We start from the raw sequence: 55,256 nt of genomic DNA on the forward strand, positions 1-55,256 counted from the left end.
CCGGCTGTTTACCGAAGGCGCGCTGGTTCGCGCAGGGCAGACGCTCTACGAAATCGATCCTCGGCTGTATCGCGCAGCAACGGCAGAGGCGTCTGCCAATCTCAACAGCGCCATCGCCAATGCCGAGGCAACCCGAATCCGCGCCGAGCGCTTGAAGCCGCTGGCCGAGGCGCAGGCGGTCTCGCTGCAGGAATATACCGATGCCGTCGCGGCCTCGCGCCAGGCCGCTGCTGCGGTGGCGCAAAGCCGAGCGCAGGTCCAGACCGCTGACGTCAACCTGCAGTTCACCCGTGTTCCTGCGCCGATCACCGGGCGCATCGGTCGTTCGCTGTTCACCGTCGGCGCGCTGGTCACCGGCAATCAGGCCGACCCGCTTGCGGTGATCCAGGGGGTCGATCCGGTGTTTGTCGATATCCAGCAGTCGAGCGCCGACCTTTTGTCGCTGCGGCGTTCGCTGGCGCTGGGGGGAACTGCCCCGGCCAGTGCCGAGGTATCGCTGATTCTGGAAGACGGCAGCGAATACGGCCCGCGCGGCGTCGTCCAGTTCTCTGAGGTCATGGTCAACGCTGCCACCGGCACGGTCACATTGCGCGCACGCTTTGCCAACCCGCAGAGCCTGCTGTTGCCCGGGATGTTCGTCCGGGCACGCTTTGACCAGGCGATCAACACCAACGCCATCCTGGTTCCGCAGGCCGCGCTCAGCCGCGATGCGCGCGGCCAGGCGACGGTGTACGTCGTCGATGCCCAGAACCGCGCGACAGAACGGCGTGTGACAGCAGACCGGGCGATCGATACCAATTGGGTCATCACAGAAGGGCTCAAACCCGGTGAGAAGGTAATCGTGCAGGGCCTGGCCAAGGTGCGGCCGAATGCGCCGGTTCGCGCGGTGCCTGCCAACAAGCCTCAGGTCATCGCACCGCCAACCCAGCCGAAGCGCGGCTGAGCGCGCCGATGTCGCGCATATTCATTGAACGGCCGATCTTTGCCTGGGTGCTGGCGATCATCACGATGCTCGCCGGGATCGGTGCGATCTATCTGTTGCCGATCGAACAATATCCTGATGTCGCGCCACCACAGGTCAACATTCGCGCGACTTTCCCGGGTGCGTCGGCCGATACGCTGGAAAACAGCGTCACGCAGATCATCGAGCAGCAGCTGACCGGGATCGATGGCTTGCTGTTTTTCAGCTCGAGCTCAAGCTCGCGCGGTCAGGTGACCATCTCTGCCACGTTCGAAAAGGGTATCGACCCCGATATTGCCCAGGTGCAGGTGCAAAACCAGGTCCAGCAGGCGCTGGTCCGGTTGCCGCAGCAGGTGCAGCAGCAAGGCCTACGGGTAACCAAGTCGAACCCCGATTTTCTCATGATCGTCGGTGTCTATGACGAGACCGATCGCAGCACCAACATCGATGTGTCGGACTTTCTGGTCACCAACCTGCAGGATACGCTGGCGCGGATCGAGGGAGTGGGTGAAACCAATGTTTTCGGGTCGCAATATGCGATGCGGATCTGGCTGGACCCCGACCGGCTCGCCTCGGTCGGGCTGATGCCGGGCGATGTCGTCACCGCGATCCGCAACCAGAATACCGAAGTTGCAGCAGGCGAGGTGGGCGGCCTGCCTCAGCCCGAAACCAACCAGCTCAACGCCACGGTCACATCGCAGTCGCGGATGCGGACGGTCGAGGAGTTCGAGGCAATCATCCTCAAATCCGAGCAGAGCGGCGCGCTGGTCCGACTGGCGGATGTGGCGAGGGTGGAACTGGGCGCGGAGAATTATTCCGCATCCAGCCGGATCAATGGCCATCCGGGCGCGGGGCTGGCCGTATCGTCCGCACCGGGGGCCGACGCGCTCGCCACCGCCGATCTAGTGAAGGAAGCGGTCGCGCGGGCGCAATCGACTTTCCCGCCGGGCTACAAGGTGGCCTATGCCAACGACACGACCGCGTTCATCCGCCTGTCGATCAGAGAAGTCATCGGCACGCTGATCGAAGCGATCATTCTTGTGGTGATCGTGATGTTCGTCTTCCTGCACAGCTGGCGCGCCACGTTGATCCCGACGATCGCGGTTCCGGTGACCTTGCTGGGAACCTTCGTTGTTTTCTTCATCTTCGACTTTTCGATCAACACGCTGACCTTGTTCGGGTTGGTGCTGGCGATCGGCATCCTGGTCGATGATGCGATCGTGGTGGTCGAGAATGTCGAGCGTCTGATGGAAGAAAATCCGGACATGACGCCCAAGGAAGCGACGATCCAGTCGATGGGCGAAATTCAGGTCGCGCTGGTCGCCATCGCTATTGTGCTATCGGCCGTGTTCCTGCCGATGGCGTTTTTTGGTGGATCGACCGGGGTGATCTACCGCCAGTTTTCGGTGACGATGATCTCGGCGATGATCCTGTCCACGCTGGTCGCGCTCATTCTGAGCCCGGCGCTGACGACCTCGCTGCTCCGGCAGAAGCACAAGGGGCATGATCAACCGCAAGGTTGGCTCGACCGGCGCTTTCCTGCTTTCACCGACAGGCTCGACCGGGCGCAGCGCTGGTTCAACAATGGCTTTGCACGCGGAACGGACAGGTACGTCGGTGCTATCGAAAAGATGGTCGATCGCAAGTGGCTGTTCCTCGCGATCTACGCGATCGTGCTGGTATTGCTCGCGGTCCTGTTCGTCCGCCTACCGACCAGCTTTCTGCCGACCGAGGACCAGGGCGCGGCGCGCGTCCAGTTCCGGCTGCCCGCAGGCGCGACCCAGGGGCGTACCCGTGAGGTGCAGTTGGCGATTGAAAAGTACATGCTCGAGCAGGAGCGCGACAACATCGCGGTGATGTTCAGCGTCGCGGGCGGCGGGCAGGGCGCGGCGGGTCAGAACACCGGCCAGGGTTTCGTCAACTTCGTCGACTGGTCGGAGCGCAAGGGCGCCGAGAACTCTGCGGACGGTATCGTCGAGCGCGCCGGCAAGGCGTTTTCGCAGTTTCGTGATGCACAGGTCAACGCACTGGTGCCAGCTGCCATCCGCGGCCTGGGCCAGACCAACGGATTCAGCCTGCAGCTGCAGAACACCAGCGGTATGAGCCGCGAGGAATTTGCCGACGCGCGCGACAAGCTGCTGGCGCTGGCCGAGGAAGACACGTTGCTGACCGGCGTGCGGTTGGGGGAGCTGCCCGATGTCGCAACGCTGCAGGTCGAAATTGACCAGCCCAAGCTGGCGGCGTTGGGTCTGAACCAGCAGGATGTGAATACCACTTTGTCGGCTGCGTGGGGTGGGCAGTATGTCAACGATTTCATCGATCGCGGGCGCGTAAAGCGTGTGTTCGTACAAGGTGATGCGCCCTATCGCGCGACGCCTGACGATCTGGCCGCCTGGTTCGTGCGGGGGTCGGGAGGTCAGATGGCACCGTTCTCGGCCTTTTCGCGCTCCAGTTGGTCGACCACACCGACAACCTTGTCGCGCTTCCAGGGCTATCCCAGCTTTCAGTTCGAAGGGCAGGCGGTTCCGGGCCAGAGCTCAGGCGCCGCGATGGACCGTATCGAGGAGCTGGCAGGGCAGATCCCCGGGGTCAGCGTGGCCTGGTCAGGTTTGTCGTTCCAGGAACGGCTGTCGTCTGGTCAGGCGCCGCTCCTTTACGGTCTGTCGCTGCTGGTCGTGTTCCTGTGCCTTGCCGCGCTCTATGAAAGCTGGAGTGTTCCGGTGGCGGTGATGCTGATCATTCCGCTGGGACTGGTCGGCGCGATCTTTGCGGTGACATTGCGTGGACTCGAGAACGATGTGTACCTTCAGATCGGCCTGCTGACCACGATGGGGCTGTCCGCCAAAAACGCGATTTTGGTGATCGAGTTTGCCGAGCGCGCCGAACGGCAGGGCGCGCGGGTGATCGATGCCGCGCTGCAGGCAGCACGGCTTCGCCTGCGGCCGATCTTGATGACCAGCCTCGCGTTCATCTTTGGCGTGCTGCCGCTTGCGCTGTCGAGCGGAGCAGGGGCCAACAGCCGCATCGCCATCGGTACATCGGTGATCGGCGGGATGCTGACCGCGACGGTGCTGGCGATCTTCTTCATCCCATTGTTCTTCGTGCTGGTCCGTCGCACAACCCGCGACACTTTGAAAAAGCTGCACACGAGCGAGGCCAAGCCGACTGAGGGCGCGGCATGAGGTTGGCTCCGCTGATCGCTGCAGCCGTGCTGTCGGGGTGTTCGATGGCACCAAAATATGTGCAGCCCGATCTGCCGGTTCCGGCATCATGGCCGGTGGGCGATGCTTATCTGGCGCAAAGCGAGGCGGCGCTTCCCGTGCTTTCGTATCGCGATGTGTTCGTCGATCCGCGACTGGCACAGGTGATCGATCAGGGGCTTGCCAACAATCGCGACCTGCGGATTGCCGCCGCCAACATCGCAGCCACCCGCGCACAGTACCGTATCCAGCTGGCAAACCAGTTGCCTCAGATTGGCCTGGGTGCGGGCGGCACGCGGTTCGACAACGGCAGCGCAAACCAGAACCGCAACCAGAATATCGATATCGGCAACAACCCTGCTGCAAGCCGATCGAACGCCGGCAACCGCTACACTGCCGATGTCAGCACCACCGCGTTCGAGGTTGATCTTTTCGGGCGGCTGCAATCGCTTTCAGACGCTGCGCTCAACCGTTATTTCGCCACCGAGGCCGCAGCGCGTGCCACGCGGTTGACGTTGATCGGCGATATCGCCGATGCCTGGCTGACCTACGCCGCAGACAGCTCACTGCTCAGGCTCGCCGAAGACACAGCTGCCAATGCGCGCGAGCAGGTCAAGCTGACCCGCTTGCGGCTCGATGGCGGCATCGCCCCGCGCACCGATCTTCGCCAGGCCGAACAGATCCTCGCGACGGCAGAGGCGGATATCGCACAGCAGACCACCTTGCTGGCGCAGGATGCCAACGCGCTCCAGCTGCTCGTCGGCGCTCCGGTCGACGTAGCCTTGTTGCCGCAATCGATCGCCGACGCGCGCGATGCGGTGACGACATTGCCCGCCGGGCTCGATTCGACAATTCTGTTACGCCGGCCCGACGTGATGCAGGCCGAGTTCGACCTGCGCGCTGCCAACGCAGAGATCGGTGCGGCGCGCGCGGCCTTGTTCCCGCGAATATCGCTGACCGGGCTTGCGGGCCTTGCCAGCAACGCGCTCTCGACGCTGTTTACCGGCGCGGCGTTCAACTATTCGGTGGGAGCGAATGTGCAGTATTCGCTGTTTGCCGGAGGCGCGGCGCAGGCCGGGGTCGCACAGACCCAGGCGCAGCGCGATGCAGCTATCGCGGGCTACGAAGGCGCGATCCAGGCAGCGTTTCGTGACGTCGCCGATGCGCTTGCGCGGCGTGGTACGATTACCGAACAGCTGCGCGCCAACGGCAACTTCGTGGATGCAGCGGCGGACAGCTTCCGGTTGACCGATATGCGCTATCGTGGCGGTCTGGACTCGTTCCTGACCAGCCTCGATGCACAACGCTCGCTCTATACGGCGCAGCGCACGTTGCTGAACACGCAACTGGTCGAGGCGAGCAACCGCGTTACGCTGTATCGCTCGCTGGGCGGCGAGGCGGTCACCAATCCCGCGCAATAAGCCGCTGTTTTCCGGCGAAAGCCGGAATCCAGGGCGTCTGCCGAGCCATATCGCCCCTGGACTCCGGCTTTCGCCGGAGAACAAGGTTGCTACTTAAGACGACATATCAGCCCTTGGGGCGCTTGGGGCCACCCGTGCGGGGCTTGGCGTCGAAGCGGGGCTTGCCTTCGGGGCGCGGACGGCTGTCGCCGCGCGGGGCGAAGGGCTTGCCGCCGCCCGGGCCACCCGAACGCGGACCATCGCTGCGGGGGCCATCACCACGCGGGCCGCGGGGCTTGTCCGCGAACGAGGCCCGATCGGCGTTGGTCTTCTTGTCGCCATAGGGCTTTTTATCACCAAACGATTTGTTGTCGCCGAAGGGCTTCTTGTCACCGAAAGCGCGCGGCTCGCCATAAGGCTTGCGGTCGCCCGAGGGCTTGCGGTCACCAAAGGGCTTTTTGTCGCCGAACGGCTTCTTTTCGCCAAAGGCCTTGGCTTCGTAGCGCGGCTTGAGAGGGCCTGCGTTGCCCTTGCCCTTATAGCCCGAACCCGAGCCACTGCGGCCCTCGGTGCGGCGCGGCGGGCCCGAGCGGCTGTGGCCCTGCGGCGGTCCATCGGCGCGGGCGATCACGAGGCTGCCCTCGTCACCATCATCGCCGCCAGCGGTGCGCTCGACCGCTTCGGTAAAGCGTTCGGCCACGGCGCGGGGAACCTCGAAATGGCTGATTTCATCGCCGAGGCGGATCGCACCGATTTCGCTGCGGGTGATATGGCCACGACGGCAGAGCAGGGGAAGCAGCCAGCGCGGATCGGCATTCTGGCGGCGTCCGATATTCATGGTGAACCACACCGTGTCCTCGAACCCGGCGCGAGGGCCGGTTTCGCGCGGCGGCGGCGACGCATCGGCATCGAGCAACTCTTCGGGCAAGGGCATCTGCGCACGGTGCGCCTGAACCAGCATGATCGCGATGTCTTCTGCGGTGCGTTCGCCCAGCAGCTTTTCAGCCAGCGTACGATCGGCCTCGTCGGCCTCGACCGGTGCGCGCAATTTGTCGAGCAGGCGGTCGTGGTCGGCGCGGCGGATGTCATCAGCCGAAGGGGCGTTGATCCACTGTGCGTTGATGTTCGCTCCGCGGAGCATCGATTCGAGGCGACGGCGACGCGGATAGGGCACGATCATCAGCGCGGTGCCCTTCTTGCCCGCACGACCGGTACGGCCCGAACGGTGCTTGAGGGTGTCCATGTCGCGCGGCAGCTCGACGTGGATGACCAGCGACAGGCTGGGCAGATCGATCCCGCGTGCGGCGACATCGGTGGCGACGCAGACGCGTGCGCGGCGGTCGCGCAGCGCCTGCAGCGCCGAATTGCGCTCGGACTGGCTGTGTTCACCCGAAAGCGCCACGGCAGAAAAGCCGCGCTCGATCAGGCTGGCATGGAGATGGCGGACGTTGTCGCGGGTCGCGCAGAACAGCATCGCGGTTTCGGCTTCGTGCAGACGCAGCAGATTGACCACCGAGTTCTCGATATCGGCAGGCGCTACGGTGACCGCGAGATATTCGATATCGCCATGGCCGCGATCAGCGCCCACGGTCGAGATGCGGTGCGCATCGCGCTGGTAACGCTTGGCCAGCGCCACGATCGGCTGCGGCATCGTGGCCGAGAACAGCATGGTGCGGCGGCCATCGGGGGTCGCGTCGAGGATTTCCTCGAGATCTTCGCGAAAGCCCATGTCGAGCATTTCGTCGGCTTCATCGAGCACTGCAACCTTGAGGCCAGACAGGTCGAGTGCGCCGCGTTCGAGGTGGTCACGCAGGCGACCCGGCGTACCGACGACGATCTGTGCACCCTGCGAAAGCGTGCGGCGTTCCTTCGAGGCATCCATGCCGCCAACGCAGGTCGCGATGCGCGCGCCTGCGGGGCCATAGAGCCAGATGAATTCACGGCTGACCTGCAGGGCAAGTTCGCGGGTCGGGGCGATGATCAATGTCTGCGGGGTGTGGCCCGGGGCGATGCGTCCGTCTTCGCCGATCAGGTCGGACGCCATGGCGAGGCCGAATGCAACGGTCTTGCCCGATCCGGTCTGGGCAGAAACGACCAGGTCGCGGCCGAGCGCTTCGGGAGCGATCACGGCCTGCTGAACGGGCGTGAGCGTGTCATAGCCGTGCGCGTCGAGCGCGTCCGACAGGATGGCGGGAACAGTATCAAATGGCATGGCTTATCAATTCGTCTTGAAGATGCGAAGGTTCCGCGTCTTCAGGCGAAACCGCGCGCGACACAAAAACGGGCGTCGCTGCAAGCGGCTGCGCGTAGCGGAATGTGTGCAATTGCACAATGATAATCGGTCCCCATTCGGTCTGCGTTGTCCTGGCGCATCAATAGCCTGCTCAAGACCGGGCCGGAAGCATCCGGAAAAGCAGGCCGTCCTTCAGCCAGAAGTGGTGCGCCAGCGATGCGGCGGCATGTGCGCCGATCAACCAGAAGGCGATGGTACCACCCCATTGATGGGCCCATTTGATCTGCGATGCGAGGGGAGCGTTTTCGGCAATCAGTGCTGGCAGGGTCAGCCCGTAAAAGGGGATCGAGTCGCCATCGGCGCTGAGCAGGGCCCAGCCTGCCAGCGGCATCACGATCATCACGGCGTAGAGCGCGATGTGCACGGCTTTGGCCGAAAGGGTGCGCCAGGTCGGGCCATACATCGCGGCGGGAGATGGGGTCAGCGCGCGCGCTGCAATCCGCACCCACACCAGCACGAACACTGTCAGGCCCAAGGTGTAATGCCAGGACTTGAACCACTCGCGGGTGTCGCTGCCCTTGGGATAATATTCGCGAAGCTCCATCGCCGCGAAAACGCCTGCGATCAGCGCGAGCATGAGCCAGTGGAGAATGATCGAAACAGAGCTGTAGCGTGTGGTTCGAGAATTGACGGCCATGGCTGGCTCCTTCGCACGCCATATATTCGAGAGGGCGGGCAATGGCGTTGATGCAGATCAATTCGATGACGTGGATGCAGTCGCTGGCAGATTTGTTTGACCCGCGCTGTGCGGGGTGTCAGATTCGATTTCGCAGTCTGGTGGATCCGTTGGAACACAAGCCCTTCGGTTCGCTCGCCAGACGATACGGGTCGCGCTCGCTATCGATCTTCTGAGGGGAGAACATCATGACGCTACGCAAATCGATTATCGCGGCCGCATTTGCGGTGGCAACGGGCCTGTCTTCAACCGCTGCGGTGGCGCAGGACGTCGGCGACTGGGTGCTGTCGCCCTGGCGCGGCAGCAGCGAGTTCTATCCCGGCGTGATCGAATCGCGCAGCGGATCGGTGATCACAGTCCGCTTCGATGATGGTGACATTGAAACGCGTCAGGCCGATACGGTCGTCCCGTTTGACTGGCAGGCCGGTAGCCGTATTTCGTGCGCGTGGAGCGATGGCAAGTGGTACAAGGCCACGATTCGGTCGATCGCTGCCGACGGGTTTACCATGCAGATCCGCTATGATGACGACGGCACGATCGAGGATACCAACACCGGGCGCTGCCGCACGCGCTGATCGTTTCGATGGCCTGGTGTCAGATGGCGAGCCCGGCGGCGTGGCCGCTGGCCCAGGCCCATTGGAAGTTATAGCCACCCAGCCAGCCGGTGACATCGACCGCCTCTCCGATCGCATACAGCCCGGGCACCTTGCGCGCCTCCATCGTCTGCGATGACAGGCCGTCGGTGCTGATGCCGCCTGCGGTGACCTCGGCCTTGGCATAGCCTTCGGTGCCGTTGGGGTGGAAGGTCCAAGCACCAAGCTGACGTTCGGCTTCGGCCAGAACCTTGTCACTTTGATCGGCGAGGCGCTTGTCGCCTGTCAGCCGTTCGGCGAGCGTAGCCGCCAGCCGGTCGGGCAGAAGGCCGCCCAGCGTGCTGCGCAACGTCGCGCGGGGCTGGCTGCGCTTGGCCTCGGTCAGCCAGCCTGCGTGCGTATCGGGAAGGAAGTTGACCGCGACCGGGTCGCCATGCCGCCAATAGCTCGATATCTGCAGGATTGCAGGGCCGGAAAGCCCCTTGTGGGTGAACAGTGCCGCCTCGCGAAACGCGGTCTTACCAGCGCGGACGATCACCTCGGTGGCGACACCCGAAAGCGAACGGAACAGGGTTTCTTCACCTCCCAGCGTCAGCGGGACGAGCGCGGGGCGCGGTTCGACCACCTTAAGTCCGAACTGCCGGGCCAAATCATAGGCAAAGCCGGTTGCGCCCATCTTGGGGATCGAGGGGCCACCGGTGGCGATCACGAGCGCCGAAGCGGATGCGGTCTTCGTGCCATAGGTGACACGATAGGTGCCATCGGCATGGGTGACCTCCGCGATCGGCTGGCCCAGCGCGATTTGCACGCCGCCCTTGTTGCATTCCTCGAGCAGCATCGCGACGATCTGCTTGGCCGAGCCATCGCAGAACAATTGCCCCAGCGTCTTTTCATGCCACGCGATACCATAGCCATCGACCAGGGCGATGAAATCCTGCGGGCTGTAGCGGCCCAGCGCAGACTTGGCGAAATGCGGGTTGGCGCTGATGTAACGATCGGGCAGGGTATTCACATTGGTGAAATTGCACCGCCCGCCGCCCGAGATCAGGATCTTCTTACCCACCGCATCGGCGTGATCAATCAGCAGCACCCTGCGCCCGCGCTGCCCCGCGATCGCCGCGCAGAACAGGCCTGCAGCGCCGGCGCCAAGGATGATCGCGTCGTAGGGGGTGGGGGCGGGGGAGACCATGGCGCGGGTGTATGGCGCGCGGGCAATGGTGAGTCGAGAAAATCCTCCCCGGCACGGGGAGGGGGACCATCCGCAGGGTGGTGGAGGGGAGGCGGCCGGGTGCATTTCATGCAGGCCAGTACAATCTCGCTTCCCCTCCACCACTTCGTGGTCCCCCTCCCCCATTGGGGGAGGATTTCAAGAAGGTCACATCAGCCCCATCGACCGCATGCTCGAATGGCCGTCGAGCCCGATGATCACATGATCGTGCACGTCGATCCCCAGCCGCTTGCCCGCTTCGATGATCTCGCGCGTGATCTGGATGTCCTGTTTGCTGGGTTGGGGATTGCCGCTGGGGTGGTTGTGGACGAGGATCAGGGATGTCGCGCCGAGGTCCAGCGCGCGCTTGATCACCTGGCGGGTGTAGATCGCCGCCTGATCGACCGAGCCTTCGGACATGTTGTCGTCGCTGATCAGCATGTTCTTGGCGTTCAAGAACAGCACCCGCACCCGCTCGCGGGTCAGGTGCGCCATGTCGAGCCGGAGGTAATCGAGCAAAGCCTGCCAGCTCGACAGGATCGGCTGGCGGCGCACCGGTTCGCTGACCAGTCGTGTTGCTGCCACCTGCACGATCTTGAGCGCAGCCGCGCTGGTCTCGCCCATGCCCGGGATTGCGCGCAGCGAATCACCATCGGCGGTCAGCACGCCTGCAAGCCCGCCGAAATGGTCGATCAATTGCTTGGCTAGCTGCTTGGTGTCGCGGCGTGGTATCGCGAGCGCCAGCAGATACTCAATGATTTCATGATCATGCAATCCGGTTCCGTCACCGTTCAGCAAACGCTGCCTAAGCCGGGAGCGATGGCCCGCGCCATGATGGCCGCCTGCCGCCGCATCGGTGGCTTCGGCATCGGCCAGCAAGGGCAGCACGGGCGACGAGGAGGGCATGGTTTGAGGTTAATCTGTCGCCTGTCGCCGGGCAAACGCTTTGTCCCCATCTTCCCCACTGCTGCGCCTTTTCATTGCCGCCGTTGCAACCTCACGCGATGCAGCGCATTCAGGGCAGGATGAGCGACGCCGACACCGAAGCCGAAGCGATCCCGCCCGACCGCAAGGTGCGGGCGTGGCAAGGGACGGCATGGCCTTTGAAGGCCGCGCTGTATGGCATCGCGCTGCTAGGGCTGGTCGGCCTGATCGCCTGGACTCAGCGCGAGGATATCGCGCGCAACCTGATCGGTGCCGAGCTCGAGCGGCAGGGCGTGGCTGCTACCTACGAAATCGAATCGATCGGCGTCGGACAGCAGGTGGTGCGCAACCTCGTGCTGGGCGATCCCAAGCGACCCGATGCGACGATCGAACGGATGACGATCGATATCAGCGGCGGGCTTTTCGGGCTCACGATCGATAGCGCAACGATTGAAGGGCTGCGTGCTTTCGGGCGGTGGGAGAACGACCGCATCAGCTTCGGCAGCCTCGACAAACTGATCTACACCGACAGCACCGAGCCGTTCAGTCTGCCACGTCTGGACCTCACGCTGCGCGATGCGCGGGTCAAGATCGACAGCCCCTATGGCGCGGTGGGCGTCAAGGCGGACGGCAGCGGCGACCTGCGCGGCGGGTTCAAGGGCTCGCTGGCGGCTGTTGGCGAGCAGGTGACGTACGCCGGGTGTACGCTCGTCAATCCCAGCCTGTATGGCGCGGTCAGCATCACCCGGCAGCGGCCTGCGTTTTCCGGCCCGGTTCGGTTTGATTCGATGGCGTGCCATGCCGGTAATCTGAATATTGCGCGGTCATCATTGGCATTGCGCGCCGGAGCCAACGCCGCGCTCGACCGGGTCAGCGGATCACTGATGCCGGCGGCAGGCGCGATACGGGTCGGCGGGTTTGGCGCAACGGGACTCAGCGGCAAAATCGATTTCGCAGCGACATCCCAGCAGGTGGATGCCGATGTCGATCTCGCACTGGGTGATCCGGAGGCAACAGGCATCGGCTTTGCGACGATGGATGCCAAGGGCGAGGCGGTGCTGCGGATCGGCGGCGCGGCTCCGGGTTGGTCGTTTGACGGAAGCGCGGAAGGCAGCAGGCTGACGGTCGACCGCGCACGGCTCTCCGGTCTGGACGACGCGGTCAAAGCCAGCGCCAGTCTGCCGATCGGGCCATTGGTCGCGCGGATGGTTGCAGCGGCCCGCCGCGCGCTGCCGGGCTCCGATCTGGCGCTCGACCTGCAGGCGCGGGGCGGCGGCGAATCGCTGGCGTTCACGATCCCGCGGTTGTCGCTCACCAGTGCACGCGGTGACCGGATCATAGGCGGCAACAGTCTCACGTTCCGGCAGAATGGCGAAGCAGTTCAGGTCGCGGGCAACATTGCCACCGGGGGCGACGGGTTGCCGCGTGCGCAGCTGCGTATCGTGCCGCGCGGGCAGGGGGCTTATGCGCTGCGGGTCAGCATGGACGATTACACTGCGGGCGGAGCCTCGTTGGCCTTGCCCGAGCTTTCCGCGCTGTGGAACGGACACGGCGCTGCAACCTTCAGCGGACGAGCGTTGCTCTCGGGTCCGATCCCGGGCGGGTCGGTGCGTGGGTTGGCGCTGCCTCTCCAAGGACGGTGGACCGACGGAGCGGGGTTTGCGCTGTATGATGGCTGCCAGACGCTTCGTTTCGACCGGCTGCAGCTGGCCAGCCTGACTGCCGAGCGGCAGGCGCTGAGCCTGTGTCCGGTGCGGGGTCAGCCGATGCTGCGTCAGGGACCGAGGGGGCTTCAGCTGGTAGCCCGGCTGGGAGGGGCCACCCGCCTGCAGGGGCGGCTTGGGTCGTCACAGATGCAGTTGGCGGTCGGCGCGATGCAGCTCGATTTTCCGGGGGCAGCCAGACTGTCCGATGTCGATCTGGTGATCGGCAACCTCGAATCGGGCACGCACATCAAGGCCGGGGATTTAAGCGTCGATCTGGGACAGACCCTGTCCGGACGCTATGCCGATGCCGAAGCGACCATAGGGGTTGTTCCGCTTCTGCTGACGCGGGGCAGCGGCAGCTGGAGCTTTGCCGATTCGGTGCTCGGCGTTTCCGGCGACGAATGGCTGCTGCGCGACCGGCAGGTGCCCGCGCGCTTCCAGCCCCTGGTCAGCACCGATATGCGGCTGACGCTCGCCGACAGCCGCATATCGGTGACCGGCACGCTCGACGAACCGCAGACGGCGCGCGATGTGGTGCGCGTCGAAATCGCGCATGATCTGGGGTCGGTCATCGGGTATGCCGATCTGTTCGTCGATCGGCTGACGTTCGATGATCAGCTCCAGCCCGAGATGGTGAGCAACATCGTGCTGGGCATCATCGCCAACACACAGGGCAGCGTGGCAGGCACCGGTCGGATCGACTGGTCCGCCCAAGGTGTCACCTCCAGCACCGGACGCTTCCGCACCGATTCGCTCGATTTCGCAGCGGCCTTCGGACCGGTGCGCGGGCTGTCGGGTGATATCGTGTTCAGCGATCTGCTGGGAATGCAGACCGGGCCGGGGCAGGTGGTGCGGCTGGCGGAGGTCAACCCGGGTTTCGCGGTTGCCGATGGGACGATTCGCTACCGGCTTCTGCCCGATTTCCGGATGCAAGTCGGAGGCGGCGAATGGCCGTTTGCCGGTGGCAGGCTGCTGCTCGAGCCCGGCACGATCGATCTGGTCAGTGAACAGCCCCGTACTCTCGTGTTCCGGGTCGACCGCGTGGATGCTGCGCAATTCCTTGCCGGTTTCGATTTCGAGAACATCAACGCCACCGGGCACTTTGCCGGTACGATCCCGATCATCTTCGACAAGGATGGCGGGCATGTCCGTGGCGGCAGGCTCGAGGTGATCGAGGATGGCGGGACGCTCGCCTATGTTGGTGAGCTGACTTATGAAGACCTGGGCACCATGGCCAACTTCGCGTTCAACGCCTTACGATCGTTGCGCTATCAGTATCTGATCATCGAGATGGATGGCGATTTGGCGGGCGAAGTAGTGACCAGGATCAGGTTCGACGGTCTCAGCCAGGGCGAGGGTGCTTCCCGCAATATCCTCACCCGCCAGGTCGAAAAGCTGCCGCTGCAGTTCAACGTGACGATCAGCGCACCGTTTCTGCAGCTGATCACCTCGGCGCGGTCGCTGTATGATACGCAATATGTCACTGACCCGGCGCTGCTCGGGCTGTTGCCCGGCCAAGCCAACAATCCGAATGGAATCGGTGTGGGCACGACATCACCAATTAACGCGGGTATTCAGCCCCCAGACAGCGAGGATCGTCCATGAAGGGGACAACGAGGATAGCGATGATGAGAAAACCGGCGATCCTGTTGGCAGCGGTTGGGGCGCTTGGCGGATGCGTGACGGTATCGGCACCCGACAAGCCGATCGTGATCAATCTCAACATCAATATCAAGCAAGAGGTCGTCTACCGGCTCGATGGCAAGGCCAAGGCAGTAATCGACGAGAATGCGGAGATTTTCTGATGAACAGGGCTTTTTTCAAATCCGGTGTGGCGGCGTTTGTCGCGCTTGGCCTGGCTATGCCGGCACTGGCGCAGCGTGACCCCGCCTATGAAGCGGCGCGCGAGAATGGATCGATCGGTGAAAAGCCCGATGGCTATCTGGGCATTGTCAGCGGCGGTGATGGCCAGTTGCAGAAGCTGGTCAGTGATATCAATCTCAAGCGCAAACAGGTGTACACCAACCGCGCTTCGGCAGAAGGTTCGACGGTCGAACAGTTCGCCTTCACCGCAGGGTGCAACACCATATCCCGCACCAGGCCGGGCGAGAAATACCAGGCGCCCGATGGCAGCTGGAAGACTCGCGATGGCGGCGCACCGGTGCGCGATGCACGCTGCCCCTGACGGCGGCGCGCTGATCTGATCGTTCACCAGCCCGGATTTTGGCGGAAAATCCGGACTTCGTCATGCGCCATTGCGCAGCGCAGCATGGCCATTGACTTGCCAGGCCTCCCTTTCTAAACGGGCCGCGCCTTGGCGGGTCCGCTCGCCGCTTTTTGCGCGCTTCCGGATATCGTTGCCTGTGGCACGATCTGCAGGGAAGTGCGCACATGGCGGAGAACGAATCTGGGCAAGACCCTTTCGACGTGGATGAGCGGATCGATCACATCGGTGACCGGCTTCGCGACATCGAACGAAAAGAGCAGGCCGACGCGAGTGGAAAGTCGGGCACAGTCGATAAAAATTATCGACTAGGCAACCGAGTACTCGCTGATCTGCTGGGAGGACTTGCAGGTGGATTGTTGTTTGGCTGGCTGTTTGATCGCTGGCTCGGCACTTCGCCCTGGCTCCTGATCACGTTCCTCATCTTGGGGATATTCGTGGCCTTCAGGAATATCATCAGAGCTTCAAACGCATATTCGGCGGGGCTGGAACGTCAGCAGCCTCCGCAGGATACGCATAAAGATTAACCGAAGAGGTCAGTTGTGGCAGCCGAGGCAGGCAAAATCGACCCCATGCATCAGTTCGAGATCGCCCCTGTGTTCCAGGGTGGATTCGATCTGGCAGGCCAGACCATCACCTTCACCAATAGCGCCCTTTGGATGCTGTTGACGCTGGTGGCTTTGTGGGTGTTCATGCTTGGCGGCATGAAGCGCGAACTGGTGCCCGGTCGTTGGCAGCTGATGGTGGAAAGCTGCGCCGATTTCATCGACAACATGTTGCTTTCGAACGTGGGGCAGGAAGGGCGTAAATACACGCCTTATGTGTTTTCGCTGTTCATGTTCATCCTGTTTGCCAATATCCTGGGACTGTTGCCCATCGGCGTGCTTGGCGGACATCCGTTTACCGTCACCAGCCATTTGACCGTGACCGGTATTCTCGCGCTGCTCAGCTTTGGCATCGTACTTGTCGTCGGGTTCACCCGGCACGGTCTTCACTTCTTCTCACTGTTCATCCCGCACGGCACGCCGCTACCGATGATTCCGTTCATCTTCGTGGTCGAACTGCTCTCGTTCCTGGTGCGGCCGTTCAGCCTCGGCTTGCGTCTGTTCGTGGCGATGACCGCAGGACACATCCTGCTCAAGGTGCTTGCGGGTTTCGTCATCAACTCGTCAAACGCCGGGGTCGGCTATGGCCTGATGGTCGGCCTGCCCAGCCTGACGCTCATGGTTGGCATCAGCGCGCTTGAACTGCTGGTCGCTGCTGTACAGGCCTATGTTTTCGCGCTGTTGACGTCGTTGTACATCAATGATGCGGTGAACCTGCATTAATCAGTTGTCTCAGTTTAATTTTAGCCTCGATTTGGATATTTAAGGAGTATTATCATGGAAGCAGATGCCGCAAGAATGATTGGTGCCGGTCTGGCTGCAGTGGGCGCCGGTATTGCTGCTCTCGGCGTGGGTAACGTGTTCGCATCGTTTCTCGAAGGCGCGTTGCGCAATCCCGCTGCTGCCGATGGCCAGCAGGGTCGTCTGTTCATCGGCTTTGCCGCTGCCGAGCTTCTCGGCCTGCTGGCATTCGTCGTGGCGATGATCCTGATCTTCGTCGCCTGATTGGTGGCCGGAGCCGGCTGGTTATGGTCGGCTCCACCACACCCAACTCTCTGAACCACGGATAGCAGACCCATGCCCCAGATCGACCAGGTCATGTCCACCTATGGATCACAGCTGTTCTGGCTGGTGATCACGTTCGGGCTGATTTATTTCGTCATTGGGCGTTCGATGCTGCCGAAGGTTCAGGGTACCATCGACCTGCGCCGGAGTAAGGTTTCAGCTGATATCGCTGCTGCCAAGGCTGCTCATGCCCGGGCCGACGAGATCGAAGAAAGTTATCGCGAAGCCCAGGCCCGTGCCCGCGATGCGGCACTTGCCGTGACTGCGGAAGCGAAGGCGACAGGCGCACGCGAATCCGAGATCAAGGTAAAGCAGGCCGATGCCGGTATCGCCGCGCATCTAGCCGAAGCCGAAGCCGCGATTGCGGCACAACAGGCTTCTGCCCTCACAGAAATTGAGGCCGTTGCAGTCGAAGCGGCGCAGGATATCGTCGCCAAGTTGACCCCGGTGAAGGTTACCAAGCCGCAGGTCAATCGCGCCGTCAAGGGAGCGCTGGCCAATGCTTGATCTCGTCATTCTGGCATCGGAAGCAGGGGAATACGTCGATCCTTCGGTCGGCGGATTCAATCTGCTGAACGGAACGTTTTTCGTTTCGGTGGCGATGCTGATCCTCATCGGTATCGTCCTGTACAAGAAGGTTCCGGCGATTATCGGTGCCTCGCTCGATCGCAAGATCGCCAGCATCAAGGCGGAGCTTGACCAAGCTCACGCACTGCGTGCCGACGCCGAAAAGTTGCGCGCCGAGTACGAAGCCAAGTTGGCTGCAGCAACGCAGGAAGCTGCTGACATGAATGACCGTGCCGAGGCTGATGCTGAAGCAATCCTGGCAAAAGCGCGTACCGACGCAGAAAACCTGATCGTGCGTCGTCAGAAGATGGCAACCGACAAGATTGCTGCGGCCGAGCGCGCTGCGATCGCTGAAATCCGGAGCAAGGTCGCGCTGGCCGCAACCGGTGCCGCCGCCTCGCTGATCGCCGAGAATCACAATGCGGACGCGGACAAGTCGCTGGTCGATCAGACCGTGGCTCAACTTGGCGCGCGTCTGAACTGACGCGCTTCCCTTCTCCCCATCGAGGGAGAAGGTTTGCCGACAGGGGGAGGGCAAGTGGCCCATTGACCTGCCACCATCCTGACGCCACATCACGCGCACCATGGCAGGCCGTCCCGCTCACCCCAATGACAGCAATCCGCGCGCACCCGACCGCTTCCTCGAGGATGCGGCGACATTCAGCGTGCGCGGTGCCGATACGCCCGATCTGGACACCGGGATCGCTGCGATCCGCAACACGCTGAAATCGCTGCCGACGCGACCCGGGGTCTACCGGATGATCGATGCGCGCGGCGACGTGCTGTATGTCGGCAAGGCGCGGATGCTGAAGAACCGGGTGACCAATTACACCCAGGTCGACAAATTGCCGCGCCGCCTGCAGCGGATGGTGTCGCTGACACGGTCGATGATGATCGTCACCACCAACAGCGAGGCTGAGGCGCTGCTCCTCGAGGCACAGCTGATCAAGCGCTATCGTCCGGCGTACAATGTGTTGCTGCGCGACGACAAGAGCTTTCCCTATATACTGCTGCGCGAGGACCACGACTTCCCGCGCATGTCCAAATATCGCGGTGCGCAGAAATACAAGGGCCAGTATTTCGGACCGTTCGCCAGCGCCGGATCGGTGACCAGCACGCTCAATTCGCTGCAGAAACTGTTCCTGCTGCGCTCGTGCTCGGACAGCTTCTTCGCCAACCGCTCGCGACCATGCCTGTTGTACCAGATCAAGCGTTGCTCGGCGCCGTGCGTCGACCGGATCAGCAAGCCCGATTATGCCGCGCTGGTTGGCGATGCGCGCGCGTTCCTCACCGGCAAGTCCACCGATGTGCAGGCGCGGCTCGGCGCGCGGATGGAAGCGGCGGCGCAGGCGCTCGATTTCGAGAGCGCGGCGGCGTATCGCGACCGATTGAAGGCACTGACCTTTATCCAGGGCAGCCAGGCGGTCAACGCGCAGGGTATCGCCGATGCCGATGTGTTCGCGATGGCGAGCCAGGGTGGCACCGTCTGCATCCAGGCGTTCTTCATCCGCGCAGGGCAGAACTGGGGCCATCGCAGTTTTTTCCCCGCGCATGTCCAGGAGCTCGACGAGGCCGAGATCCTCACTAGCTTCCTGATGCAGTTCTATCAGGACATGCCGCCGCCGCGGCTGATCCTTACCGATCGTACGCCTTTCGAATGCGATCTGGTGGTCGAGGCACTGTCGGCCAACATGACGCACAAGCTCGAGCTGCTGGTCCCGCAGCGCGGCGAGCGCAAGCGGCTGATCGAACAGGCGCAGCGTAATGCGCTGGAAGAGTTGCAGCGCCGCGTCGCCGAGAGCGCGAGCCAGGCGAAGTACCTCGCCGAGATGGCCGATCTTTTCGGGCTCGACGGCCCACCCGACCGGATCGAGGTTTACGACAACAGCCATATCCAGGGCACCAATGCACTAGGTGCAATGGTCGTGGCGGGGCCCGAGGGTTTCCGCAAGGCGGCGTACCGCAAGTTCAACATCAAGCGCGCCGACACCGTGCCCGGCGATGACTATGCGATGATGCGCGAGGTGTTCGAACGGCGGTTTGCGCGCGCGCAGACCGACGATCCCGATCGCAGCGGCGGCGACTGGCCCGATCTGGTGCTGGTCGATGGCGGCAAGGGGCAGTTGAAAGCCGCCATGGAGGCTTTGGCGGTGCTGGGCATCGACGATGTCGCCTTGGTCGGCGTCGCCAAGGGCCCCGACCGCAATGCGGGCCGCGAGACCTTCTTCATGCCCGACGGCAAGGAGTTCACGCTGCCGACCAACAGCCCGGTATTGTTCTACCTCCAGCGGCTGCGCGACGAGGCCCACCGCTTCGCGATCGGCGCGCACCGCAGCAAGCGTAAGAAGGCGATGACCACCAGCCCGCTCGATGAAGTGCCCGGCATCGGCCCGGCGCGCAAACGCGCGCTGCTGATGCACTTTGGCACCGCCAAGGCGGTGCGCAGCGCAAGCCTGCAGGATCTGCAAAAGGCCCCCGGCGTGTCCAAGGCTATGGCGCAGTTGGTCTATGATTTCTTCCGGGGCTAGCTGAGCTTGCCCGTCATCCGCACCCCCGCTATCGTCTGCACGGTGCGCAAGCATGGGGAGCATGGGGCGGTGGCGCGGCTGTTTACGCCCGAGCATGGCCTGCAGGTGGGCTATGTGCAGGGGGGACGATCGACCGCGATGCGGCCTGTGCTGCTGCCGGCGAATCTCGTGACGGCGGAGCTGCGCAGTCGGTCGCCTGACCAGCTTGCGAGCCTGACGGTCGAGCTCTCGACAAGCCGCGCGCCTTATTATGCCGAGCCACTGGCGGCGGCGGCGTTTGAGTGGGTGACGCTGCTGACGGCGACGGTTGCCCCCGATGACCAGCCGTTCCCCCGGCTCTATGCGGCGCTGGCGGCGTTGCTCGAGCTGGTGTGCGTTGCCCCATCCGCGCGGTGGTGGGCGCGGGCGATGGTGCAGTATGAGGCGCTGCTGCTCGCCGAACTTGGGTTCGGGCTCGATCTCGAACGCTGCGCGGTCACGGGCGAGCGCAAGGATCTGGCCTATGTCAGCCCGCGCACCGGGCGCGCAGTGTCCCTGCACGCCGCAGGGGTCTATGCCGAAAAGCTGCTGCCCTTGCCTGCGTTCCTGACAAGTGATGCCGAGCCCGATTGGGAGCAGCTGCTCCAAGGCTTTGCGCTCACCGGGCACTTCATCGAGCGCCAGTTCTTCGCCGAACGCCGCGCCGATCCGCTGGCGGCGCGGGTGATGATGATCGACCGGCTCAAGCGGATCGCAGGCTGAAACTTCCTCGCTCTCGCAAAACAATGTTGCTTGAACGCGCCACCGGACGCTATGCGCGCGGCGATAACTGACAGGGATAGCCCATGAAAATTGCAATTCTTCCCGGTGACGGCATCGGGCCCGAGATCATGGCCGAGGCGGTGCGGGTGCTGCGCGCGCTCGATTTGCCGGGAATGGAATTGCACGACGGGCTGGTCGGTGCCGCCGCGTGGCGCGTGCACGGCCATCCGCTGCCGCCCGAGACGCTGGCGCTGATGCACGCCTGTGATGCCTTGCTGTTCGGCGCGGTGGGCGATCCCGCCTGTGATGGCCTTGAGCGCCATCTGCGCCCCGAACAGGCGGTGCTGGGGATGCGCAAGGAACTGGGCCTGTTTGCCAACCTGCGTCCGGCCAAGGTTTTCCCGGGGCTCGAGGCGCAAAGCTCGCTGCGGCCCGAGGTCGCAGGCGCAATCGACCTGATGATCGTGCGCGAGCTCAACGGCGACGTCTATTTCGGCGAAAAGGGCATGCGCGAAACGGCGGATGGCCAGCGCGAGGGCTATGACATCATGTCGTACAGCGAGAGCGAGGTGCGCCGCATCGCGCATGCCGCCTTCCGCACCGCGCAGGGTCGTTCGGGACGGCTGTGCTCGGTCGACAAGGCCAATGTGCTGGAAACCTCGCAGCTCTGGCGCGATGTGATGATCGAGGTGGCGGCCGAATACCCTGACGTGACGCTCGAGCATATGTACGTAGACAATGCCGCGATGCAGCTGGTGCGTGCGCCTGGCAAGTTCGACACCATCGTCACCGGCAACCTGTTCGGCGATATCCTCTCGGATCAGGCGAGCATGTGCGTCGGCTCGATCGGGCTGCTCGCCTCGGCCTCGCTGGGCGCGGAGCAGACGGCTTACGGCACCAAGGGCGCCTACGAGCCGATCCACGGCAGCGCGCCCGATATCGCGGGTAAGGGGTTGGCCAATCCGGTCGCGATGATCCTGTCCGCCGCGATGATGCTGCGCCACAGTTTTGGGCTTGAGGCTGAGGCCGCGCGGATCGAGGCAGCGGTGGCGAGCGCGCTCAACGCAGGCGCGCTGGGCGCTGATCTGGGCGGAACGATGGGGACGGTCGCGATCGGCGACGCGGTGCTGGCAGCGCTTTAACCCCGCTCGCGCGCGACTTCGCGCCAGCCGATGTCGCGGCGGCAGAAGCCGGTGGGGAAATCGATCGCATCGACGGCAGCATAGGCGGCGGTTTGCGCTTCAGTGACGTTGCTGCCCGTGCCGGTGACGTTGAGCACGCGGCCGCCGTTGGCGACCAATGCGCCGTCCGTCAACGCGGTGCCTGCGTGTAAGACCTTGGCGCTGCCGGTGTCGCCCAGCGTGATCGCGCCGCCCTTTTCGGGGGTGCCGGGATAGCCCTTGGCGGCCATCACTACGGTCAGCGCATAGTCGTTGGAGAAGCGGGGAGGGGGGCAGCTGGCCAGCTCGCCTTTGGCGGTCGCGAGCAGCAGTTCGGCCAGATCGCTCTGCAGCCGGGTCATCAGCACCTGGCATTCGGGGTCACCGAAGCGGCAGTTGTATTCGATCAGTCTGGGGCCTTCGCTGGTGAGCATCAGCCCGGCGAACAGCACGCCCGAATAGGGCATGCCCTCGGCGGCCAGCGTTGCGACGGTAGGCGCGATAATTCGCTCCATAACCTGCGCTTCCAGCTCGGCGGTCAGCACCGGCGCGGGGCTGTAGGCACCCATGCCGCCTGTGTTCGGCCCGGTATCGCCTTCGCCCACCCGCTTGTGGTCCTGCGCCGATCCGAACGCGACGATCGCGCTGCCATCGGTGATCGCAAAGAAGCTCGCCTCTTCGCCCGTCATGAACTCCTCGATCACGACTTCGGCCCCGGCATCGCCAAAGGCGCCCGCGAACATATGCCCGATCGCGTCCTCGGCTTCCTCGGCGGTTTCGGCGATAATCACGCCCTTGCCCGCAGCGAGGCCATCGGCCTTGATCACCACCGGCAGGTCGAAATCGGCCAGCGCCGCGCGGGCCTCTGCCGCATGGCTCGCGCGGACATAGCGCGCGGTCGGGATGTTTGCGCGGTCGCACAGGGCTTTGGTGAAGCCCTTGGAGCCTTCGAGCTGCGCGGCCTTGGCCGAGGGTCCGAAAACGGGCACTCCGGCGGCGCGCAGGCTGTCGGCGAGGCCATCGACCAGCGGCGCTTCGGGGCCGATCACGACCAGCCCGATGGCATTGTCCGCACAGAACGCCGCAACCGTCGCATGATCGGTCACGGTGAGGTCGACGCAGGTGGCATGCTCGGCTATCCCCGGATTGCCGGGTGCGGCGAAGATGGTTTCGACCTGCGGGGATTGCGCCAGTTTCCAGCACAGGGCATGTTCGCGGCCACCGCTCCCCACCAACAGGATATTCATGCCCGACCCCTTTTCAGATGATGCCAACTCGCGTTCCGGCGGGCTGTTAGCCCAGATGGCGCCAGGCGACAACGCCCCGCCGCTGTCGGTTTCGGAAATCTCGAACCTGCTCAAGCGCACGGTGGAGGACCGCTTTGGCCATGTCCGGATTCGCGGTGAAATCTCGGGGTTCAAGCGCGCCGCATCAGGGCATTGCTATCTCGCGCTCAAGGACGACAAGGCGCTGATCGACGGGATCATCTGGAAGGGTACGGCGCAGCGGCTGAACTTCGCGCCCGAGGACGGGCTGGACGTCATCGCCACCGGCAAGCTGACGACCTTCCCCGGGCGGTCGAAGTACCAGATCACGATTGAGTCGCTCGAACTTGCCGGCGAAGGCGCGCTGATGCAGCTGTTCGAAAAGCTCAAGGCGCGTCTGGCGGGCGAAGGGCTGTTCGATTCAGAACGCAAGCGCGCGCTGCCGTTTCTGCCGCGCACCATCGGGGTGGTGACATCGCCCACCGGATCGGTGATCCGCGATATCCTGCACCGGCTGGCGGACCGTTTCCCCAGCCATGTGCTGGTCTGGCCGGTGCTGGTGCAGGGCGAGGGCGCTGCCGCGCAGGTCGCTGCTGCCGTGCGCGGCTTTGGTGCGATGCCCGAGGCGTCGCGGCCCGATCTGCTGATCGTCGCGCGCGGCGGCGGTTCGATCGAGGATCTGTGGGCATTCAACGAGGAGCCAGTGGTCCGCGCGATCGCCGAAAGCGTGATCCCGGTGATCTCTGCCGTCGGGCACGAGACCGACACTACGCTCGCCGATTTCGCCGCCGACAGGCGCGCGCCGACGCCCACCGCGGCGGCCGAAATAGCGGTGCCGGTGCGCAGCGACCTGCTGGCGTCGCTGGGTGAGCTTGGTCTGCGCGCTGCCCGCGCGACCAACCGGGCGCACAGTCTGGCACGCGAGCGGCTCGATGCGCGCGCTCAAAGGTTGCCCAGGCTGGCTGACCTGCTCAGCCCGCAGCAGCAGCGCGCCGATGATCTGGGCGAGCGACTGCGCGCGGCGCTGGGGCTGCGGCTCGCGGATGCGCGTGGCACGCTTGCTCGCGCCTCAGGTGCGCTCAGGCCTGCGGTGCTCGATGCCCGGGCGGGGCTGGGGCGCGAGCGGCTGGCGCGGTTGCGGCTTGAGCCTGTCATGCTTGAACGCATCACCACGCGGGCGGCCGAGCGGCTTGCCGGGCTCGAGCGGGTGCTGGCACAGCTCGACCCCGATGCGCCGCTGCAGCGCGGCTATGCGCGGGTGGCCGCTGCCGATGGGCGGACGTTGCTCGATCGCGCGGATGCTGCCAGCGAACCACGGCTGCTGCTGCATTTCCGCGATGGCGTTCTGGATGTCGTCCCGGCGGACGGTTCCACAGATGGTCCTGCCTCGCCGCCTGCGCGAGCCGCGCCACCGCGCACCAGAGCTAAGGCCGCAGAGCCGCGCCAGTCCAGCCTGTTCTGATCCAAGGCCAGGATTTGCGCCGAAGCGCCCAATCTTATACGATGACGAAGAACACACAGTTCGGGTCCTCCAGGAACCGGTAAACCTGCGATACAGAAATAATGGAGCATGATCCCACAATGCTGATGTCCAACCGTGATCGGCCTGCGCGCCTGCACTATATGCCCAACGGCTTTCGGCTGCTGAGCCCTGGCGACCATGTGCTGTGTGCCGAAACCGGCCACCGGATCGATCTGGAAGACCTGCGCTACTGGAGCGTTGAGCGGCAGGAGCCATATGCGACCTGCGAGATCTCGGTCCGCGCCGCGCTGGGCAAGGGTTGATCGTATGGCGCGCACCGGCCTTGCCACGAGCCTGATCCTTGCAAACCTGGCCGGACCGGCGTTGGCCCAGAACACGCCTGCGGCACAGGAAGTACAACCGGTAATCCAGCAGGGCGATGGACCCGACTTCCTGACCCGGCCGTTCGGTGCTGTGCGCCCGCTGCAGAGCGGGATTCGACTGAACGCAGCGCCCATGCAAGGCGCCTTGTTGCGCGGGACCGCACCCAAAGGCGTTGTCGGTCTCGATCTGGACGGGGTCAAGGTTCCCTTGGCCGAGGATGGCGCATTCGTGATCGGCTTCAATCGTGACGCAGCGGCGCTGGGCGTGTTGACGGTCAGCTTTGCCGATGGTGAGGTGGCGACCGAGCCGCTGGCGATTGAACCCAGGTCCTGGCGCAGGGAATTCATCGCGGTGGCGGCTCGTGGCGGAATGCCAAGCGAAGCCTTCATGGCGCGGCGCAGGCCCGAGCTCGAAATGATCGCTGCGGCGCGGCTGCGCAATTCGGACAGCCCGGGCTGGCGTCAGCCGTTCATCTGGCCGGCCAAGGGCAGGGTGTCGGGGATATTCGGTTCACAGCGCATCTATGCGGGCGAGCCGGGGGCGTTTCACAGCGGTGTCGATGTCGCAGGCCCTATCGGCGCGCCGGTCGTGGCACCTGCAGACGGCGTGGTCATCCTCGCTGCACAAACCCCGTTCTCGCTTGAAGGCAATCTGTTGATGATCGATCACGGAATGGGCCTCAACAGCGCGTTCCTTCACCTCTCGTCGATTGACGTGAAAGATGGCGACCGTGTGCGCCAGGGTCAGCAGATCGGCCGTATCGGCGCAACCGGGCGCGTCACTGGCCCGCATCTGCATTGGAGCATGAAGTGGAACGATGCGCGGATCGATCCGCAGATGCTGGTCCCGCCGATGGGGACCCAGAAATAGCCCTGGCCTGCAATGGGACTGGCCTAAACTAGGATCGGCCCAAACTAGGATTGGCCTAAATTCGTGCGGTGCTGAGGCAGCGCATAGCATGTCCGCGAGCTGACCTAATCGAAACTAATCCAAACAACCGCTGGCGAGCCCGAAGTCAGCGCTTCGGAAATCGCCAGCAAGTTATCCAATAAGCCAGTCAGGTGCCGGAATTTGCGGCACCAGCCGTGCCACCGCGGGTAAAGCCGTCAACGCCTTCTCTGGCGCCGTCCTGCAAGCGATTCCAATCGCGCTGCGTCATGCAGGTCTTTTTCTTTGCGAGTCTTGATCCGGTTGCAATAGACTTGCGACAGATCATCTTATTTTCATCTGCGGCGCCACTGGCTTCGTCGTCAGCGGCTGCAGCGACCTTGGTGACTGCTGGTGCGTCGGCTGCGTAAGCAACCGTTCCGGTTGCACACGTCAGAATTGCAAATGCAAAGAGTGATCTCATAAATATTGCCCTCATCGCAGGCCCGGAAGTCGGGGGTTGGGGATCGCAGGATGGTATGTGCGCAGGGTGCTGTTGTCAAATGCTGTGGTGCAGCATTGCTGACGGCGCATTGCTCGCGCGACCACGCAATTACTGAACACGAATCGCCTTAACCGCGCGCCGTCCTTTGATTTTGACAAAGAAGCTTCCGATGGCACCCGCCTTGATATCGATGTTGTCTCCGACATTCGGATTGAAAGGAACGGGTTCGGTCGTCTGCCAGAACGCGCCTTCGGCGATCTCGATCAACCAGCGGCCGTTTCGCTGCTGCTGTACACTCTTGATGGTCGTTTCAAGTGACGAATCAGGGCCATCGGTCTGGCTGCCGAAAAGCGAAAGATCAGGCAGCCGCAGGCCGAACAGCGATCGCTTGGTCTTTTTGACCTCGGTTTCCTCGACAACGTACACCTGTTTGGCAGAAACCGCGGCCGAGAGTTTGGCAGCGGCGTCGTCATAACATGCAAGGCGGGCAGTGCTATCGGTGACGGTCCGACAACGCTCGAGAGCCTGGAAGATCTCTGGCGAAGGGAGGGCGGGATCATTTTGTTTCGATTGGGCCGCCGCAGGTAGGGTCAGACACAAAGTCCCGGTGGCGGCGACGATTATGGCAAGGCGCATGTCAATATCCTGCTTTGGCGAAGAGCCGATCTGCTCAAGTCTTGTTGCTTGTTGGTGCGTGTCGCAACGATTTTTTCAGGCATCCGGCCAGAGGGTATGCCTCAGAATAGATTGTGACTTATTTGCTACACCCGGGAGAAAAGGCAACGCTAACCCCGTCAAATGGTTGCACGACGCCGCAATCTCCCCCTAAACCCAAGGTCAAGATGGCGCAACAAGCCATCGGCAACACATACAGGTTTCATTCGCGACGCTGACGTTGCGGGCATCCAAGGGGAAACGTCATATGACATCGATTTTCAAAACCGGCCTCCTTTCGACGAGCATTCTCGTCGGAGCAGTGGCGGTTGCAACTCCAGCGTTCGCGCAGGAAGTGCAGGAAGAGCAGGCTGCTGCCACCAATCAGGGTACGATTGTCGTCACCGGTTCGCGCATCAGCAATCCCAACCTCGAACAGTCCAGCCCCGTGCTTTCGATCGGTTCTGACGAATTCGATTACCAGCAGTCGGTTTCGGCTGAAGAACTGCTGCGCGAAATTCCTGGCGCCGTTCCCAGCATCGGCCCCGGCGTGAACAACGGCGCAAACGGTTCGGCAACGCTCAACCTGCGTGGCCTGGGTTCCAACCGCAATATCATCCTGATGGACGGTCAGCGTATCGTTCCTGCAACCCTAGGCGGCGTTACCGACCTTAATATTATTCCCGTTGCTCTCATCGAGCGCGTTGAAGTGTTCACCGGCGGTGCATCGACCGTATATGGTGCCGATGCTATTGCAGGTGTTGTCAACTTTATTACCAAGAACGACTTCGCAGGCATTGAAGCCTTTGCTGGCTTTGGCGTTGCCGAGCAAGGCGACGGTCAAACCTTCCGTACCGACCTGACCATCGGTGCCAACTTCGACGACGGTCGCGGTAACGCCGTGTTGAGCGTCGGTTATGCAGATACCGACCCTGTTTTGCAGGGCAACCGTGCCATCGGCCGTGAAAGCCGCAGTTCGGTAACTGGCCTTCCGCAGGGTTCGGCAACTGCCACCCCCGCGTCGATCCTGTTCCCATTCACCGGTAGCGTGAATGCCGATGGTACTGGGTTTGACGTTGGCACCTTGACCAACTTCAACTTCAACCCGCTAAACGTCTTCCAGACCCCGCTCGAGCGTTTCAGCGTGTTCGGCAAGGCGCGGTATGAAGTCACCGACAACATCGAGCTGTATACCAGCGCGCTGTATACCAAGAACACCGTTCGTCAGATCATCGCGCCTTCGGGCTCGTTCTTCTCGGCATTGAGCGTTCCGCTCAGCAACCCGTTCCTTACGCAGTCAATGCGTAACCAGCTCTGCACGTCTTCCGGAATTACCGCTGCCGAATGCGCTGTTGCTTCGACTGCAGCTCCCGGCCAGGCAGGTTATCGTGAAATCAATACCCAGATCGGTCGTCGTTTCACCGAAGCCGGTCCGCGTTTGACCACTTTCACCACGCAGACATTCCAGGTCACTGCGGGCGTCCGGGGTCAAATCACGGATAGCCTCGGCTTTGACCTGAACGGAACCTACGGCGAGTCGTCGCGTGTTAACACCGCCCTGAACCAGGGTTCGCGCGATCGTCTGCAGCAAGCGCTTCGCGCACAGTCGACAGATGCTTGTAATGTGAACACCGGCGGATGTGTTCCGTTTGACCTGTTTGGGATTGAAGGCAGCATCACGCCTGAAATGTTCAACTTCATCAACGTTCCGACCTTTGCATTTACCGACACCGCGCTTGCCAACGTACAGGGCACGATCAGTGGTGACTTCGGTGTGACCAGCCCGTTTGCGAACGAACCGATCGGCATCGCTGTCGGTGGTGAATATCGCAAGTATTCGGGCTCGTCGTTCGGTGATGGCATCTCGTCCCAGCCAGGTGCAGTTCTGGGTGCGGGTGCTGCTGCTCTGCCGATTTCTGGTTCATATGACAGCTACGAAGTCTTCGGCGAAATCAACATTCCGCTGGTTCAGGACCGTCCCTTCTTCCATCTTCTGTCAGTTGAAGGCGGCGTTCGCTATTCGGATTACTCGACATCGGGTGGCAACTGGACATACAAGGCTGGTGCAACTTGGGCACCGATTGAAGATATCCGCTTCCGCGGCGTATTTTCGCGAGCCGTTCGTGCGCCAAATCTGGCTGAACTTTTCCAGCCCGAAGTAGTGCAGCTGTCTAACCGGTCAGTTGACCCCTGCCAGGGTACGCTCGCTCAGATTGCTGCTCGCGGTGTCAGTGCGGCAGTTTGTGCCGCATCGCTTGCGCAGTCGGGCTCTCCCGCCGCCGCGCTGGGTAGCATCCCGGCACCTGTTGCTGGTCAGATCAACACGACCTTTACCGGCAATCCGCTGCTGGATCCGGAACGTGCAAATACCCTGACCGTGGGCGCCGTGATCGAGCCTCGCTTCCTGCCCGGCTTCACGATGACAGTGGATTACTACGATATCGATATCACTCGGGCCATTAGCTCGCCTTCGCAGGCGGACGTTATTGACACTTGCTATTTCAATAACACAAATGCCGCCGAGCCAGCTTGCTTGGCGATCCTGCGTAACCCGCTCACCGGCGGTCTGAGCGGTCCGAACGATACCACATTTGGACCTTTCCTTGGCCTTTCCAACCGGGGTGCGATCGAAACCAATGGTATCGATCTCAGCTTGAATTATCGGACGGACCTCGACTTCGCTATTCTGAACTTGAACTTCAACGGCAACTGGACGAACACTTCGAAGTTCCAGGCAACCGAGATCTCAGTCAACCGCGAGTGTGTTGGCTTCTACAGCGTTGCTTGCGCTAGCTTGCAGCCTGAATTCAGCTGGAACCTGCGTACCACGCTGAGCTTCGAAGCGGTGGATGTGTCGTTCCTGTGGCGTCACATTGACGGTATGGAAGTCGAGCCTCTGCAGAACACCACACCGACATCGACGTTTGACGCATACGAAACTATTCCTGCGTACGATTACTTTGATCTGTCGATGCGTTTCGCCATCACGGACAACCTGCGCGTCACAGCAACGGTCTCCAACCTGTTCGACAAGAATCCGCCTGATGTTGGTAACACCATCGGTTCGACCTCGTTCAACAGCGGCAACACCTTCCCGTCGACCTACGACGCGATCGGTCGCCGGTTCAACGTTGGCGCGACAATGCGCTTCTGATCGTAACGATCAGATTGATCTCAGAAAGGCAGCGTGTCGCAAGACGCGCTGCCTTTTTTTGTTGCGGTTCGACATTTCAGCGAATGGCCAGGCCATACATGTCAGAGGTCTGACATGAAATTGAGCTGGTAAGTGCTCCGGTGTTTGCAAAGCTCTACAACGAGCGCAGGGCGAACAGATCACGATGCGGATAAAGCACCCCTAAGATCTGTTATCCATTGGCCGCGTTATGCTCTGTATTTCGCCCGTTAATGGGGTTTGTTCCGGGAGCTCGGTCGAGGCACGCAAAACAGGTTGTGTAACGGTCCTTGCCAGATGCGTAGCTGGCGGAGGCCCAACCCCTAGAGGTCGAACAGGCCTTCCTGCGCGCCTTCGGGCGGGTTGAGGCCGAGGTGTTTCCAGCCGCGCGCATTTAGGCAGCGGCCGCGTGCGGTGCGGGCGATCAGACCGAGCTGGATCAGATAGGGTTCGATCACATCTTCGATCGTGTCGCGCGGTTCGGACAGGCCGGCGGCCAGCGTCTCGACGCCCACAGGACCACCGCGATAGATGTCCGCGATCATCATCAGATAGCGCCGGTCCATTGCGTCAAGCCCCAGCCGGTCGACCTCGAGCCGGGTGAGGGCGGCATCGGCGGCGCGCGCATCGACCATCGGCTGACCCGCGACATTGGCAAAATCGCGCACCCGGCGCAGCAGCCGTCCCGCAACGCGCGGGGTGCCGCGTGCGCGCCGGGCGATCTCGGTCGCGCCATCTGCGGCAATGCCCAGGCCCAGCAGCCTTGCAGCGCGCGTGACCACCGCTTCCAGTTCCTCAACCGTATAGAAATTCAGCCGCACCGGGATGCCAAACCGGTCGCGCAAGGGCGTGGTGAGCAGCCCCTGCCGGGTTGTCGCGCCGATCAGCGTGAAGGCAGGAAGGTCAATCCGCACGCTGCGCGCCGATGGCCCTTCACCGATGATCAGGTCCAGCGCGCGGTCCTCCATCGCCGGATAGAGCACTTCTTCGACCACCGGATTGAGCCGGTGAATCTCGTCGATAAATAGCACATCGCCTTCTTCGAGGTTGGTGAGCAGGGCCGCAAGGTCCCCGGACTTGGCGATGACCGGGCCGGACGTCGCACGAAACCCCACGCCCATCTCGCGCGCGATGATCTGCGCCAGTGTGGTCTTGCCGAGGCCGGGGGGGCCAAACAGCAGCACATGGTCAAGCGCCTCGGACCGTCCGCGCGCCGCTTCGATAAACACCCGTAGGTTATCGCGCGCCGCCGCCTGGCCGATAAACTCGGCCAGCGTCTTGGGACGCAGCGCGGCATCCTGGTCTTCAGGGATGCGGTCGGGGGTGAGCAGGCGGTCTGTGGTCATTGTTCTGCGGTCATTATGCTGGGTACGTCTCTGGCATGGTGCAAAATGCGAACGATCAGAACTTCGTCATCCGCGCCGCGAAAATAGATGCGATGCGACTTGTACCCGAAACTGCGCATTGCGAAACCCAGACGTTTTTCAGATGTACCAATTAGCGGCCATTCCCGCAGCTAGCCGAAGGTCGCCCGCAGCCCGATCAGATACTGGCGGGTTGTGACAGTGCCGAAAGCGGCTTTGCTGTAATTCCTGATGTCGCGCAAATCTTCCTGCGCCGCGGCAGCGATGCGCAGCCTAGCCACGCAGATCGGGGTCTTCGGCCATGATCGCGTCGAGAACGTCTTCGGGCTCGGCATCTATGATAGGTGAGGCAAGCCCTTCCTCTATCCGGGCTCGAAGCCAGGACGTGTCGGCCTGATCACGCCGCAGCAGGTCGTGCATATACTCGGCAGCATCGGCGTACTGGCCAAGCGCGACGCGTTCGTCGATCCACTGCTTCAGGGCAGGCGACACCGAGATGGTCATGTCGGTCATGGGGCAGAAATATAGACGAACGCGGGGCCAAGTCCAGCGATGGCGCTTCACTGCGCTGCTAAAGATAACTCAATGCTGCGGGGGGATGGCAGATGGTGGCGTGGGCTTCTTTTTTTCCATCTCATCCAGATTGCGTCTGATCGCAGCATCGGTTTCATCAAGATTGCAAGCCAAGGCTTCGGCATTAATTGTTCACAACAACGGAACGGTAGGCAAAAGTCCCAGGGCATGCGGAGGCAGGCGTTGCTGAGACCGCACCCAAGCCGAGGCTAAAGGTGAGCAGCCATAGCTTGCCTGCCATCACCGCGCCGCCTTCTTCAGCGCCAACCGCACCAGTGCATCCAGGCTTGCGCCATCGCCCAGCTCCTCTTCCGCGCCAGCCACGGCGCGGGCCGCGTCAGCGGGCTTGAAGCCCAGGTTCTGCAGCGCGGAGACCGCGTCGGCGGCGTGGTTGCCGACCAGGGCGGGGATGCCGATGCCGGCGGGGCCGAGCGACAGTGCGCCCATCTTGTCCTTGAGCTCGTTGACGATGCGCAGCGCCAGCTTGGGGCCTACGCCTTGCGAACGCGCGATCATCGCCTTGTCGCCTTGGGCTACAGCGCGGGCCAGTTCTTCTGGGGTGAGCGCGGAGAGGATGGCGAGCGCCACCTTTGATCCCACGCCCTGCACGCCGGTGAGCAGGCGGAAGCCATCGCGCTCGCTGGCCGAAGCAAAGCCGATCAGCCGCATGTCGGTCTCGCTGACCTGCATTTCGGTGTGCAGCACGACCCTGTCGCCTTTGCCGGACAGGCCCGAAAGCGTGCGTGACGAGGCAAACACCAGATAGCCGACACCGCCGACATCGATCACCGCGTGATCATGCCCCATGCTGTCGAGTGTTCCGGTGAGTTTGGCGATCATGTGGACACTTTCTGCTCGCTTGCGCGCGAGACGAGCGGGTTAGCGCAGTTTTTCGCGCCCCGCCAGATGCGCATGCGTGATCGCCACGGCCAGCGCATCAGCCGCATCGGGCCCTGCAATTTTCACCCCGGGCAGCAGCACCTTCACCATGGCATCGATCTGCGCTTTTTCAGCCGCGCCGGTGCCCACGATCGCCTTCTTGATCAACCGCGGCGCATATTCGCCGACGCTCAGACCCGCACGCGCCAGGCCCAGCAGCAGAGCGCCCCGTGCCTGCACCAGCTTGAGCGTCGATTGGGGGTTCTTGTTGACGTAGATTTCCTCGATCGCCGCGCTGTCGGGCCGATAGTCGGTGATGATCGCCGCCAGCGCGGTATCAAGCTCCAGCAGGCGCGAGGGCAGCGCGGCTTTGGCGTTGGTCTTGATCTGACCGTTGGCGATATGGCTGAGCCGGTTGCCCTCGGATCGGATCACCCCCCAGCCAGTGGTGCCAAGCCCGGGGTCAATGCCAAGGATGATCATCTAAAGCCCCTCCCCTTCAGGGGAGGGGTTGGGGTGGGGAAGTAACTTCCCAGGCCACCGATCTGGCATCGTGTTCAATTTTTCCAGAATGAGGTCCAACACTGCTTCGAGGCATTGTCCCACCTCGTGGTTGCGTAAATCCTTCGCGAACAATGCCAATCGAACATTGTTGTCCATTCCCCACCCCAACCCCTCCCCTGAAGGGGAGGGGCTTTTTTTGAGCTACCCCAGCTTCTCCATCACCTCGTCGGAAACCTCGTAGTTGCCCCAGACGGTCTGGACGTCATCGTCATCGTCCAGCGCATCGATCAGCTTGAACAAGGTCTGCGCATCGGCTTCGGCGACATCGACGCGGACCTGCGGGCGCCAGGCCAGCTTGACGCTTTCGGCTTCGCCCAGCGTTTTTTCCAGCGCACCGGACACGGCGTGCAGGTCTTCCATGTTGGTCCAGATGTCGTGGCCATCTTCGGTGGATTCGATGTCGTCGGCGCCAGCCTCCATCGCGGCCTCGAGCACCTTTTCCTCGTCACCGGCGCTGGCGGGATAGGTGATCAGGCCCATGCGGTCGAAGCCGTGACTGACCGCACCCGATGCGCCAAGGTTGCCGCCATTCTTGCTGAACGCGGTGCGCACGTTGGTTGCGGTGCGGTTGCGGTTGTCGGTCAGCGCCTCGACGATCAGCGCGATGCCCGCCGGGCCATAGCCCTCGTAGCGGATCTCTTCATAGTCTTCGCCGCCGGCGGCCGATGCCTTGTCGATCGCGCGCTGGATGTTGTCCTTGGGCATCGACTGTGCCTTGGCGGCGTTGACCGCGAGCCGCAGGCGCGGATTCATGTCAGGATCCGGCATGCCCATCTTGGCGGCCACGGTGATTTCGCGGCTGAGCTTGGAAAACATCGCCGAGCGCTTTTTGTCCTGCGCGCCCTTGCGGTGCATGATGTTCTTGAATTTGCTATGGCCTGCCATGGCGGAGTTCTGCCTGTTCAGTTGAGTGGATGCGATTGCTGGTGCGCGCCTTTACACTAGCCGGACGGGTCATAGCAACCGCTGCCACCAGCCGACATCGCGCCAGCCGCCCAGCTTCCATCCAACTTCGCGGTAGATCCCCACCGGAACCATGCCCATCGCCTCGTGCAGCGCGATGCTGGCAGCATTGGGAAGCGCGATCCCGGCGAATACCGCATGGATCGAGCGGCTGCGCAGGCGGTCGAACAGGGCGGTGTACAGTGCGCGGCCAAGCCCCTGGCCCTGGGCGGCAGGCGCGACGTAGATCGCGACATCGGCGGAGGTAGCGTAGGCCAAACGGACGCGGTGCGGGCTGGCGTAGGCATAGCCTGCAACTATGCCGTCAAGCTCTGCCACCATCCAGCCGTGCGATTGGCCATAGCTGACGATACGCGCCGCCATTTCGGCGGCATCGGGAGGTTGCGTTTCGAAACTGACCCAGGTGTCGGTGACGTACGGTGAATAGATCGCGGCGAGCGCTGCGCCGTCCGCCCTATCGGCATTACGGATGTGCAGCGCCGCCATCGTGTTCGGTCAGGCGGGGGCTCAGCCCAGGCCCAGAGCCGCTTTGTACGTATCCAGGATCAGTTCCATTTCCTGCCGGTCATGTGGTTCCATTTTGCGCAGGCGCACGATCTGGCGCATGATCTTGGGGTCATAGCCTTGCGATTTCGCCTCGGCATAGGTGTCGCGGATATCGTCGGCGACGCCCTTTTTCTCTTCTTCCAGACGCTCGATGCGTTCGATGAAAAGGCGCAGCTGGTCGTCAGCCGACATGATGGGTTCGCTCATGATATGTCTTTCATTTCGGGTGAGGCGCCAGGCGAATCTCCCGACGCTAAAATGGTGGACCGTCCCCTTAAGGGTGGTCGGCGTTCTTCGCCACGCTTTCCTTCATCCGTGCAAGCTGTTCTTCGCTGGCCTCGCCCTGATAGCGCGACTTCCATGTCGCAAAGTCCATCCCGTAGATCAGTCGGCGGGCAGATTCGCGATCTTCGGCGCCGCCAGCGTCCTGAACCCAGTCTGCCAGACAATTGCGGCAGAACCCGGCCAGACCCATCAGGTCGATGTTTTGCGCATCATGCCGGTGGCGCAGGTGGCTGACCAGACGGCGAAACGCTGCGGCGGCCACATCGTCGGGGATATCGACATCGGACGGAGGGGCAGGCGGGGTAGGGGCGGCATTTGTCATCACATTATTTTCCAGAACGGTTTTGCGATTGGTGACGCTCTGGCCTAAGCATCGCTGAGCTTTTACCGCTGCGACGCACGATGTCGCAGCTCAGACCAGTTCGGGGGATTTCAGTGGGCAGGACTATCGCCAAGCGCAGCCGCAAGGTCAAGATTCTCGCAACGCTGGGGCCCGCCAGCAGCAGCGCCGAAATGATCGAGCGGCTGTTCCGCGCCGGTGCCGATGCGTTCCGCGTGAACATGAGCCATGGCGATCACGCCACGCACGCCAACACGATCAACACCATCCGCCAGATCGAGACCAAGCTGCAGCGGCCGATCACGATACTGTGCGACCTGCAGGGGCCAAAGCTTCGCGTCGGGACCTTCGAAGGCGGCAAGGCCCTCCTCAAGCACGGCCAGCATTTCACGCTCGATTCCAATCCGGCCCCGGGTAATGACGAACGCGCCTATCTGCCGCACAAGGAGATATTCGCCGCGCTCGACAAGGGCCAGAGGCTGCTGATCGACGATGGCAAGATGGTGTTGCGTGTGCTGCGCCCCGGCGAAAGCGAGATCCTGTGCTCGGTCGAAGTCGGCGGGTTCATCTCGGACCGCAAGGGGCTCAATGTGCCCGACAGCCTGGTGCCGATGGCAGCACTGACCGAAAAGGACCGCCGCGATCTGGCGTTTGCGCTGGAAATGGGTGCGGACTGGATCGCGCTCAGCTTCGTCCAACGGCCCGATGATGTTGCCGAGGCGCGCAGCCTGATCGGCGGCAAGGCGGCGCTGATCGCCAAGATCGAAAAGCCTGCCGCGCTGAACTCGCTTGAAGAGATCATCGAGATATCGGATGCGGTGATGGTCGCGCGCGGTGACCTCGGCGTGGAAATGGCGCCGGAAGATGTGCCGGTGATGCAAAAGCGTATCGTCGAGACCGCGCGCCGCTCGGGCAAGCCGGTGGTGGTGGCAACACAAATGCTCGAATCGATGATCACCAGCCCGTCACCCACCCGCGCGGAAGTGTCCGACGTGGCCAATGCGGTGTATGACGGTGCCGATGCGGTGATGCTTTCGGCGGAAACCGCTGCGGGCGAATGGCCCGAGCTTGCGGTCAGCATGATGGACCGGATCGCCACCCAGGTGGAAAGCGACCCCGGCTATGCCGCGCGGGTGCATTTCATCGAGACGCTGCCCGATTCGACCACGGCGGACGCGCTGTCGGCAGCGTGCAGCGAGATCGCCAAGACTGTCCGGGTGAGCGCGATAGTGTGCTTCACCCTGTCGGGATCGACCGCGCGGCGGGTGTCGCGTGAGCGGCCCTCGGTGCCGGTGATGGTGCTCACCCCGTCGCGCGAGACCGCGCGGCGTGTCGGGCTGTTGTGGGGCGCCTATCCGGTGGTGACCCGCGATATCGGCAGCTTTGAAGAGATGATCGGCAAGGGCAAGCGCATGGCGCTGCGGCATGGCTTTGGTGATGCCGGCGGCCGGATCATTGCCCTGGCCGGTGTGCCGTTCGGGACGCCGGGATCGACCAATGTGCTGCACATCGTCACGCTGACCGGCGAGGAACTGAAGGGCTACAACGATTGATAGGCAAGCGGGCGCACAAGCAGCAGCCGATCGCGGATGAACAGCCGCGCCCCGCATTGTCGCGCTTGCACCAGCAGAAACGCGTCAAAGGGGTCTTCGTGCGCCAGGGTGGGCAGCAGCGTTCACGTAGTCACAATATCGAGCAGTCCCCGTGCTGACAGGTCGGCATGCAACGTCTGTGCATCGCGGAAGAGGTGACCCTGCAGGCCGCAGGCGATCGCGCCGTGGATGTTCGCCTCGCGGTCGTCGATGAACAGCGTTCGCGCGGGTTCGATCCCGAAGCGGTCGATGGCCAGGTGGTAGATCGCCGCACCGGGTTTGGTCATCTTTTCGTCGCCCGAAACGACGATGTCCTGGAACAGGTCAAACACCGGCGCGGTGGGGCGAAACTTTCGCCACAGGTCCGATCCGAAATTGGTGATGCCGAAGATCGGAACGCCGAGCAGCGCGAGCCGCTCGACCAGGTCGATCATTCCCGGCACCGGCCCGGGGATCGTCTCCAGCCAGCGGGGCTCGTAGGCCCGGATCAGCGCGTCGTGCTGCGGATGAGCGGCGGCGAGTTCGTCGACGATATCGGCAATGGGACGCCCGGCATCATGCTGGTCATGCCAGTCGAGCGTCAGCACGTTGGTCAGGAAGTGGTCGAGCTCAGCCTCGTCATCGATCAGCTTCGCATAGAGGCAGCGAATGTCCCATCGGAACAAGACGTTCCCCACATCGAAGATGATGGTATCGACCGGCTGCATCGGCTTTCCCCCCAAAACGCCCAAGCAAAAGGCCCCGGAGCCTGCCGGAGCCTTTTTATGGATTTCGCAACTTCAAGGACGTGCGCATACCCTCCGGGTAAGCGCCAGCCGTATCAGCCCTGGCGGGCCTTGAAGCGACGGTTGGTCTTGTTGATCACATAGGTGCGGCCGCGGCGGCGGATCACGCGGTTATCGCGGTGACGATCCTTGAGCGACTTCAACGAATTGCGAATCTTCATGACGTTCAGGCCCTTGATTGAAAACTTTTGAGGCAGCGAAAAACCCAAGGCGACCGCGCGCAACCTACGCGAATGCCGTGCTGGAGCTTCCATGCCGGAAAGCGGCGCGGATACGTGGGAGGGGAACCAAAGTCAAGCATCGCAGCCAATTGCGGAACCAATTTTTATCCGCTTCATTGGTCATTCATCGGAGGTTGCGTTAAGCAGTCTGCAGCGAGCGCGGCTCGCCGTAAAAGAAAAGGGCGCGAACATCATGGGATTTTCATGCACAACCCGCAGCTTTGCGGTGAGCGCTGCTGCCGGGCTGGCTTTGCTGGCAGGTGCCTGCGTTTCGTCGGCAGGTCCCGTCGAGGCGGTGCGCTTTGTGTCGCCCGACCGGTCCGGTGAACTGGGCCGTGGATCGATTCGCGTCGTTGCGGGAGAGGGCATGGATCTGCTGTCGCTTGAATATCGCAGCTATGCGACCGCGGTCGAACGGGAACTGGGGCGCATCGGCTATCAGGTGCTGCCTGTTGGTGCGGCTGGTGGCCGCGATACGCAAACCGCGACGATCCGGGTCGAGCGGAGCGTCCTGGTGCCCGGCGGAGGTCAACGCAATCCGGTGAATGTCGGAGTGGGCGGCGGAACCGGAAGTTTTGGATCGGGCCTGGGTGTCGGCGTCGGCATCAACCTGGGGGGCGCTCCAAAGGAGCGTATTTCGACCGAACTTTTGGCCGATATTCGCTCCGGTGACGGAGCCGTGCTGTGGGAGGGGCGGGCCATGGTTGAAGCCAAGGCCGGCACTCCGATGGCCGAAACCCAGCTGAATGCTGCCAAACTCTCGGAAGGTTTGTTTACAGGGTTCCCCGGTGAATCCGGAGAGACTATCAAGGTCCCATGACTCAAGACAAAATTCCCAGCATTTCTTGCGCCTTCGATTCCGGTAACATCATCGTCCATTCGGTTTCCCCGACGCCATCGGGCAGTTGGCGAGCCGAGCTTGCGATTCGCAAGGACAAGGATTCGGACTTCTTCCAGTGGTTCCACTTCCGTGTTGCCGCACAGCCGGGCGATGAGCTGGAACTGGTGATCACCGGCCTCAAGGACTCAGCCTATCCCGGCGGCTGGCCTGGTTACCGCGCGTGTGTTAGCGAAGACCGGGATTATTGGGGGCGCGCCGAGACAGCCTATGATGCAGACGCGGGCACCCTGACCATTCTCTACCAGATGACCGGTGGCGTCGCCTGGTTCGCCTATTTCGCGCCTTATTCGATGGAAAGGCATCATGATCTGGTCGCCGAGATGGCCAGCCGCCCGGGGGTTCGTCACCACGAGCTTGGCCTGAGCATCGAAGGCCAACCGATCGATTGTCTGGAAATGGGCGAGGGGCCGTTGCAGGTCTGGCTCTATGCCCGGCAGCATCCTGGCGAGAGCATGGCCGAATGGTGGATGGAGGGCGCGCTGGAGAAGCTGACCGACCCTGCCGATCCACACGCGCGAATGTTGCGCAGCAAATGTACTGTTCACGTCGTTCCCAATTTGAACCCTGATGGTTCATGCCGCGGTCATCTGCGGACAAATGTTGCAGGCGTGAACCTGAACCGGGAATGGAACGAGCCCAGCGCTGAGCGCAGCCCAGAAGTTCTGTGCGTGCGCGACGCTATGGACCAGTCCGGTGTGCACTGGGCGATGGACGTGCACGGCGATGAAGCGATCCCGCATGTCTTTATCGCAGGCTTTGACGGCACCCCTTCCTGGACCGAAGACCAGGGCACGCGCTACGAGCGGTTCCGCGATCTGCTCGCCAGCCGCACCCCCGATTTCCAGACCAGCCAAGGCTATCCGCGCGCACCGGCGGGCAGGGCCAACCTGTCGATGTCGACCAACCAACTGGCCGAACGCTTCGGGCCGTCACATGGCTGCGTGGCGATGACGCTGGAAATGCCCTTCAAGGACAATGACGACCTGCCCGATCCCGACCAGGGCTGGAGCCCCGAGCGGTCCAAGCTGCTGGCGCATGATTGTCTGGCGGTGCTGGCGGAGATTATTGCCGCCTGAGTCCACTGGACGCAGGGAACTTGCTGTTCATGGCTCTGCAAGGCGAACTGGCGCATGAATCGATACGTTGATTCTTGGAGGACCGCCGCCATGCCGCTGAACCGCCGCCTGATCGCCGCAGGAATGATCGCTACCGGGGCCGCATTGTTCACCTTGCAGCCATTGGCGCTGGCCCAGCCCGACGCTCCGGCGAAATCTCGGGTGCCGGCAGCCGAGGTGATCGGCGAGCCAATCAGCTGCATCAACCTTTCGCAAATCCGCAACACCTCGGTGCGCGATAATCGCACCATCGATTTCATGATGAGCGGCGGCAGGGTCTATCGCAACGAGCTGCCCAATCAGTGCGGCGGACTGGGTTTCGACCGGTCGTTCACCTATTCGACCTCGCTCACCCAGCTGTGCAATGTCGACATCATTACAGTGCTCCAGAATGTCGGCGGAGGCCTTATGCCGGGTGCCAGCTGTGGCCTTGGCCAGTTCACCCCGGTCAAGCTGATCAAGCAGCCCAAGGGCAACTGACCCAGGCTTTGGAGGGCTTTGAGGGGGGCGCTTGGACTGAAGCCCTCAGGCCTTCAGATATCGTCGTCGGAAATCATTTCCTCGCGGTTGAGTTCGCCGGTCATCGCCGCGACCGTCACCGCCACTGCCGCATCGCCTGTGATGTTCGTGGTGGTGCGGATCATGTCCATGATACGATCGACACCTGCCACCAGCGCGATCGTTTCCAGCGGGACCCCGACCGACCCGAACACCAATGCCATCATGATCAGGCCAGCTCCCGGAATTCCCGCCGCGCCGACTGCGCCCAGCGTCGATGTCACCGCGATCATCGCGTAGTCGCCCCAGCTCAGGTCCACGCCGAAGATCTGCGCACCGAACAAGGTGGCGAGGCCCAGGTACATCGCGGTGCCGTTCATGTTGATCGTGGCGCCCAGCGAGACCACGAAGCTTGACACGCTGGGTGACACGCCCAGATTGCGCTGGGTACAGCGCAGCGTCACGGGCAGGGTGGCGTTGGACGATGCCGTGGAATAGCTCACCGCGATCGCATCAATCATGCCGCGGAAGAAATCGATCACCGGCAGCTTGGCCATGAACTTGATCATCGCCGAATACAGCACGAGGATGATGATCGCGCAGCCGATGTAATTGAGCGCCACCAGCTTGGCGAGCGGGATCAATCCTTCAAAGCCGAAGGTTCCGGCGACCCAGGCCATCAGCGCGAAGACGCCGAACGGGGTCAGCTCCATGACCAATATGGTCACCTTCTGCATGATGATGGCGCCCGAATCGAAGATCCTGGCGACGGGCTCGCCGTCTTTCTCGGCCATCAGGATTCCGATGCCGAGCAGCAGCGAAAAGACGATCAGCGCCAGCACGTCCATCGTCGCCATGGCCTGGACGACGTTTTCCGGCACCATTTTCAGGATCATGTCGGTCACGGAGGTTTCGGGCAGGGCGGGCGGCGTGGTGACACCGGCCAGGCTCGCATCGACGCCCAGGCCCGGCTGGATAAGCGTGCCGAGCGTCAGCCCCAGGACCACCGCCAGCTGACCTGTGACCAGAAACAGCAGCATCGCACGGCCGCCGACGGCGCCGAGCTTGCGGATATCGCCAATCGAGGCGACGCCTGCGACCAGCGAGAAGAAGATCAGCGGGACGACCAGCATCTTGATCGCCCGGATGAAGAGATCGCCGATCCATTTGATCGCGACCGCACCTTCGCCCCAGACCAAGCCGGTGATGATGCCAAGGATGAGGGCAGCGATGACGCGCTGCCACAATGGAATACGAAACCAGAAACCCAAATCGCATCCCCTGATCGTTGAGAGCTGTTATTGTTAGACGTCGTATCCCGGTGGCGCAATCGCACCGGTCGATCAGCTCAGCATGATAATCGCGAAGCAGGTGGCAAGCCCCACGCCGATCGTCAACGGAATACCGGCCTTGAAGAAGTCGGTGAAGCGATATCCGCCGGCCGCATAGACCAACGTGTTGGTCTGATAGCCGATCGGCGTGGCAAAGCTCGCCGAGGCGGCGAACATCACCGCGATCACCAGCGGACGCGGATCGATGCCGAGATCGGTCCCTAGCTTGATGACGATCGGGGTGACCAGAATGGCGACCGCGTTGTTGGTGATGATCTCGGTGAGCAAGACCGACAGCACATAGACCGCGAAGACGACCCCCCAGACCGGGGCGTTGGCGAGATAGGGCGCCAGCGTTTCCACCACCATCGTCACGCTGCCCGATTCCTCGAGCGCCAACCCGACCGCGAGCATGCCGAAGATCAGTACCAGCACGTTGCCATCGATCGAGCTCCACGCCTCTTCGGCATCGATGCATCGCGTGACGAGGATGAAACCCACCGCGAGGATCGCCGCAACCTCGATCGGCATGACGTTCAACGCCGACAGGATCACCACCCCGGCGAGCGCACCGATGGCGAGCGGTGCCTTGTCGCGGCGGAACGCGCGTGCGCTCGTACTGGCGACACCGAACAGGTTGGGGTTTTCGTACATCCGGGCAATATCCGCTTTGGCTCCGGTGACGATCAGCTTGTCGGCGGCGTGAATCTTGGCGTTGGGCAAATCGGATCGCGGCAGGTTGCGATAGCGGCTTAGCCCCAGGATCCGGACGTTGAGCATCGACAGAAACGGAATGTCGTACAGCCGGTTGCCGATGCTGGGGTGGCTGGGCGCGACCATCGCCTCCACGACGACTTCGCCCATCGCGCCGACGTCGCCCTTGCGCACGATGCCGACCTTGACGTCGTCGCTTTTGCGCAGCGACATCAACTCGGGCAACTCGGTGCGGATCACCAGGACATCGTCTGCCTGCAGCACCTCTGACGAGAGGTTGTGGCGAATATAACGCCCTTCGCGCTTGATCGCCGTCACCGTGATCTTGGAGCGTTTGGCTATGGCGGTATCTGCCAGAGCCTTGCCCCGCATAGTGGACGCGTTGCGGATGGTCAGTTCGGTCAGAAAGAGTTCGTCTCCCGCGTTGTCGGCGAGGCCATCGCTATCCTTGGGGAGCAACCACGCGCTGAACGCGGCGAGCATGATCATGCCAGCAACGCCGGCGATCAGTCCGTAAGGCGTGATTTCAAAGATCCCGAATGGCGTGAGCCCGCTGCCGCGTGCGACCGAATCGACGATCAGGTTGGTCGATGTTCCGATGAGCGTCGTCGTGCCGCCCAGTATGCAGACGAAACTCAGCGGGATCAGCAGCTTTTTTGCGGAATAGCCGGTCGCCTGCGCCAGTTTGAGGATGATCGGGATCATCACCACCACCACCGGGGTGTTGTTCATGAACGCCGATGCGACATAGACACCGAGGAACATCTCTCCCACCGCCCGCCTTGGGTGCTTGGCAGCCCGCTGGATGATGGCCCCTGCGATCGCGTCGATCGTCCCGGCGCGCAAAAGCGCTCCCGACAGGATAAACATGGCACCGATGGTGATCGGCGCGCTGTTCGAGAATACCGAAAACAGTTGTCTGGAATCGATAATGCCCAGAAACAGGAACGTGCATGCCCCCAAAATCGCGATGACCGCGGCGGGGAAGCGTTCCATGACGAAGCCGACGAACATCAGCCCCAGGATGACCAGACCTATCACGGCCTGCCATGTTTCGATGAACTGGCGGATGTCATCCATGTGCCGTGTGGTCCCCCTTCACCACATTATCGCACCACGCTCTACCCGCTCTTGAGTTCCCGTGTCAGCCTCAAACTCGCGCGCCAAAAGAGAAAAGCGGGGATCAGTCCAAGCCAGGCGGCACCATACAGAACCCAGCGTACGCTGTCCGCGCCTGCCAGCGGCTGGAATGCATCGGACATCATACCGAACAGCAGCGGACCCAGGCCAAGCCCGATCAGGTTCTGCGCAAACACCATCACCGATGCCGCCACCGCGCGCAGTTCGGGGCGGACCAGACCCTGTACACAGGCATAGGCCGGGCCATAATACATCGCGTTCATGATCGTCGGCAAAAACAGCAGGGCCATCGCCACCCGCCAGTCGGTAGCGGAGTAGGCGAGGAACAGGATCGGCGCGGCGACCGCCATCGCGACCGCGGGGCCGGTCAGCAGATGCTTGCGGTCACGCTTGCCGAAATGATCGGCGAGCTTGCCGCCGAGCCACGTGCCGATCATCCCCGCAACGCCTGCGCTGACTCCCAAGTACAGCCCGGTTTCGCCCGGGCTCAGCTCGAACGTGCGGATGAACAGCACCGCGACCCACACGGCCTTGCCGTACGACAGGAACGCCGTGACCCCGCCAGCCAGGCACAAAAGCACGAAGCAGCGGGAGGTCGCGAGCTCGCGCAGCGCCGCGCCCACCGGCACCTGCACCTTGGCCGCCGCCTGTTTTGCTCCTTTGACCATTCCCGCCCGGCGTGGTTCCTTCATCAGGAACGGGACCAGCAGCGCCAGCACGACCCCCGGCAGTCCGACGGCCATGAACGCGGTGCGCCAGCCATAGGCATCGGCAAGGCCACCGCCGATCACCATGCCCAACAACGATCCGATGGGAATGCCAAGGCCGTAAAACGCTATCGCCGACGAACGTTTTTCCGGAGGGACACAGTCGCTGATCAGCGAATGCGCAGCTGGCGTGCACCCGGCTTCGCCCACGCCGACGCCGACCCGCGCCAGCAGCAGTTGCGGAAAGGTCCGCGCCATGCCGCATGCCATCGTCATCGCCGACCAGATCGCCACCGACCACGCGATCAGCGATACCCGGTTGGTGGTCGATTTGTCGGCATAGCGCGCGATGGGGATGCCCAGCAGCGTGTAGAATAGCGCAAAGGCTAGCCCGGTCATCAGCCCCAACTGGGTATCGCTAAGTCCGAAATCGCGTTTGATCGGCTCGGCAAGGATCGAGACGATCTGCCGGTCAAGAAAGTTGAAGATATAAATGATCAGCAGCGTCCACAGCATGACGCGCGGAACGGCAGCCGTTGCAGGGGGAGCTGCTGCCTTGCTGGCAGATGTCGCTATTCCGGGCGGCGGCAACGCTTCGCCTGCCCCTTGGGGGGTCACGGTCATTCACTCTCCAGTCGCGCCACCTTCTGCCTTTTCGAGCGGGTGGCTGCTTGCGGAGACATGCTAGACACAGAAGCGGTTGCGAGGCAATCGCTGTTCGGTGAATTGTTACGTTTACGTCAACTGGAGGCGGTTTGGCGTCTCAGGGCGCGTTTAACCGCACTGCGCGCGGTGCAGCAGTTTCTGGTCGGCGAGCACCAGCGCGACCATCGCCTCCACCACGGGAGTGCCACGAATACCGACGCACGGGTCGTGGCGGCCCTTGGTGATGATTTCGCTGGCATCGCCTTGCCGTGTGATCGTTTCGACGGGGGTGAGGATCGAGCTGGTCGGCTTGAACGCGACCCGCACCACCACCGGCTGCCCGGTTGAGATGCCGCCTGCAATGCCGCCTGCATGGTTGGCGAGGAATTCGGGGTCGCCGTTCGCGCCCGGCCGCATCGGGTCCGCGTTGCGTTCTCCGCTCAGCCGGGCGGCGGCGAAACCATCGCCGATCTCGACGCCCTTGACCGCGTTGATCGACATGCACGCGGCGGCCAGCTCGCTGTCGAGCTTGGCATAGAGCGGCGCGCCCCAGCCTGCAGGCACGCCGGTTGCGACGCATTCGACCACGGCGCCCAGCGAACTGCCCGCCTTGCGCGCGGCATCGACCTTGGCCTCCCAGCGCTTGGCTGCTTCGGGATCGGGGCAGAAGAACGGGTTGCGCGCAATCTCGGCGGCATCGAACCGCGCCGGGTCGATGCAGTCGCCGCCAAGTTCGGCGACATAGGCGATCAGCGTGACTTCGGGGATGGCGAGTCGGGCGACGGCACCTGCGGCGACGCGCGCTGCGGTTTCGCGTGCGCTCGATCGGCCCCCACCGCGATAATCGCGGAAGCCGTATTTCTTGTCATAGGCGTAATCGGCGTGACCGGGACGATAGGCCTTGGCGACCTCGCTATAGTCCTTTGAGCGCTGGTCGACATTCTCGATCATCAGGCTGATCGGCGTTCCGGTGGTCCGCCCCTCGAACACGCCTGAGAGTATCCGCACCGCATCGGGCTCCTGCCGCTGCGTCGTGAAGCGCGAGGTCCCCGGACGACGCGCGTCGAGAAACGGCTGGATATCCGCCTCGCTCAGGCTCAGCCCCGGAGGGCACCCATCCACCACCGCGCCCAACGCAGGGCCATGGCTCTCCCCCCAAGTGGTAAAGCGAAACACGCGGCCAAAGGTGTTGAAGCTCATGGGTAAGTCCAGTCAGACACAGGATGATCGCCCGCGCTTTGCGGGATTGTGCCTTCGCTGTCCAGATGGGCTGGCCAACGGTTGCTACTGGTCCAGCGCGATGTCCGGGGCGTCTTCCTGCTTCATCCCGACGACGTGATAGCCTGCATCGACATGGTGCGTCTCGCCGGTGACGCCCGAGGACAAATGCGAGCACAGGTAAAGCCCTGCGCCGCCGACATCGTCGATCGTGACGTTGCGGCGCATCGGGGAGTTGTATTCGTTCCATTTGAGGATGTAGCGGAAGTCGCCGATACCGCTGGCGGCCAGCGTCTTGATCGGGCCGGCGGAGATCGCGTTGACGCGGATGTTTTCGCGGCCCAGATCGTTGGCGAGGTATTTGACGCTGGCTTCCAAAGCGGCCTTGGCGACGCCCATGACGTTGTAATGCGGGATGACCTTTTCCGCGCCGTAATAGCTCAGCGTCACGATCGAACCGCCATTGGTCATCATCGGCCGCGCGCGCTTGGCGACCGCGACCAGCGAATAGGCCGAGATGTTCATCGTCATCAGGAAATTGTCGAGGCTGGTGTCGACATACAGCCCGCGAAGCTCGTTCTTGTCCGAAAAGCCGATCGCGTGAACGACGAAATCGATCGTCGGCCAACGTGCTGCCAAGGTCTCGAACGCGGCATCGAGCGCGTCCATATCCGAAACGTCGCATTCGAAGGTGAAATCGCTGCCGAGTTCAGCCGCCAGCGGGATCACGCGCTTGCCCAAAGCTTCGCCCTGATAGGAAAAGGCGAGCTCTGCGCCCTGCGCTGCCAGTTGCTGGGCGATGCCCCAGGCCAGGGACTTGTTGTTGGCAAGCCCCATGATGAGGCCGCGTTTGCCCTGCATCAATCCGTTCATGGAAACATCCTTATTCATTAGCAGCTTCTTGCGGCGCTCCGCCGCGCGCACGTGCGATCGCCGCGTTCAGTTCGGCCCCGATTACCATAGCAAAGCCGATGAGGAAGAAGAAAATCAGACTGACCATCACGCCGGCCAGGCTGCCATAGGTCAGGTCGTAGTTGGCGAAGTTGCTAAGGAAAAACGGCAGCAGCGCAAGGCTTGCCATCCACCAGATGCTGATAAACAAAGGTCCCGGCCAGATCGGATGGCGCTTGCGCCGATATGCGGTGGGGGTCAGCATGCCAAAGACCAGATACAGCATCGCCAGCAGCACCAGGAAGGTGAACAGTTGGCTGAACGCGACGAGCGACAGCGCGTTTTCTGGAAAGCCGACGCTGGCGGCGATGACTTCAGCGGCTCCAACCAAGACGACCTGCACACTCAGCGCGAGCATGGTCGCGATCACCGCGATGATGATCAGCGCTAGAGATCCGAGGCGATAGCGCCAGAACGGCTTGTCCGAGGTGGCGTCATAGGCCTGGCGAATGATCGCCCGGATCGATTCGATCAGGCTTCCGGTGGTCCACAACCCCACGATGACCGCCAGCCAAAGCAGCAGCCCAGTGCGCGCGGTCATCGCCGATTCGATGGGCGCTGCGATAACCGATGCCATGCTCGGGGGGACGGCGGCGAGAAAGGCGTTGACGGCATCCTGGCCGTAATCGCTGCGGCCAAACACACCCCCCAGAGCGGCAGCGACGATGAAGAACGGGAAAATCGTGAGCAGCGCCAGATAGGCGAAATTGCCCGCGACCACACCGCCATGCTCGAAGGCGTTGCCAACCACTTCGACCGCGATGGCGCGTGACCGCGTCAGGTTCTCCCTGAAATTCTCTGGCTTCAACAGATCGCGAATTGCCATTCTATCGCGCAGCTTCAGGCCGTCAGGCCCGCGCGCGGATCATAGTCCGCCTGCCAACCCTCTACGAACTGCGTCAGCGCGGCATCGCCGCCCTCGGGCAGGCGGATTTGCAGCTCTATGATCTGGTCGCCGCGCACTCCGGCCTTGCCGTGAAAGCCTCTGCCTTTGAGCCGCATCTGCTGGCCTGACTGGCTGCCCGGCTTGATCTTCATCATCACCGCGCCATCGACCGTTGGCACGCGCACCTCACCGCCGGCCACCGCTTCCTTGAGCGAGATCGGTAGGTCGAGCCGTACGTTGTCGCCATCGCGGCGGAAAAAGCGGTGAGGGCGGACCTCGATCGTGACGATGCCATCGCCCGCGCCACCGGGGCCCGGCTGGCCTTTGCCGGTGAGCCGCATATTGGTGCCGGTCTCGACACCATGGGGCAGCTTGAGGTCAATCGTCTTGCCATCGGCCAGCGTGATCCGCTGCGGCTTCAGCGCTGCAGCATCGGTGAAGTCGACCGCCAGCTTGTAGGCGACATTCGCGCCCTTGGGCGCAGCCCCACGTGCGCCGCCGGCGCCGCCGCGATAGGTGCTGCCGCCGCCCAGGCCACCAAACAGCCCGTCGAAGATATCGGCAAAATCGACGCCGTCGTTGCCAAAGCCCGAAAAGCCCGCATTCTCGCTGGTGCGGCCCTGCTGGCGAAAGCCGCCGCCTCCGCCAAAACCGAACGGCGCTGCCGGATTGCCGTCGATGTCGATCTCGCCGCGATCGAACCTGGCCCGCTTGTCCTTGTCCGAGAGCAGGTCATAGGCACGCGTCACTTCGGAGAAACGCGCGGCGGCGACCGCGTTGTCCTTGTTGTAGTCGGGGTGCAGTTCCTTGGCGAGCTTGCGGTACGCGCTCTTGATGTCCTTTTCGCTCGCGCCCTTGGACACGCCGAGAATTGCATAGGGATCAGACATGTATGTGGTCGCCATCGTTGATGAAAATATCCATTGTTGCCGATTTACAACAATATCTGGGGTAGGGGCAGGGCTTTTTTCAAGCCGGTATCAGATGAGCCGAGCGCCCGCGCAAAAAAACTGCGCGGATGGCGATATAGAGTGCAAGCCCCAAAGGACCTGCCGCAAAGGTAAAGAACAGGATTGGCGCCTGGATCAATCGGCCCTTCAGGGTGCTCAAGCCATGCGCATCGGCGTTGCGCGCGATCCACAGCCCGACGAACAGATCAAACGCCAGGTAATGCACCCAGCCGATGGTAACCCCGGCATCGCTGGCAAAGATGCTTCGAACCCCGCTTATGGTCGAAAAGTCCGCGCCGCCATCTGTTGGCACGACGCCGGTCACGACCAGCGCGAGCCCGGTGGCATAGCCCAGCGCCAGCAGCAGGAGCGGGCCGAAAAACAGCGCGCGTGCAATCGCCTCGCGCCTGGGAGCGAGGATCAGCACCGCCCATGCGATCATCGCCAGCAGGTTGGCCGCCCCGAAAATCTGTTCCCACATCGGCGAGGTGCCCCCTTTTTTCGCAAAATCCTGTTCATCGCCAGCCCGTTGCGCGCTAAGACGCAGCAGCGCATCGCGCACTGTCTTATCTGATTAAGGCAGTCAATGAAACCGGCTCCTTCAGGACGAACCAACCATGGCTGACAATCCCTTTGCGCTGTTCGATGATTGGTATGCGCGCGCGCGCGAAACCGAGATCAACGACAGCAACGCAATGGCGCTGGCGACGGCCGACGCTGCTGGCCATCCCTCGGTGCGGATGGTGCTGCTCAAGGGGCACGGCCCGGACGGGTTTATCTTCTACACCAATTACCAGGGCCGCAAGGGTGGCGAACTGCTCGCCAACCCCAACGCCGCCTTGCTGTTTCACTGGAAGTCGCTGCGTCGCCAGATCCGTATCGAAGGGCCGGTGACCCCGGTCGATGATACGACGGCGGACGCCTATTTCGCCACCCGTTCGCGCGATTCGCAGCTGGGCGCGTGGGCATCGGACCAGTCTCGCCCGTTGCCCGAGCGCCAGATCTTCGAAGACCGGTATGCCGAGGTCGAGCAGCGGTTTGCCGACAAGCCCGTGCCACGCCCGCCACATTGGTCAGGGTTTCGCGTGACGCCGCAGCGGATCGAGTTCTGGGAAGATCGCGACCACCGGCTTCACCACCGCCGGGTGTTCACCCGCACCGCCACCGGCTGGAACGAAGGACTGCTGTACCCATGAGCCAACTCCCCGCGACCTTGCCCTATTGCCATATCGATGCCTTCGCCGACCGGCCCTTCACCGGCAACCAGGCCGCGGTCATGCCACTCGATGCCTGGCTGGACGACGACGTGCTTCAGGCGATCGGGGAGGAAAACAACTTCGCCGAAACCGCGTTCATCGTGGCTTCGGACAGCAATGATGCCGATTACGAACTGCGATGGTTCACGCCTGCGGTCGAGATCGCCTTGTGCGGCCATGCGACGCTGGCGGCGGGGCATTACGTTTTCGAGAGCGGTTTCGCCGGCGATGCCGTTCGCTTTTCGACCCGCAAGGCCGGGGTGCTGGTGGTGAGGCGGCAGGGCGAGCAGCTGGCGCTGTCACTGCCCGCTTATGCGCCGACACCTGCGCCATTGCCTGACTGGACTGCCGCGCTCGGCGCGCTTCCGGCGGAATACCACGTCTATCCCGGCGATTATCACGTGCTGCTGTTCGACCGCGCCGAGGACGTGCTGGCGCTGGCACCCGACATGAAGACGCTGGCTGCGCTGGGCGACCACCAATTCATCTGTACCGCGCCAGGCAAGGATACCGATGTGCTCAGCCGCGTGTTTGTGCCCGGGGCAGGAGTGGACGAGGACAGCGTCACCGGATCGGCGCATGCGGTGCTGACCCCGTTCTGGGCGGCACGGCTGGGGCGCGCCAGCTTCTCCGCGTTCCAGGCCAGCAAGCGCGGCGGGTTGCTGCACTGCACGCTGACCGGCGACCGTGCGGTGCTCGGCGGACAATGCGTGACCGTGGTGACGGGGACCTTCCGGTTGCGGTGAGCATGAGCTTCTCCCCTACCGCTTGCGGGAGGGGTGTCTAAGCCGAAGGCGAAGACGGGGTGGGCCTGAAAAGCCAATTGTGCTCCCAGCCCACACCGGCCCGGGAAGCCGGGTCTGCCCCTCCCGCAAGCGGGAGGGGAGAGCTGTTGGCTTCGCATTGAATCTTATTCGATCACGGCGCGACCTTGCTCGCCGCGACCAGCGCATCCCATGTTGCGAAGTCGATGCTTCGCCCCGGATAGGCGACCTTCGCGAACGGCCAATCCTTCGCCACCCACTCCTTCGCCCACGCGTACAGCTCCGCATCGAAACCCGCGCCGTATTCCGCCTTGGTGACCCACATCGTCACCACCGCGTCATAGCCGTCGACCTGGCTTGGATAGACATAGACGCAACCACGCTCGCGGCTGCCATCGGGGGTGAGTACGGCATAGGCAAACGATGCCCGCTTCTCGAACCTTGCCTGTTCGGTCTGCATGTCCTGCATCGCATCGGCGGCGGATACGTCCTTGTGCGGCCAGCTGGTCGAGCGGGTGAAGGTCATTTGCAAGTGCTCGATCGAGGACATGTACGCGGCGAAATCGATGTCGACGAGCTCGGGGCCGAGTGGGACGATCTTGAAGCCTGGGGTTTCCACCAACGTCGGAACCTTGAAGTCGGCAGGCACGAACGAGGGCCTGGTGTCTGTTTGTGACGCCCCTTGCGCCCACAGCGGACTTGCGCCCGACAGCGCGATCGTCATCAACACAACCGAACCTGCGAACCTGATGCTCATGGCGTTTTTACCCCCAATTACCTCCGCGGAAACAGCGCCGCGATTCTACCCAGCTGCTCGCGCACCTGATCAAGCTCGTCGGCTTGTGTCTTGCCCAGCCGCACCATCGTCAGACGCTGGCTGGGGCTGACGATGACGAACTGCCCCAGATGCCCCTGCGCCGCAAAGACATCTGCGGGCAACAGATCGGGGTACAGAATCGTGCGCCGGCCTGCCGGACGCGGCTTGCTGAGCCAGATATGTCCGCCATAAGCCGGATCGTTGGGCGAGGAGGTCAGCATGAAATCGACCCAGCCACGCGTCAGGAACTGGTTGCCGCCAATCGAACCCTTGTTGCGCAGGAATTCGCCGAACTTGGCCCAGTCGCGGGCATTCGCCTGAATGATCGAACCTCCGATCATCGTGCCTGCGGCATCGAATTCGGGCACCATCGATGTGATCCCCAACGGCTCGAACAACCGCCCTCGCATGTAATCGAGCATCGCCCGGCGGCGGACCTCGGGATCCGTGCTGTCTGTCAGCTGGCGGGTGATGATGTCGGCCAGGATCACGGTGGTGTTGGTCGAATATTCGAACTTCGCTCCAGGCTCGGCCTCGAGCGGCTGGCTGGCGGCATAGCGCACCATGTCGTCACGCCCATCGAGGAACAGCATCCGCACCTCGTCCGACTCGTAGGGCGGATCGCCTGCCTCGGTATGCTGCAGCCCCGATGACATGTGCAGCAGATGCCGCAACGTGATCGCGCCGCGCGGATCGCCGGGGCGCTTCCAGTCGGGCACCGGGGCAGGGGCATCAAGCGCCAGCCTGCCGTCGGCGACCATCAGTCCGACCAGCACTGCGGTGACGCTTTTGGCCATCGACCAGCTGATGAACCGGGTGTCGCGGTCATAGCCCGGAGCATAGCGTTCGGCGATGATTTCGCCCTCGCGCACGATCACCAGCGCCCGGGTTTCGGACATTTCTTCTTCGTCGAACAGCTTGCCGATCTCGGCGTTCAATGTGGCGGCTGAAACGCCGGGCACGTCCGCAACCATTGTCTCGCCGCCACCTGCTAGGCTGTCAGCCGCCTTGCTCTCGACGCCGTACAGGCTAAAGGCGGTTGCGGTGATGATGCCGGTTGCGGCAAGGGCGAGGATGATGCGGTGCTTCATGCCAGCATCCATCAATCAGGCAGGGACCGATGGCAACTCGAAATGTGAACGGAATGTACGGCCCGAGCCGCCGCGGCAAGTTGAAGTGGGTGCTGCTGGCGCTCGCCGTGCTGCTGGTCGTGGGCATCGTTTACGCCCTGCCCACGATGCGTGCCTACAGCCAGACAGGGGCGGCTTATTCGGCGCGCGTGGTGTGTTCGTGCCGCTATATCGGCGGACGCGCACTCGGCGATTGCGAGAAGGATCTGGAGCCCGGGATGGAAATCGTCAGCCTCAGCGAAGCCGCCGACGCCAGGCGCATCGATGCGACTGTGCCGCTGCTGGCCAGCGAAAGCGCGGAATACCGGGAGGGTTGGGGTTGCGTGCTGATGACTCCGAAGGAACGCGAAGCGGTTCGCTAAGCCGCCACGAGATCAAAAACTCACCGTCATCTGGCCATAGGCATAGCGCGTGTCGCCAAAGCCCGGAGCATTGGGCGCGGCATCGAGCAGCGCACCGCTGGTGAGCAGCGCGGTGCCTGCCTCAAGCCGCAACGTGTCTTCGATCAGCCAGTGGCCGATGCGCGCCTCGATCATGTGCCCGGCAAAGCGACCCGATGTGCCTGAGGCATCGACGAGGCTGCTGTTGCCAAACCGATCCCGGCGGTTATGGGCCCAGGCCGGGCGCCACAGTGCCATGACATCCCAGCGCGATCCCGGGGTCGCCTCCAACCGCAACCCGGGTGAGATAATGTTCGTGCGTGCAAGAGGGCCGAAGATGCCGCTGGGGCCGAACTCCCACCGGCGGGCACCGAACAATGTGTCGAAGCGGGTGAAATTCGCCGAGCGTGGATCATCGCCGCTGGCAATGTCGAACAGCACCGAAATCCGTGGCTTGCCCGGCAGGTCAACGCTGTAGCCGATTTCGGCATGGGCGAAAAACGCGCGAACATCTTGCAGCGGCGCGTTTGCCGCTGTCGATTGCCGGACAGTGCCGGTCTGCACCGCGCCCTCGAAATCGATATCCCACTGATCAGGCTCTGGCGAGCGGTGCAGCCGTGCGCCCGCAGTCAGCAGCTTGCGATTACGGGTCGGGCCATTCGCACCATCGCGCTCGTTCAGTCCGAAGACATTGGCCTGGAGCGTGATCCCGGCAAAAAGGTCAGGCCGTGAATAATGTGTGCCCCAGAACGTCAGGTCGAAACTCTCGCGATCCCAGCGGACCCGGTTGTTGACCAAGCTCGCCCGGTCGGAGGGCAGGCGGGTGTGCGGCAGGGTATAGAACGCGGTCAGCGTATCGCCAGCGTCGCCGTGCCAGTCGAGCCTGAGTCCGGTGAAGCTGTTGATCGTGTTGCGAAAGGCGTTGCGCGCCGACAGACGCCGCGAGCCGAGATTGAGGTGCAACCGCCCGGCGGTGACCTCGACCGGGCCATCACGATATCCGATCGATGCTCTGCTCAGTTCAAGCGCGTTGACCTCGGTCGTGCCCGCCGCGCCGGGCGCATCGATCCAGTATCCGCGAGCATCCACCAGCTCTGCTGAAAAGTGCCATGGCCCGGTGCGATAGTCTGCGGCAATCGCGGTCTGAATGGTGAGCGCGTCGTCGTTTGGTGGCAGGGAGGGGCGGTATTGGCCTTCGAGAAGCTCGTACCGGATGCGTACGTCTCCGGAAATCGACAGGCCATCATCGCTTCGATCCTCAGCATGCGCCTGTGATACTGGTATCAGCGCCGCCGCCGTCATGATCAGAATTGCAAATGTGCGCACCGACATCCCCTAGCATTTAGGGATAGCGCAATTTCTGCGCGGTGTTGAGAGCCAACCGCTCAGGCAGCGAGCGAGGCCTCGATGGGCTCGGTGCTGGCAATCCAGCCGCCGCCGAGCACGCGGGTTCCGGCATAGAAAACCGCCGCCTGTCCAGGCGCGACGCCATATTCGGGCTGCAGGAACACCAGCCGCCGGTCCGCGCCGCTGCCTTCGATCCGCGCAGCAGCAGGCTTGGCGAGCGAGCGGACCTTGACGT

55 protein-coding genes and 1 pseudogene (2 of these 56 cut by a window edge) are annotated in these 55,256 nt (G+C 62.9%); 26 read left to right on the top strand and 30 right to left on the bottom strand.

The features are described from left to right. The 3 genes in view from IEW00_RS05925 to IEW00_RS05935 are tightly spaced (at most 8 nt apart) and all read left to right on the top strand, a layout consistent with a single transcriptional unit that may run on beyond the window. On the top strand, window positions 1-943 hold the 3' portion of the coding sequence (locus tag IEW00_RS05925) for an efflux RND transporter periplasmic adaptor subunit (protein ID WP_373282590.1). The gene continues 212 nt to the left of window position 1, outside the view; only the last 943 of its 1,155 coding nucleotides appear in the window; the start codon falls outside the window, past its left edge; the stop codon is at window positions 941-943. A gap of 8 nt (window positions 944-951) precedes the next feature. Continuing rightward, entirely contained in the window at window positions 952-4,143 is a 3,192-nt protein-coding gene (locus tag IEW00_RS05930; RefSeq protein ID WP_188513456.1) for a multidrug efflux RND transporter permease subunit, read from the top strand. Continuing rightward, window positions 4,140-5,582, top strand: a complete 1,443-nt coding sequence (locus tag IEW00_RS05935) for an efflux transporter outer membrane subunit (RefSeq protein ID WP_188513457.1) — start codon at window positions 4,140-4,142, stop codon at window positions 5,580-5,582. Before IEW00_RS05930 ends, IEW00_RS05935 begins: the two co-directional genes overlap by 4 nt. Window positions 5,583-6,051: 469 nt before the next feature. Here IEW00_RS05935 and IEW00_RS05940 read toward each other — a convergent pair. Further along, window positions 6,052-7,773: pseudogene (locus IEW00_RS05940) on the bottom strand (DEAD/DEAH box helicase); the annotation flags it as partial. A gap of 172 nt (window positions 7,774-7,945) precedes the next feature. Continuing rightward, complete coding sequence (locus IEW00_RS05945) at window positions 7,946-8,491, bottom strand: cytochrome b (RefSeq protein ID WP_188513459.1); 546 nt, start codon at window positions 8,489-8,491, stop codon at window positions 7,946-7,948. A 227-nt stretch (window positions 8,492-8,718) separates the two neighbouring features. Between IEW00_RS05945 and IEW00_RS05950 the strand changes: the two genes are divergently transcribed. Beyond that, window positions 8,719-9,105: a tudor domain-containing protein gene (locus IEW00_RS05950; protein WP_188513460.1), complete on the top strand. Its 387-nt coding sequence runs from the start codon at window positions 8,719-8,721 to the stop codon at window positions 9,103-9,105. Window positions 9,106-9,124: 19 nt separating this feature from the next. On the opposite strand, the gene IEW00_RS05955 is transcribed toward IEW00_RS05950, so the two are convergent. Both IEW00_RS05955 and radC read right to left on the bottom strand, forming a co-directional pair. Continuing rightward, entirely contained in the window at window positions 9,125-10,312 is a 1,188-nt protein-coding gene (locus tag IEW00_RS05955; protein ID WP_188513461.1) for a BaiN/RdsA family NAD(P)/FAD-dependent oxidoreductase, read from the bottom strand. A gap of 186 nt (window positions 10,313-10,498) precedes the next feature. Then, the gene (gene radC, locus IEW00_RS05960; RefSeq protein WP_229736842.1) at window positions 10,499-11,236 is read right to left on the bottom strand and encodes a RadC family protein; all 738 of its coding nucleotides are present in this window, start codon (window positions 11,234-11,236) and stop codon (window positions 10,499-10,501) included. A gap of 119 nt (window positions 11,237-11,355) precedes the next feature. Here radC and IEW00_RS17715 point away from each other — a divergent pair, with 119 nt between their 5' ends. The 11 genes from IEW00_RS17715 (at window position 11,356) to leuB (ending at window position 21,832) form a co-directional block, all read left to right on the top strand. Next, on the top strand, window positions 11,356-14,565 hold the full coding sequence (locus IEW00_RS17715) for an intermembrane phospholipid transport protein YdbH family protein (protein ID WP_188513462.1): 3,210 nt from the start codon (window positions 11,356-11,358) through the stop codon (window positions 14,563-14,565). 20 nt (window positions 14,566-14,585) lie between these two features. After that, window positions 14,586-14,765 carry a YnbE family lipoprotein gene (locus IEW00_RS05970; protein ID WP_229736843.1) on the top strand — a complete coding sequence of 60 codons (180 nt, stop codon included), beginning with the start codon at window positions 14,586-14,588 and terminating at the stop codon, window positions 14,763-14,765. Continuing rightward, window positions 14,765-15,145 carry a YdbL family probable chaperone protein gene (locus IEW00_RS05975; protein WP_188513464.1) on the top strand — a complete coding sequence of 127 codons (381 nt, stop codon included), beginning with the start codon at window positions 14,765-14,767 and terminating at the stop codon, window positions 15,143-15,145. Before IEW00_RS05970 ends, IEW00_RS05975 begins: the two co-directional genes overlap by 1 nt. 206 nt (window positions 15,146-15,351) lie before the next feature. Beyond that, window positions 15,352-15,711: an AtpZ/AtpI family protein gene (locus IEW00_RS05980; RefSeq protein ID WP_188513465.1), complete on the top strand. Its 360-nt coding sequence runs from the start codon at window positions 15,352-15,354 to the stop codon at window positions 15,709-15,711. A gap of 15 nt (window positions 15,712-15,726) precedes the next feature. After that, complete coding sequence (locus IEW00_RS05985) at window positions 15,727-16,512, top strand: F0F1 ATP synthase subunit A (protein ID WP_188513466.1); 786 nt, start codon at window positions 15,727-15,729, stop codon at window positions 16,510-16,512. 54 nt (window positions 16,513-16,566) lie between these two features. Then, window positions 16,567-16,794, top strand: coding sequence for a F0F1 ATP synthase subunit C (locus IEW00_RS05990; RefSeq protein WP_188513467.1), 228 nt, complete (start codon window positions 16,567-16,569; stop codon window positions 16,792-16,794). Between the two features lie 72 nt (window positions 16,795-16,866). After that, window positions 16,867-17,361 (top strand): F0F1 ATP synthase subunit B family protein, encoded by a 495-nt coding sequence (locus IEW00_RS05995; RefSeq protein WP_188513468.1) that lies wholly within the window; start codon window positions 16,867-16,869, stop codon window positions 17,359-17,361. After that, window positions 17,354-17,905 carry a F0F1 ATP synthase subunit B family protein gene (locus IEW00_RS06000; RefSeq protein ID WP_188513469.1) on the top strand — a complete coding sequence of 184 codons (552 nt, stop codon included), beginning with the start codon at window positions 17,354-17,356 and terminating at the stop codon, window positions 17,903-17,905. Before IEW00_RS05995 ends, IEW00_RS06000 begins: the two co-directional genes overlap by 8 nt. 100 nt (window positions 17,906-18,005) lie before the next feature. Further along, window positions 18,006-19,949, top strand: coding sequence for an excinuclease ABC subunit UvrC (gene uvrC / locus IEW00_RS06005; RefSeq protein WP_188513470.1), 1,944 nt, complete (start codon window positions 18,006-18,008; stop codon window positions 19,947-19,949). Between the two features lie 6 nt (window positions 19,950-19,955). Continuing rightward, entirely contained in the window at window positions 19,956-20,690 is a 735-nt protein-coding gene (gene recO, locus IEW00_RS06010; protein WP_188513471.1) for a DNA repair protein RecO, read from the top strand. An 83-nt stretch (window positions 20,691-20,773) separates the two neighbouring features. Further along, complete coding sequence (leuB, locus tag IEW00_RS06015; protein ID WP_188513472.1) at window positions 20,774-21,832, top strand: 3-isopropylmalate dehydrogenase; 1,059 nt, start codon at window positions 20,774-20,776, stop codon at window positions 21,830-21,832. On the opposite strand, the gene purD is transcribed toward leuB, so the two are convergent. Next, window positions 21,829-23,097 (bottom strand): phosphoribosylamine--glycine ligase, encoded by a 1,269-nt coding sequence (purD, locus tag IEW00_RS06020; RefSeq protein ID WP_188513473.1) that lies wholly within the window; start codon window positions 23,095-23,097, stop codon window positions 21,829-21,831. The two genes, leuB and purD, sit on opposite strands and share 4 nt — an antisense overlap. Between purD and xseA the strand changes: the two genes are divergently transcribed. From xseA to IEW00_RS06035, 3 genes are all read left to right on the top strand, one after another. Then, the gene (gene xseA / locus IEW00_RS06025) at window positions 23,096-24,577 is read left to right on the top strand and encodes an exodeoxyribonuclease VII large subunit (RefSeq protein ID WP_188513474.1); all 1,482 of its coding nucleotides are present in this window, start codon (window positions 23,096-23,098) and stop codon (window positions 24,575-24,577) included. The genes purD and xseA overlap by 2 nt on opposite strands. Before the next feature lie 119 nt (window positions 24,578-24,696). Then, a complete protein-coding gene (locus IEW00_RS06030; protein WP_188513475.1) occupies window positions 24,697-24,900 on the top strand; it encodes a DUF2093 domain-containing protein in 204 nt (67 codons plus the stop codon). A 4-nt stretch (window positions 24,901-24,904) separates the two neighbouring features. Next, a complete protein-coding gene (locus IEW00_RS06035) occupies window positions 24,905-25,831 on the top strand; it encodes a M23 family metallopeptidase (protein ID WP_229736844.1) in 927 nt (308 codons plus the stop codon). 187 nt (window positions 25,832-26,018) lie between these two features. Here IEW00_RS06035 and IEW00_RS06040 read toward each other — a convergent pair whose 3' ends face one another. Beyond that, the gene (locus IEW00_RS06040; protein WP_188513476.1) at window positions 26,019-26,312 is read right to left on the bottom strand and encodes a hypothetical protein; all 294 of its coding nucleotides are present in this window, start codon (window positions 26,310-26,312) and stop codon (window positions 26,019-26,021) included. A gap of 129 nt (window positions 26,313-26,441) precedes the next feature. Next, the gene (locus IEW00_RS06045) at window positions 26,442-26,969 is read right to left on the bottom strand and encodes a hypothetical protein (RefSeq protein WP_188513477.1); all 528 of its coding nucleotides are present in this window, start codon (window positions 26,967-26,969) and stop codon (window positions 26,442-26,444) included. Between the two features lie 286 nt (window positions 26,970-27,255). Here IEW00_RS06045 and IEW00_RS06050 point away from each other — a divergent pair, with 286 nt between their 5' ends. After that, window positions 27,256-30,141, top strand: a complete 2,886-nt coding sequence (locus IEW00_RS06050) for a TonB-dependent receptor (RefSeq protein WP_188513478.1) — start codon at window positions 27,256-27,258, stop codon at window positions 30,139-30,141. Between the two features lie 341 nt (window positions 30,142-30,482). Here IEW00_RS06050 and ruvB read toward each other — a convergent pair whose 3' ends face one another. From ruvB to IEW00_RS06095, 9 genes are all read right to left on the bottom strand, one after another. Further along, window positions 30,483-31,505: a Holliday junction branch migration DNA helicase RuvB gene (gene ruvB, locus IEW00_RS06055; protein WP_188513479.1), complete on the bottom strand. Its 1,023-nt coding sequence runs from the start codon at window positions 31,503-31,505 to the stop codon at window positions 30,483-30,485. Beyond that, window positions 31,502-31,624: a type II toxin-antitoxin system RelE/ParE family toxin gene (locus IEW00_RS17670; protein WP_188513480.1), complete on the bottom strand. Its 123-nt coding sequence runs from the start codon at window positions 31,622-31,624 to the stop codon at window positions 31,502-31,504. Before IEW00_RS17670 ends, ruvB begins: the two co-directional genes overlap by 4 nt. A gap of 172 nt (window positions 31,625-31,796) precedes the next feature. After that, window positions 31,797-32,036, bottom strand: a complete 240-nt coding sequence (locus IEW00_RS06065) for a ribbon-helix-helix domain-containing protein (protein ID WP_188513481.1) — start codon at window positions 32,034-32,036, stop codon at window positions 31,797-31,799. A 300-nt stretch (window positions 32,037-32,336) separates the two neighbouring features. Continuing rightward, complete coding sequence (gene ruvA / locus IEW00_RS06070) at window positions 32,337-32,936, bottom strand: Holliday junction branch migration protein RuvA (protein WP_188513482.1); 600 nt, start codon at window positions 32,934-32,936, stop codon at window positions 32,337-32,339. A 39-nt stretch (window positions 32,937-32,975) separates the two neighbouring features. After that, on the bottom strand, window positions 32,976-33,458 hold the full coding sequence (gene ruvC / locus IEW00_RS06075; protein WP_188513483.1) for a crossover junction endodeoxyribonuclease RuvC: 483 nt from the start codon (window positions 33,456-33,458) through the stop codon (window positions 32,976-32,978). A gap of 222 nt (window positions 33,459-33,680) precedes the next feature. After that, complete coding sequence (locus tag IEW00_RS06080; RefSeq protein WP_188513484.1) at window positions 33,681-34,424, bottom strand: YebC/PmpR family DNA-binding transcriptional regulator; 744 nt, start codon at window positions 34,422-34,424, stop codon at window positions 33,681-33,683. A 69-nt stretch (window positions 34,425-34,493) separates the two neighbouring features. Then, complete coding sequence (locus IEW00_RS06085) at window positions 34,494-34,988, bottom strand: arsinothricin resistance N-acetyltransferase ArsN1 family B (protein WP_188513485.1); 495 nt, start codon at window positions 34,986-34,988, stop codon at window positions 34,494-34,496. A 21-nt stretch (window positions 34,989-35,009) separates the two neighbouring features. After that, window positions 35,010-35,255, bottom strand: a complete 246-nt coding sequence (locus IEW00_RS06090) for a DUF2312 domain-containing protein (RefSeq protein ID WP_054134403.1) — start codon at window positions 35,253-35,255, stop codon at window positions 35,010-35,012. A 67-nt stretch (window positions 35,256-35,322) separates the two neighbouring features. Further along, window positions 35,323-35,655: a DUF1244 domain-containing protein gene (locus IEW00_RS06095; protein ID WP_188513486.1), complete on the bottom strand. Its 333-nt coding sequence runs from the start codon at window positions 35,653-35,655 to the stop codon at window positions 35,323-35,325. A gap of 80 nt (window positions 35,656-35,735) precedes the next feature. Between IEW00_RS06095 and pyk the strand changes: the two genes are divergently transcribed. Next, window positions 35,736-37,226 (top strand): pyruvate kinase, encoded by a 1,491-nt coding sequence (pyk, locus tag IEW00_RS06100; RefSeq protein ID WP_188513487.1) that lies wholly within the window; start codon window positions 35,736-35,738, stop codon window positions 37,224-37,226. A gap of 122 nt (window positions 37,227-37,348) precedes the next feature. Here the strand turns inward: pyk and IEW00_RS06105 are convergent, their stop codons facing one another. Together IEW00_RS06105 and ykgO are read right to left on the bottom strand one after the other, a co-directional pair. Next, entirely contained in the window at window positions 37,349-37,972 is a 624-nt protein-coding gene (locus tag IEW00_RS06105) for an HAD family hydrolase (protein WP_188513488.1), read from the bottom strand. A 113-nt stretch (window positions 37,973-38,085) separates the two neighbouring features. Further along, on the bottom strand, window positions 38,086-38,211 hold the full coding sequence (ykgO, locus tag IEW00_RS06110) for a type B 50S ribosomal protein L36 (protein WP_003046794.1): 126 nt from the start codon (window positions 38,209-38,211) through the stop codon (window positions 38,086-38,088). A 91-nt stretch (window positions 38,212-38,302) separates the two neighbouring features. Here ykgO and IEW00_RS06115 point away from each other — a divergent pair, with 91 nt between their 5' ends. From IEW00_RS06115 to IEW00_RS06125, 3 genes are all read left to right on the top strand, one after another. Then, entirely contained in the window at window positions 38,303-39,091 is a 789-nt protein-coding gene (locus tag IEW00_RS06115; protein ID WP_229736846.1) for a DUF4136 domain-containing protein, read from the top strand. Next, on the top strand, window positions 39,088-40,248 hold the full coding sequence (locus IEW00_RS06120) for a M14 family metallopeptidase (protein ID WP_188513489.1): 1,161 nt from the start codon (window positions 39,088-39,090) through the stop codon (window positions 40,246-40,248). Before IEW00_RS06115 ends, IEW00_RS06120 begins: the two co-directional genes overlap by 4 nt. Before the next feature lie 90 nt (window positions 40,249-40,338). Further along, window positions 40,339-40,767, top strand: coding sequence for a hypothetical protein (locus tag IEW00_RS06125; protein ID WP_188513490.1), 429 nt, complete (start codon window positions 40,339-40,341; stop codon window positions 40,765-40,767). 53 nt (window positions 40,768-40,820) lie between these two features. Here the strand turns inward: IEW00_RS06125 and IEW00_RS06130 are convergent, their stop codons facing one another. From IEW00_RS06130 to IEW00_RS06165, 8 genes are all read right to left on the bottom strand, one after another. Beyond that, a complete protein-coding gene (locus IEW00_RS06130; protein ID WP_188513491.1) occupies window positions 40,821-42,056 on the bottom strand; it encodes a dicarboxylate/amino acid:cation symporter in 1,236 nt (411 codons plus the stop codon). 72 nt (window positions 42,057-42,128) lie between these two features. Next, a complete protein-coding gene (locus IEW00_RS06135) occupies window positions 42,129-43,910 on the bottom strand; it encodes an SLC13 family permease (protein WP_188513492.1) in 1,782 nt (593 codons plus the stop codon). A gap of 41 nt (window positions 43,911-43,951) precedes the next feature. Next, on the bottom strand, window positions 43,952-45,301 hold the full coding sequence (locus tag IEW00_RS06140; RefSeq protein WP_188513493.1) for a spinster family MFS transporter: 1,350 nt from the start codon (window positions 45,299-45,301) through the stop codon (window positions 43,952-43,954). A 150-nt stretch (window positions 45,302-45,451) separates the two neighbouring features. Beyond that, on the bottom strand, window positions 45,452-46,522 hold the full coding sequence (gene aroC / locus IEW00_RS06145) for a chorismate synthase (protein ID WP_188513494.1): 1,071 nt from the start codon (window positions 46,520-46,522) through the stop codon (window positions 45,452-45,454). 84 nt (window positions 46,523-46,606) lie between these two features. After that, complete coding sequence (gene fabI, locus IEW00_RS06150; protein ID WP_188513495.1) at window positions 46,607-47,413, bottom strand: enoyl-ACP reductase FabI; 807 nt, start codon at window positions 47,411-47,413, stop codon at window positions 46,607-46,609. A 10-nt stretch (window positions 47,414-47,423) separates the two neighbouring features. Beyond that, window positions 47,424-48,317 carry a YihY/virulence factor BrkB family protein gene (locus IEW00_RS06155; RefSeq protein ID WP_188513496.1) on the bottom strand — a complete coding sequence of 298 codons (894 nt, stop codon included), beginning with the start codon at window positions 48,315-48,317 and terminating at the stop codon, window positions 47,424-47,426. A 14-nt stretch (window positions 48,318-48,331) separates the two neighbouring features. After that, on the bottom strand, window positions 48,332-49,267 hold the full coding sequence (locus IEW00_RS06160) for a DnaJ C-terminal domain-containing protein (RefSeq protein WP_188513497.1): 936 nt from the start codon (window positions 49,265-49,267) through the stop codon (window positions 48,332-48,334). 79 nt (window positions 49,268-49,346) lie between these two features. Further along, window positions 49,347-49,808, bottom strand: coding sequence for an ABA4-like family protein (locus tag IEW00_RS06165; RefSeq protein ID WP_188513498.1), 462 nt, complete (start codon window positions 49,806-49,808; stop codon window positions 49,347-49,349). A 136-nt stretch (window positions 49,809-49,944) separates the two neighbouring features. Between IEW00_RS06165 and pdxH the strand changes: the two genes are divergently transcribed. Further along, complete coding sequence (pdxH, locus tag IEW00_RS06170; RefSeq protein ID WP_188513499.1) at window positions 49,945-50,523, top strand: pyridoxamine 5'-phosphate oxidase; 579 nt, start codon at window positions 49,945-49,947, stop codon at window positions 50,521-50,523. Continuing rightward, window positions 50,520-51,329 carry a PhzF family phenazine biosynthesis protein gene (locus tag IEW00_RS06175; RefSeq protein ID WP_188513500.1) on the top strand — a complete coding sequence of 270 codons (810 nt, stop codon included), beginning with the start codon at window positions 50,520-50,522 and terminating at the stop codon, window positions 51,327-51,329. Before pdxH ends, IEW00_RS06175 begins: the two co-directional genes overlap by 4 nt. Before the next feature lie 172 nt (window positions 51,330-51,501). Here IEW00_RS06175 and IEW00_RS06180 read toward each other — a convergent pair whose 3' ends face one another. Together IEW00_RS06180 and IEW00_RS06185 are read right to left on the bottom strand one after the other, a co-directional pair. Further along, window positions 51,502-52,104 (bottom strand): twin-arginine translocation pathway signal protein, encoded by a 603-nt coding sequence (locus tag IEW00_RS06180; protein WP_229736847.1) that lies wholly within the window; start codon window positions 52,102-52,104, stop codon window positions 51,502-51,504. Between the two features lie 17 nt (window positions 52,105-52,121). Further along, on the bottom strand, window positions 52,122-53,255 hold the full coding sequence (locus IEW00_RS06185) for a serine hydrolase domain-containing protein (protein ID WP_229736848.1): 1,134 nt from the start codon (window positions 53,253-53,255) through the stop codon (window positions 52,122-52,124). Between the two features lie 29 nt (window positions 53,256-53,284). Between IEW00_RS06185 and IEW00_RS06190 the strand changes: the two genes are divergently transcribed. Continuing rightward, window positions 53,285-53,656, top strand: a complete 372-nt coding sequence (locus IEW00_RS06190) for a hypothetical protein (protein ID WP_229736849.1) — start codon at window positions 53,285-53,287, stop codon at window positions 53,654-53,656. A gap of 12 nt (window positions 53,657-53,668) precedes the next feature. Here IEW00_RS06190 and IEW00_RS06195 read toward each other — a convergent pair whose 3' ends face one another. Together IEW00_RS06195 and mnmA are read right to left on the bottom strand one after the other, a co-directional pair. Then, window positions 53,669-54,976 carry an alginate export family protein gene (locus IEW00_RS06195; RefSeq protein ID WP_188513502.1) on the bottom strand — a complete coding sequence of 436 codons (1,308 nt, stop codon included), beginning with the start codon at window positions 54,974-54,976 and terminating at the stop codon, window positions 53,669-53,671. A gap of 83 nt (window positions 54,977-55,059) precedes the next feature. Continuing rightward, window positions 55,060-55,256: the final stretch of a tRNA 2-thiouridine(34) synthase MnmA gene (mnmA, locus tag IEW00_RS06200; RefSeq protein WP_188513503.1), read on the bottom strand. Its footprint extends 940 nt past the window's final position; only the last 197 of its 1,137 coding nucleotides appear in the window; its start codon lies off the right edge, out of view; its stop codon occupies window positions 55,060-55,062.

It is taken from the genome of Blastomonas aquatica (genome assembly GCF_014639875.1).
In the GTDB taxonomy this organism is placed as follows: domain Bacteria; phylum Pseudomonadota; class Alphaproteobacteria; order Sphingomonadales; family Sphingomonadaceae; genus Blastomonas; species Blastomonas aquatica.

What these genes read in the sequence shown, in the direction of transcription:
- IEW00_RS05930 (WP_188513456.1), top strand. Translation starts at nt 952, where the DNA reads ATGTCGCGCATATTCATTGAACGGCCGATCTTTGCCTGGGTGCTGGCG.
- IEW00_RS05935 (WP_188513457.1), top strand. Translation starts at nt 4,140, where the DNA reads ATGAGGTTGGCTCCGCTGATCGCTGCAGCCGTGCTGTCGGGGTGTTCG.
- IEW00_RS05945 (WP_188513459.1), bottom strand. Translation starts at nt 8,491, where the DNA reads ATGGCCGTCAATTCTCGAACCACACGCTACAGCTCTGTTTCGATCATT.
- IEW00_RS05950 (WP_188513460.1), top strand. Translation starts at nt 8,719, where the DNA reads ATGACGCTACGCAAATCGATTATCGCGGCCGCATTTGCGGTGGCAACG.
- IEW00_RS05955 (WP_188513461.1), bottom strand. Translation starts at nt 10,312, where the DNA reads ATGGTCTCCCCCGCCCCCACCCCCTACGACGCGATCATCCTTGGCGCC.
- radC (WP_229736842.1), bottom strand. Translation starts at nt 11,236, where the DNA reads ATGCCCTCCTCGTCGCCCGTGCTGCCCTTGCTGGCCGATGCCGAAGCC.
- IEW00_RS17715 (WP_188513462.1), top strand. Translation starts at nt 11,356, where the DNA reads ATGAGCGACGCCGACACCGAAGCCGAAGCGATCCCGCCCGACCGCAAG.
- IEW00_RS05970 (WP_229736843.1), top strand. Translation starts at nt 14,586, where the DNA reads ATGATGAGAAAACCGGCGATCCTGTTGGCAGCGGTTGGGGCGCTTGGC.
- IEW00_RS05975 (WP_188513464.1), top strand. Translation starts at nt 14,765, where the DNA reads ATGAACAGGGCTTTTTTCAAATCCGGTGTGGCGGCGTTTGTCGCGCTT.
- IEW00_RS05980 (WP_188513465.1), top strand. Translation starts at nt 15,352, where the DNA reads ATGGCGGAGAACGAATCTGGGCAAGACCCTTTCGACGTGGATGAGCGG.
- IEW00_RS05990 (WP_188513467.1), top strand. Translation starts at nt 16,567, where the DNA reads ATGGAAGCAGATGCCGCAAGAATGATTGGTGCCGGTCTGGCTGCAGTG.
- IEW00_RS05995 (WP_188513468.1), top strand. Translation starts at nt 16,867, where the DNA reads ATGCCCCAGATCGACCAGGTCATGTCCACCTATGGATCACAGCTGTTC.
- IEW00_RS06000 (WP_188513469.1), top strand. Translation starts at nt 17,354, where the DNA reads ATGCTTGATCTCGTCATTCTGGCATCGGAAGCAGGGGAATACGTCGAT.
- uvrC (WP_188513470.1), top strand. Translation starts at nt 18,006, where the DNA reads ATGGCAGGCCGTCCCGCTCACCCCAATGACAGCAATCCGCGCGCACCC.
- leuB (WP_188513472.1), top strand. Translation starts at nt 20,774, where the DNA reads ATGAAAATTGCAATTCTTCCCGGTGACGGCATCGGGCCCGAGATCATG.
- xseA (WP_188513474.1), top strand. Translation starts at nt 23,096, where the DNA reads ATGCCCGACCCCTTTTCAGATGATGCCAACTCGCGTTCCGGCGGGCTG.
- purD (WP_188513473.1), bottom strand. Translation starts at nt 23,097, where the DNA reads ATGAATATCCTGTTGGTGGGGAGCGGTGGCCGCGAACATGCCCTGTGC.
- IEW00_RS06030 (WP_188513475.1), top strand. Translation starts at nt 24,697, where the DNA reads ATGCTGATGTCCAACCGTGATCGGCCTGCGCGCCTGCACTATATGCCC.
- IEW00_RS06035 (WP_229736844.1), top strand. Translation starts at nt 24,905, where the DNA reads ATGGCGCGCACCGGCCTTGCCACGAGCCTGATCCTTGCAAACCTGGCC.
- IEW00_RS06040 (WP_188513476.1), bottom strand. Translation starts at nt 26,312, where the DNA reads ATGAGATCACTCTTTGCATTTGCAATTCTGACGTGTGCAACCGGAACG.
- IEW00_RS06045 (WP_188513477.1), bottom strand. Translation starts at nt 26,969, where the DNA reads ATGCGCCTTGCCATAATCGTCGCCGCCACCGGGACTTTGTGTCTGACC.
- IEW00_RS06050 (WP_188513478.1), top strand. Translation starts at nt 27,256, where the DNA reads ATGACATCGATTTTCAAAACCGGCCTCCTTTCGACGAGCATTCTCGTC.
- ruvB (WP_188513479.1), bottom strand. Translation starts at nt 31,505, where the DNA reads ATGACCACAGACCGCCTGCTCACCCCCGACCGCATCCCTGAAGACCAG.
- IEW00_RS17670 (WP_188513480.1), bottom strand. Translation starts at nt 31,624, where the DNA reads ATGCGCAGTTTCGGGTACAAGTCGCATCGCATCTATTTTCGCGGCGCG.
- IEW00_RS06065 (WP_188513481.1), bottom strand. Translation starts at nt 32,036, where the DNA reads ATGACCGACATGACCATCTCGGTGTCGCCTGCCCTGAAGCAGTGGATC.
- ruvA (WP_188513482.1), bottom strand. Translation starts at nt 32,936, where the DNA reads ATGATCGCCAAACTCACCGGAACACTCGACAGCATGGGGCATGATCAC.
- ruvC (WP_188513483.1), bottom strand. Translation starts at nt 33,458, where the DNA reads ATGATCATCCTTGGCATTGACCCCGGGCTTGGCACCACTGGCTGGGGG.
- IEW00_RS06080 (WP_188513484.1), bottom strand. Translation starts at nt 34,424, where the DNA reads ATGGCAGGCCATAGCAAATTCAAGAACATCATGCACCGCAAGGGCGCG.
- IEW00_RS06085 (WP_188513485.1), bottom strand. Translation starts at nt 34,988, where the DNA reads ATGGCGGCGCTGCACATCCGTAATGCCGATAGGGCGGACGGCGCAGCG.
- IEW00_RS06090 (WP_054134403.1), bottom strand. Translation starts at nt 35,255, where the DNA reads ATGAGCGAACCCATCATGTCGGCTGACGACCAGCTGCGCCTTTTCATC.
- IEW00_RS06095 (WP_188513486.1), bottom strand. Translation starts at nt 35,655, where the DNA reads ATGACAAATGCCGCCCCTACCCCGCCTGCCCCTCCGTCCGATGTCGAT.
- pyk (WP_188513487.1), top strand. Translation starts at nt 35,736, where the DNA reads ATGTCGCAGCTCAGACCAGTTCGGGGGATTTCAGTGGGCAGGACTATC.
- IEW00_RS06105 (WP_188513488.1), bottom strand. Translation starts at nt 37,972, where the DNA reads ATGCAGCCGGTCGATACCATCATCTTCGATGTGGGGAACGTCTTGTTC.
- ykgO (WP_003046794.1), bottom strand. Translation starts at nt 38,211, where the DNA reads ATGAAGATTCGCAATTCGTTGAAGTCGCTCAAGGATCGTCACCGCGAT.
- IEW00_RS06115 (WP_229736846.1), top strand. Translation starts at nt 38,303, where the DNA reads ATGCCGGAAAGCGGCGCGGATACGTGGGAGGGGAACCAAAGTCAAGCA.
- IEW00_RS06120 (WP_188513489.1), top strand. Translation starts at nt 39,088, where the DNA reads ATGACTCAAGACAAAATTCCCAGCATTTCTTGCGCCTTCGATTCCGGT.
- IEW00_RS06125 (WP_188513490.1), top strand. Translation starts at nt 40,339, where the DNA reads ATGCCGCTGAACCGCCGCCTGATCGCCGCAGGAATGATCGCTACCGGG.
- IEW00_RS06135 (WP_188513492.1), bottom strand. Translation starts at nt 43,910, where the DNA reads ATGGATGACATCCGCCAGTTCATCGAAACATGGCAGGCCGTGATAGGT.
- IEW00_RS06140 (WP_188513493.1), bottom strand. Translation starts at nt 45,301, where the DNA reads ATGACCGTGACCCCCCAAGGGGCAGGCGAAGCGTTGCCGCCGCCCGGA.
- aroC (WP_188513494.1), bottom strand. Translation starts at nt 46,522, where the DNA reads ATGAGCTTCAACACCTTTGGCCGCGTGTTTCGCTTTACCACTTGGGGG.
- fabI (WP_188513495.1), bottom strand. Translation starts at nt 47,413, where the DNA reads ATGAACGGATTGATGCAGGGCAAACGCGGCCTCATCATGGGGCTTGCC.
- IEW00_RS06155 (WP_188513496.1), bottom strand. Translation starts at nt 48,317, where the DNA reads ATGGCAATTCGCGATCTGTTGAAGCCAGAGAATTTCAGGGAGAACCTG.
- IEW00_RS06160 (WP_188513497.1), bottom strand. Translation starts at nt 49,267, where the DNA reads ATGTCTGATCCCTATGCAATTCTCGGCGTGTCCAAGGGCGCGAGCGAA.
- IEW00_RS06165 (WP_188513498.1), bottom strand. Translation starts at nt 49,808, where the DNA reads ATGTGGGAACAGATTTTCGGGGCGGCCAACCTGCTGGCGATGATCGCA.
- pdxH (WP_188513499.1), top strand. Translation starts at nt 49,945, where the DNA reads ATGGCTGACAATCCCTTTGCGCTGTTCGATGATTGGTATGCGCGCGCG.
- IEW00_RS06175 (WP_188513500.1), top strand. Translation starts at nt 50,520, where the DNA reads ATGAGCCAACTCCCCGCGACCTTGCCCTATTGCCATATCGATGCCTTC.
- IEW00_RS06180 (WP_229736847.1), bottom strand. Translation starts at nt 52,104, where the DNA reads ATGAGCATCAGGTTCGCAGGTTCGGTTGTGTTGATGACGATCGCGCTG.
- IEW00_RS06185 (WP_229736848.1), bottom strand. Translation starts at nt 53,255, where the DNA reads ATGAAGCACCGCATCATCCTCGCCCTTGCCGCAACCGGCATCATCACC.
- IEW00_RS06190 (WP_229736849.1), top strand. Translation starts at nt 53,285, where the DNA reads ATGGCAACTCGAAATGTGAACGGAATGTACGGCCCGAGCCGCCGCGGC.
- IEW00_RS06195 (WP_188513502.1), bottom strand. Translation starts at nt 54,976, where the DNA reads ATGACGGCGGCGGCGCTGATACCAGTATCACAGGCGCATGCTGAGGAT.